Origin of the sequence: Phaeocystidibacter luteus, from assembly GCF_008933115.1 — a bacterium.
GTDB lineage: Bacteria > Bacteroidota > Bacteroidia > Flavobacteriales > Schleiferiaceae > Phaeocystidibacter > Phaeocystidibacter luteus.
Genome location: NZ_WBVO01000006.1, coordinates 57,437 through 115,107, shown reverse-complemented (window position 1 = coordinate 115,107; position 57,671 = coordinate 57,437). Strand labels below are relative to the sequence as shown.

Genomic DNA, 57,671 nt, shown 5'->3' with positions numbered 1-57,671 from the left:
CCAGTTCGGGAACCGAAATTTCCGTGTCCACAGGTCCGTTGAGTTCGAGATACCTTTTCCATTCCGCGTAGGGAACATCGTAGGGCGGGGTAGCTGTAAGCCCAACGATCACAGTATCGAGCTCGTTCTTCACATTCATCAACGACTTCCACCACGCATTCTTTAGGTGATGGGCTTCGTCAGCAATGATGGTTTGAACGCCACGTGCCTTCAGTATTTTAGGCAGGTCGATAGCGTGCGCGGCTGCTGTAGGACTTTCAATCAAATCGCCTTCTTCTTCGGGAAGGCCTCGATAAACGGCGTGCAGCGCTTGGTACGTGGCTACGGTGAGGAACTTCGGCGCTTTAATGTCGTGAGAAATCCAATCCGGTACTTCAGATGTTTGCAAGAAGAGCTCGCAGAACCTATGAATCCACTGATTTCGTATGGCGATACTCGGAGCGAGAATGAGCGTAGGTTTATTCAACCGGAGCATCACTTCTAAACCGAGAATTGTTTTGCCAGATCCTGGTGGAGCGATAAGGTGCAGATGGTCGTCAGACAAATGAGTCTCAAGCTCGGCTAGGACACGACTTTGGTAATCGCGCCATGGATATTTGAATTGAATGGAATCCGGGAATTTTTCCAATGCAAGAGAGAATTTGGGTGAAGATATGCAATGCCTCTAGTGTTGACAACACAACGAGTGGTGAGAAGCCGTTGCTTAACGCCTTTGTTCTCTAACTCCCGCATGGGCTCCACCGCGCGGGATTCCTTTGTTCCTTCGGAACCGTTGTCTTTAGGCCTTCCGAACCTCTTTTTCTCGGGGGTCCTAACCTCGCCCCCTATGGCGAAGTTCTATTTTTCGTTCACAACAGTAACTATTCTCATGGGGACAATCGGTGGATGTCTGGTGGACAATTCGTGGACAATTCACTCCTTAGGCGAATGCCCCAAAATCTCATTAATGTCTTTGTTGAGATTCGGAAGCTTTGATTGTTTCTGTGTAACTTGAGACCGGGGAGGGGTTTAAAGCCCCACTCGAGGAAGTACCTTTAAAGCTGGAGCGTAAAGCCCAAAGCCTGAAGCCCAAAGCCCAAAGCCCAAAGCCTAAAGCCTGAAGCCTAAAGCCCAAAGCCCAAAGCCCAAAGCCTAAAGCCTGAAGCCTAAAGCCCAAAGCCTGAAGCCTAAAGCCTAAAGCCTAAAGCCTAAAGCCCAAAGCCTGAAGCCTAAAGCCCAAAGCCTAAAGCCTAAAGCCCAAAGCCTGAAGCCTGAAGCCTGAAGCCTGAAGCCCAAAGCCTGAAGCCCAAAGCCTGAAGCCTGAAGCCTAAAGCCTCTGACTCCCGAATCGGCTTCGCCTCGCGGGACTCCCCCTTCCAGTCGGAACCTCCAACCCTCTAACCCTCTAACCCTCTAACTTTCTAATCCTCCAACCTCCATGCTTCCCAACATCAACCACTACCTTCAATCCGGCTGCGGACGTTGCGCACGATACGACACCCCCGACTGCTCTGTGGCGCTGTGGAGAGATGTTATGGTTGAACTGAGAAGAATTGTGGCGACCTCTCCTTTGAAAGAGGAGTTTAAATGGAAGCATCCATGTTATACGTATAATGGGAAGAATGTGGTTTTGCTAGGGGCGTTTAGAGAATTCGGGCATATCAACTTCATCAATGGGGTATTACTAGAAGATCCAAAGGGTCTATTGATTCAGCCAACAGAGAATTCACAGGCGGGTAGAACCATTCGGTTCACGAAAGTGGAGGATGTACTCAAGGCCGAAAGCGCTATTCTCGCGCTGATTGATGAAGCAATTGAGGTTGAGAAGAGCGGCAAGAAGGTTCAGTATAAATCCACAGAGGAATTTGACGTACCTGAGGAGCTCACGCAAAAGTTTGCGGAGTTCCCTGAGTTTAAACGAGCTTTTGAGTCGCTTACACCAGGTCGACAACGCGGTTGGCTATTGCACTTTGGCGGAGCAAAGCAGTCGAAAACCCGAACTTCAAGAATCGATAAAGCGGTTGAAAAGATTTTTTCTGGAAAAGGGTGGAATGAACGCTAGTTCGAGAAAATCTTTACGAGCCAAAGAATGAGGTAGAGCCCTAAACCAGCTCCGAAAATCAGTACGCTCACCACAAAGGCTATTCGGATTACCCCGACATCCCAACCGAGTTTGTGGCTTAGCCATTCGCATACTCCTAGAATCATGGTATCAAAGTTTTGTTCACCAATAAGATAAGAAGAATCACAATGCGTTATTCTCCTTCCTCGATAAGCACATTCAATTTACTCCGTAGCTCTGCTAAATCGCGAGTATCATAACTCTGAGTAGAAGCATAGTCGATTGCCTTTTCAACAACCGCGAGCGCTTCGTTGTATCTACTCAGCTTCATCAAGATATTCGCATGACTGAGGTAGGCAAAGTAAGCTTGTTCTCCCGTTTCAGCTCTTGGACAATACGCATTTGCTAGTTCTAGTACTTGTGTGTCAGTTGAGTATCTGTTGACCGAACCAGCGATAGTCATCAAGAGCATTCTATCGGCCATATCAATGGACGGAACCAATTCATTCATGTAATTCAAGACCTCATCCTTCGAACCAAATCGTAGCAGATATTCGAGTTTGCTCGTCTCTTCGAAATTCGTGTTGTACCGAATCATCGTCACTCTTCCGTCTAGTTCGTAATACTTTAGCATCGAGGGGACATCCTCATTTTCAAGGAAGTCCATGATATCGATGTACCTCAGTTCATTTGAGTCATTCAATGCCCGTTTCGAATCATTTATAGCCGCCATGTAGATCTTATGGTCTACCGCCTCTTTGGGATAGTGCGCATAAACACTACTCCTATGAGCTATCAACGCTTGAAATGCTGGAGATTCAAAGTGGATAACTTGATCTCGGAAAAAGAACATGAACTCATAGACGAAGACTGCGCCCGAATCGCTGGCTAGTTCATCCTTTGACAAAGAGGAGATGTATGCATCGACTACCTCTTCATTTTTAGAATTGGCATCATACAGAGCATAAGCGAAATCTCGTAAAAAGCTCTTTTCCCGATTTCCGGCGTCGAATTGAGCCTGCAAAGCATTTAGTCCTTGCTCCTCGTTGGCTGCAACTTTGCCTGCTGTGATAAATTTTTCGGATGAGAAGCGTCCGATAATTTTATGGACCGTTTCTCCTTCAGGATTCAGAAACATGAAGGTGGGATGTGTGCGGACACCATACTTCCGGTTGATTTCCATTCCTTCCTCTTCAAGAGTGTTTACCTCTTTTACGAGATAGCTGGTGTTGTAATATTGAATTACTGCGGAATCAGTGAAAACATCGCGCTCCATCAATCTACACGCTCCGCATCCGTCGTAGTGGAAGTAGAGCATAATTGATTTTTGAGAAGCCTTGGCGTCCTCAAGTAGATCTGAGTATGTGCCGGAATAATAGTGGAGTGTGTCAGATGCGGAGGAAATAAATGCAACCAACGTGAAGCTTAGAGAGAGAATAAACTTGAACATGAGAGTATCGTTTGCAGAAAGATAATGACTTTAAAAGAGAAGCGCCGCACTTTGAATGCGGCGCTCTTATTTAAAACTGATATTCCAAGTGGACATACGTTTGTCGCCAACGGGATTCGAAGAAGTCAGTATCGAGAATGTTCGTCATTCCTCCTTGATATCTCACCCCAACGTGAATAGGTCCAAGTTCGACCCCAACGCCGGCTTGCCATGAAGTGGCCGTTGAGTTATAGGTGTCAAGCACATCAATATCTCCCACTTCAGCATAGATCGGGAAGTGAAATACAGGTCCTGTATTGATGTCAAACATCAAGAATTTCCAGCCCAAATTGAGCGGTACATCAATTCGATTGTGAATCGTATTCAAATCTGATCCAGTTCTCAAACTTTGAAATACCACCTCTGGCTGTACATACAGGAAGAGAATCTTTGCGCGTGCAAATCCACCCAATTGGTAGGAAATTCCAGCGTCACTTGTTTCATTTCCAAGTCGCACGTTAGAGGCGCCAACGCCAAAAGCTGGACCGTATGTTAGCATTTGTGAGTAGCCTAATGTGCTGATGGCCAGTAGTGCAACGAGAGCGGAAATCTTTTTCATAGTCGGTTGTTTGAGGTTTAGAAACCTGAATGTACGACTTTTCCGAGCCATCCAAAATAAAAAAGGCGGTCCGAAAACCGCCTTCACACAAATTCTTCTCTGCCATGAATTGAGAGGAGCAGAGAGTGAAGTATTTAACAGTGCTTAATACTACAGTTGTAAAATTAACGCGTTCTATTGACATATCGTTGGGTGACAAGGCCATAGTTTTTAAAAAGCAGGTCTGACTGAGTTAACGGCAAATGCTGAAGTTCCTAGTTTTAGAGTGCTGTTAATCAGCGCTTTGTGCTTAAAGTTTTGGTGTGGACCTGCGAATTGTCAATAAAAGCCAACATTTAGAATTTGAACACAGTTTAAAAGTCGACCATACCGGCTGTATAGTTTTTGTGCAATCTCAACAATCTGAATGCTCATTTGTATAGAATACATATGCCGAACAAAGCCTACGAACTCTTAACAGAAGACGAGACCAGATCATGCGATGCGATATCCGAGGAGGCATGTAAAGAAGTGCCGGGAAATTTCTCTTGGATAGTCGCGAATGGTTCTCTTACCAAGCTGGCCGAGCAATTGATTAGTCCAAAAGTTACGCTTCCCTGGCTATTCGATTTTTTAATGGTCCCACAGTCCTTACTCGGATTGATAGTACCAATCCGAGATGCAGGTTCGCTTCTTCCGCAGCTCGCAGTGGCAGGCTTCATACGATCTAGAGCCAAACGGAAATGGTTTTGGGTAGGTGCCGCAATTGTGCAAGCGCTTGCCATGTTCGCTTCAATCTGGGCACTCACCTGGGAAAGTCCAATGCTCTCCGGACTATGGATCTTGTTCATGCTTCTCGTTTTCAGCATTGCAAGTGGGGTGGGCAGTGTATCCTTCAAAGACGTTTCAGCTAAGGTTATTCCAAAAGGTCAGCGTGGACAAATGCTTGCGGCGAGGTCGTGGATTGGTGGAATTCTGGGGCTTGCCGCTGGCGCCTACCTCATCTTTTTTGTGAAGGATAAATCCGAGCTACTCTTTACCGTGCTCTTCGGAGCTGCAGGGTTCCTTTGGCTAGGAGGGGCTTTCACATATTCTATGGTAAAGGAGTATTCTGGAGCAATGGAAGGGGGGAGAACGCCTATTCAATCTTGGAAAAGTGGCGTTGCGGTGTTCAAGCGTGAATCAAACTTTCGACGGTTCATCTATACACGTGCGTTGCTTATGGCCTTGCCGCTCTCTATTCCATTTATGGTTTCGGTTGGACGATCCGTGACCGACGGAGCCTTTTCGGCGCTAGGTGCACTCATAGTCGCAACCGGACTAGCTCAAGTAGTAAGTAGCAACATTTGGGGAATTCAGGCTGATAAATCCGCACCTCGTGTAATGCTCATCTCTTCACTAGTAGCAGTGGGGTCGGTACTCTATGTGGTTATCTTCCCATATTTCCCCGATTCTTGGCAGTCGGTTTGGACATTCGCACCTGCCTTATTTACTATAGGAGTTGCATACTCCGGTGCTAAGATTAGTAGGAAGACGTATTTGATGGACATCGCTCCATCATCTGATCGTCCAACTTGGGTGAGCATGGCCAATACATCCATGGGAATAGCAACGCTCGTTGCTGCGGGAATTGGTACCCTGGCTGCGTTGTGGGATGCCCAAATTCAGCTCGTCCTGTATTCTGTATTGATTTTGGGTGGTGGGATGTTGTCTCAAAGATTGTCGAACAATCGAACCTCTTAAAATGAGGCAAGGCCCCAAAAATGAGGCCTTGACATACAACTTCACACAAATCGTTCGCTGATTAGCGGGCGGTTCCTTACGAAGATATAGTTTTATCTGTAACTATTGTCCTCTTTAGTCGATTTTTTAACTGACTTTCAGAGGGGTAGATATTAAATCTGTGGGGAATCGAGTGAGCCAAATACGCGCTTGAGGATATCGTTAATTCTAGCCTGTGGGTTCTCTCGAATTTCTTTCTCTTCCTGAGCAACCATCACGAACAGTCCGTCAATCGCTCTTTCAGTCACATATCCAGTGAGGTCCGTTTGCACAGGTTCCACGAAAGGAATTTGATTGTACTTCGTGGTGATGTCTGTCCAGTACTGCGTCACATTCCCTTGCTGTAGCGCTGAGTTGATGATCGGTTCAAACTCAGAGATCAACTGATTTTCGGTAGTTCGTTTTAGGTATTGCGTGGCGGCATCGTCGGCTCCATTCAAAATGCCCATAGCATCGTTGATGGTCATTTTGGTGATGGCATCCACAAAGATGTCTGTCGCCTTTTTAGACGCCTGCTCCGCGGCATGGTTCATGGATTCTTCGAAATCATCAATTAGAGAATTCAGTCCAAGGTTGGTAAGCGTGGTCTTTACGCGTTGTGCTTCCTCTGGGAAAGGAATCTTGATAAGAGAGTTACCATAATAACCGTCGGTTGCACTGGTTTGAGTCACGGCATTCCTGATGCCCACCGTAAGTGCTTCTTTAAGACCTGCAGAGACCTCCGCCTCGGAAAGAGGAAGATTGGTCGTCATGTTCGGCAATTGCGTAAGCACGTCACAGCTCGGCGTAACCAGCAACACGGCCGAGGCAACAAATAGGGGTTTGATGAATTTCATTGGATGAGTGTTTTTTCAAATGTAAAACACTTCTTGCCCTTTTCTTGTATTTGATTTAGGTAAATGAAATCAGAGGGTTTGCAAAGGCTATCCTATATCTTTACACCTTCAAAATTCGAGCATGCAGGCAGAGATAATTACTATAGGTGACGAAATTCTGATTGGTCAGACGGTTGACACAAATTCGGCTTGGTTGGGGCAGAGGCTCAATGAAGTTGGAGTGGATGTAGCGCAGGTTCGATCGGTACGCGATACACCAGAAGCGATTGTCGGTGCGCTTAACGCGCTGCATGAAGGCACTGAGTTGGTCTTCCTTACTGGTGGTTTGGGGCCTACCAAAGATGATCTCACCAAGCATACGCTGAACGACTACTTTGGAGGAGAGCTGGAATACCATCCGGAGATCTATGATCATATCGTGGAGCTATTCCGAAGCAGGGGACGCGAGCCGAATGCGATGAATAGAGGTCAGGCTGAAATTCCCAACGTGAGTATCCCAATGCACAATCCGTATGGCACGGCGAGCGGGATGCTGTTTGAACGCAACGGTATCCATTACTTATCGATGCCCGGAGTTCCATACGAAATGAAGGGAATCATGAAGGAATCCTTCTTGCCTTGGTTCATGGAGAATTTCAAGATTGATCCAATTGTACATAAGACCATCTTAACGGCGGGTGTTCCTGAATCTGAATTGGCTGCTACACTGGAGGATTGGGAGAACAATTTACCTGCTGGGTTGAGTTTAGCCTATCTGCCGAGCGCTGGAATGGTCAAGTTGCGGCTGACCGCTCGGAAGGGAAACCCTGATGAGAACACGGCGATGATGGAAGAACGGTTCGCCGAAGCGCGAGAGCTCTTGGGCGACTGTGTTTATGGCGAAGGAGTGAGCACGCTGGAGGAGGTAATTGGTAAGATGATGACTGAGATGGGGGTGACGGTCTCGACAGCCGAGAGCTGTACGGGGGGATCCATTGGCAGCATGCTGACAAGCATCCCAGGCAGTTCAGCTTATTTTCTTGGCGGAATCATTGCTTATGCGAACGATGTAAAAGTGAAAACACTGGGCGTGAATGAGGCAGATATCCTCATGCATGGTGCGGTAAGTGAGCAGGTGATTACTCAAATGGCGCGAGGAGCGGCGAAGAGGATGAAATCTGACTATGCCATAGCCACGAGCGGAATTGCAGGTCCGGATGGTGGAACCGATGAAAAACCGGTTGGAACTGTGTGGATTGCAGTGCATGGACCGAGCGGAACGAAGGCTGAGAAATTCCAATTTGGACATAATCGGTCGCGCAACATCCGAAGATCGGTACTTATGGGAATGGATATGTTGCGCAAAGAACTGCTGAAAGCTCAACGTGAGCGCGCTAAAGCAGAAATATAAAACTTTCGTATTTTAAGAGTGAATTGTGCTTGCGAGATTGATTTGAATGTCGTTATTTTGCAAGCCAATTTCGAAGTACGCGCTTAAACGAGGAATAAGATGTCACGAGTTTGTGAATTGACGGGTAAAAAAGCAATGGTGGGAAACCACGTTTCGTTCTCTAACAAGAAGAACAAGCGTAAGTTCAATGTGAACTTGAGCCGCAAGCGTTTTTATATCCCTGAAGAAGACAAGTGGATTACGTTGAAAGTATCCACCTCTGCATTGAAGACAATCAATAAGAAAGGCATTTCTGCCGTGCTTAAAGAAGCACGCGCTAATGGAATGATTGCCAAGTAAACCAATAAAGGGAAAAAGACATGGCTAAGAAAGGTAACCGCGTTCAAGTTATCCTCGAGTGCACAGAGCACAAGGAGAGCGGCATGCCGGGAACTTCTCGGTACATCACTACCAAGAACAAGAAGAACACGCCGGATCGTATGGAGTTGAAGAAATACAACCCGATCCTCAAGCGTTACACGACTCATAAAGAGATTAAGTAATCACCTAAAAACCAGGAATTATGGCAAAGAAAGTAGTTGCAACCCTGAAGAAAGAAGGTGGTTCGGCCATGTTCACCAAAGTGGTTAAAATGACCAAGTCTGGTGGAAATGGTTCTTACGCCTTTGAAGAGCGTATCGTATCTAAAGATTCTGCGAAGGATTTCTTCAGCAAGTAATCTCACACGCTTTATAGTATAAAGAACCCCGCAAGTAGCGGGGTTTTTTTGTTGCCTATTGGGGGGGTGATTCGCGCAAAGACGCATTACTAGGATTACATGCTACGTGTGTTTCTCGCAAAACCGCAAAAGGCAAAAGCGCAAATAGTCTCTCGCAGAGTTTATTAAGGAATAACTGTGTGTAGTAGGAGTTCGCAGGGGATGCATGCGTGTAGCTCCCGTGAGCTGGAGGGCAAGCTGTAAATGGTTTCTCGCAGAGTTAATAGAGGATAGCTGTGTGTAGTTGGAGTTCGCAGGGGATGCATGCGTGTATTTCCTACCAACTCGCGTGCAAACTTCAAAAATGCAATACGACGCAATCGTGTTTACCCTTCGCGGTTTTTACTCACTCCAATTGATTTCTAATTAGCGTTTTTGCGTATTTGCGAGAACCACATCACGCTCATCCACCACGCCCCCCTGCGATCTCTCTCCACAACGCACATTCTCATCATCTCTGCGAGAGAACCCCGCGAGCTTCCCCCCTAGAACTGCAGCCCCACCGCCGCCGAGAAGTAAAACTGACTCCCCGCCGTGATGTTGTTCAATCCAAGTGAATTGTCGTTGAAAGCCGGTTGCCAACCCATTTCGTATTTGTGATATATGCCGAAACCTTCCCCGTCAAATAGATACGTACCTCTATATCCTGCCCGCACTCCCAAAGCTGCGAATGATAAATTGCTCTTTGCAACATCTTCAACATAGTGGTAGTTGCCCATGCCGTCGCCCTGCATGACTTGTCCATCGGCCGTGTGGAAGAGGTTTGCTAGCAAGTCTACATACAAAGTTCTAGATCGGTTCAGGTTCTTTCCTTCATAGTTTTTCACAGGAAGAACTTCCAAAATTCTATCCATCCTCCAAGCATATCCAAGAGAAAGGTTTCCGTAATTAAAATCGTTCCATGCGACGAATCTATCGCTGTCGTCATTAAATGATGAGGTATATCCCGCTAGGTGTCCCCCACGCTGGTTCCAACCAATTCTTGCTTGGTGACGATATTTCACTTGCGTTTGAGTCTGGCTGTGAATTTCATACCGCACTCTCAAGGGTGTGTAGTACTTCCACGATACGGGATGAACCTTTCGCTTGTCCGTTTCTCCCAGTGTGAAAACAGCCATAGCATTTGCCTCCCAGCTGTTGAAAACGTCTGTGTTCTGTTGTATCGATTCTGGAGCGGGGTGATTGTCACCCTGACTAATTGTTCCGATAAATGAAGCTTGAACTCCAACGAGTTCCGATAATTGGGAATAGACCTCAATCTCGGGCTGGAATCCACCCGTTTGAATTCCGTTAAACCCACCGATTCCCATGCCGATTCGAGCTTCGAAATAGGGGTCACGCCACATTCGAGTAGTTGAAGGCAAAGTGTCTTGATCGAATTCTTGAACGACGACTACATCACCGCCTTGGCTTGGATCGTTAATGATGATTCCGCGGTCGTTTTGTGCTTGGGCAGCGCTGACCATCAGAATGCAAGAGATTAATAGTAAGGCTTTCATCTCGTGTTTGATTAGTAGTTGAAACGCCTAAATCAAACGGAATGCCAAAAAAATATTAAGCTCGGTTAGAAGGTTCAAATTTCGGATATTTGCCCCTTCATAATCAACCTATGGGATTATTAGGAAAGCTCTTCGGTAGAAACGAAGAAAAAGATAAGCGTCTCGAAGAGGGGCTCGAGAAAACAAAAGAGAACGTTTTTGGTAAGTTGGCTCGCGCCGTTGCCGGAAAAAGCACAGTTGATACCCAAGTATTAGACGACCTCGAAGAGGTTCTCATTACTTCCGATGTTGGTGTAGAAACCACAGTAAATATTATTGAGAGAATCGAAGAACGCGTGGCCCGTGATAAATACATGGGTACCGCCGAACTTCAAGGAATTCTCCGCGAAGAAATTGCCGGTCTACTCGAAGAGAATCAAGCTGGCGACGGCGCAAGTTTCGACCTTCCAGAAAAGAAGCCATACGTCATTATGGTTGTCGGAGTGAACGGCGTCGGAAAAACCACCACCATTGGCAAACTAGCCGCCCAGTTTAAAGCCGCAGGTAAGAATGTTGTGCTCGGTGCAGCCGATACGTTTCGTGCCGCCGCAGTAGATCAACTTGTGGTGTGGAGTGAAAGAGCCGGTGTGCCCATCGTAAAACAAGGCATGGGTTCAGACCCAGCCTCTGTTGCCTTCGATACACTTCAGTCAGCCGTCAGTCAGAACGCTGATGTTGTCCTAATCGATACCGCAGGCCGACTTCACAACAAGGTCAACCTGATGAACGAGCTGGGAAAGATCAAGCGTGTTATGCAAAAGGTGATTCCCGATGCACCACACGAAGTTCTGCTCGTTCTCGATGCGTCAACCGGGCAAAATGCCTTGAACCAAGCTGTGGAGTTCAGCAAGGTGACCGAAGTTTCGGCATTAGCGCTCACAAAACTCGACGGAACAGCGAAAGGTGGTGTTGTGATCGGAATTTCTGATCAATTGAAAGTGCCGGTGAAGTATATCGGTGTAGGTGAGAAGATTGAAGACCTTCAGGTGTTCGATAGAAAATCATTTGTGGATAGATTCTTTAGCTGATTTGAAGAGTAAGAAAGAAATCATAGAAAATTGGTTGCCACGTTACACAGGCAGAGAGCTCGAAGACTTTGAGCCTTATGTGCTGTTGACCAACTTTTCGAATTACGTTGAAATATTCGCCCAGAAACACGGTGTTGAGGTTCTGGGAACAGATCGTTCCATGCCCAACGCCTCGGCCGCTGGTGTTACGATTATCAATTTCGGTATGGGGAGTCCAAACGCGGCTACCATCATGGATCTTCTCGGCGCTATCAAACCGAAAGCAGTACTCTTCCTAGGGAAATGTGGCGGGTTGAAAAAGAAGAACGCCATTGGCGATTTCATTCTGCCCATAGGTGCCATTCGAGGTGAAGGTACGAGTGAACAGTATTTCCCATCTGAAGTGCCAGCACTTCCCGCATTTAATATGCAGCGAGCGGTGAGCACTCGAATTAGAGAGAATAACCAAGATTATTGGACAGGCACCGTGTATACGACAAACCGCAGGGTTTGGGAACACGATGACAAGTTCAAAAAGTACTTGAAACGCACCAGAGCAATGGCCATTGATATGGAAACGGCCACCTTGCTCTCCGTGGGATTCAAGAATCAGATACCAACCGGTGCACTCCTTCTCGTGAGCGATCAACCCATGATACCAGACGGAGTTAAAACCGAAGCTAGCGATAAGAAAGTGACTGCAAATTTCGTCGACCTCCACGTGAAGATTGGCGAAGAAGCACTCCAAGAAATTCGCGAAAATGGACAATCAGTCCGACATCTAAGATTTTAGGCATACATGCGTACAAAGAGCAGAAAGAAGAACGTCATCAACGTAGTAACCCTCGGGTGCAGTAAGAATATTTATGATTCTGAAGTGCTCATGGGCCAGTTGAAGGCCAATGGAAAGGACGTCCGACATGAAGCCGAAGAAGGCAACATCATCGTTGTCAACACCTGTGGTTTTATCGATAACGCCAAGCAAGAAAGCGTAGATACCATACTCGATTTCGTTCAGAAGAAGGAAGACGGGGTAGTGGATAAGGTGTTTGTAACGGGATGTTTGTCAGAGCGATATAAGCCAGACCTTGAGAAAGAAATTCCTAACGTAGATCAGTATTTTGGGACGCGCGATCTTCCTAAGCTACTCAAAGCACTAGGGGCAGATTACAAGCATGAGTTAGTTGGAGAGCGACTTACAACAACTCCACAGCACTACGCTTACATGAAGATCGCCGAAGGATGTGATCGCCCTTGTAGTTTCTGTGCGATTCCACTCATGCGCGGTTCACACAAGAGTACGCCAATAGAAGATCTGGTTACACAGGCCGAAAAGTTGGCTGCCAAAGGAGTGAAAGAGCTCATCCTCATCGCGCAAGATTTGACCTATTACGGATTGGACCTTTACAAAGAACGCAAGCTTGCCGATTTGCTTCGTGCCTTGGTTAAAGTAGAAGGAATCGAGTGGATTCGTTTGCATTACCTCTTCCCAACGGGCTTCCCTGAAGACGTGCTAGACGTAATCCGCGAAGAGCCGAAGGTTTGCAACTATATCGACATTCCACTTCAGCATATCGCAGACCCAGTTTTGAAAAGCATGCGTCGAGGTACGACCATGGAGCGTACCAACCGTTTGCTCGACATGATGCGCGAAAAGGTTCCAGGAATCGCTATTCGAACCACGCTTATTTCTGGGTATCCAGGTGAAACTGAGGAAGACTTCCAGACTATGGCCGATTGGGTGCGTGATCAACGCTTCGAACGCCTCGGGATCTTTACCTACAGCCACGAGGAAAATACTCACGCCTACAACCTAGAGGATGATGTTCCCGATGAGGTGAAACAGCGTAGAGCCGACGAAATCATGGCTATTCAACAAGAGATTTCATGGGATAAAAACCAGGAAATGATCGGTAAAACATATCGAGTTCTTGTCGACAGAATAGAAGGTGATCAGTTTGTGGCTAGAACAGAATTTGACTCGCCAGATGTCGATAATGAGGTGCTGATTTCAGCAAAAGATACCTACCTGAGAGTGGGTGATTTCGCTACCGTGAAGATTGTAGATGCCACTGACTTCGACCTGATGGGCGAAGTGGTGGAAGACTAGTCGATTCGCTCTAGTAGTCGTACATCATTATTCTGAAAATGGTTTCTAAACCGTAGCATTCTATGCTATGCAGATAGGCTATGTACACTTTAGTGCGTCCTTCCATCATCCCAGTATCGATTACATCGTCGAAGCCGTCGGTATCTTCAATGCATAAATCGATTTCATCGGTATCGAGTATGGAATCGAATAGTTCTTCTTGCCTGTGATACTCCGCTGCTTGCTTCTCTGTGAGCTCTGCGAGTAGGTCTTCGTCCTCAAAGTCCAATCCATCTTCCGGGTGTTCCTTGATGTAATTGAGGATGGTTGTCAGATAGTAGTTGACATCTTCCAAAGCCTCGTTTGTGCAGGTGCACACGATATCTAGAACTTCCTGTTCTTCGACAGTAATTTCTTCCTGACCAAAAGAAGCAAAGGATAGGAGTAGGAGTGGGATGATGTACTTCACATTTCGTGGTATTCGTAAGCCTCAATTATGGCTCTGGTGAAACGACAATCTTTAGGCATTCTGTATTTGAAGAGGTCTACAAGCTGTTGGTCCTCCAAAGAATCGAGAATCGGATACTGCTCTAGTAGAGTCTCTCCGCAAGCTTCGATATATTCATCCATATCGAACTCATCAAAGAGCTCCGTCATGTTCTTCAGATAGGTCGCAGAATCTTCACCTCGTAAGGCCAGTAGCATGTTTTGGTGGAATTCCTCCCATAGTTCCTCTTCATGCGTAGCCGCGTATTCGAAGGACTGCATAGAATACTCATCGAGCTCGGGTAGGGAACTTTCCATGCACTCACAAAATCGGGTGGCAATGACCGTCTCCGTTTCTTTAGACAGCCCCGTGTAGGTGCCGCAAGCGGTGAGTGCAAATACAGCTGTGAGAAGGAGGATTCTCATGGCTATGCGGCCATTGCTTTCGAAAGGAACTCCATAAGAAGTGCGAGGTGCTTTGCTGATTCGGGAACTTCATCACGACTTACACCGAGCCACGAACGTTCGAGGCTATCACTGTTGTAATCAGCGAACTTTGCCGTTGTTTCGTTGGCGCATTTAGACATGGCCCCGCTTAGCTTTTGATCCATAGATTGGAGCTCCATACCAACGGCCATCACTTTTTCAGCACCTAGGTCGCCCATACGCTCGGATGTATAATCTTCTATCGACTTGCTACTAGCAACAAATCCTTCCATGAAATCCCATGCATCGGCAGAGAAAGCGCTTTCGTCGATATCAGCACATTCAGCTAATTCGATAAAAGACTTTACTGCCACTGCTTTAGGAACAGCAATTTGGGCAAATACACCTAGGGAGAAAGTGAGCGCTAGTGCGAGTAATGAATGCTTCATTTTGAATACATGATTTCTCGCAATATAACCAAGATTCAGACGCAATTGGCGCCATCAATATGGTATGTCAAGGTTTATAGAGTTGCTCAAGCTTCACAGGTTGATCATTCTCTAAATGCAGTCTGAAGTGAACGTTCTTCCAAGCAGATGGACCTTGATTCAGCAAGTCACGGATATGAGTACGGATCAATCCCAATCGCTCGTGAATGATGTACACGGTAAGATCTGGGGGAAGGTTGAGCGATGGTGCGCGACTAACTACGAATGTTGAGGTCGACGGTCCATTCGATTCAGCATCAACCGTTTCATACTCCATTTCTATACTCTCGCTGTTCGGCTTCAAGTCCAAAATTCGAATGTCAATCTGATTTTGGCCGTATGAAACGAGGCAACCGAGTGCGAACAGTATGGAATATAAAAGGCGCATAACTTTTGGTTTGAGGTCTACTTGTAACGCGATACTGAGCGCAAAGTTCCGCGTTCCTCCTCCTGATTCAGTCAAGTGGAAGTTAATTCTGGGTGATTATTGAGTTGATATCAGGGCCACCGACAGAAGTCACTGGGCAATTAGCGGATCACCACCAACTGAAGTTAGTGGTAGTTGGAATGTTGTAAGGGGCGGCATACCACCAGTTAAAGCTAGGTGGTATTTGGAAGAGATGAAGAACCACCAGCTGGAGCTAGATGGTCATTGAAGGAGAGAAGAACCACGAGCTAAAGCCTTGTTGTATTTGTGACAAAAGTTGAACTTCTGGCTTAAGTCGTATTGCTTTCTTGCCGACGAAGGAGGCCTTGCGCTCGGCCGAAGGCCAGCGTCTTTCCTCCGTCAACTGACGGAGGATCCTTTGATTGCCTAATGGCGAGCACCCTTTTACGCGCTGACAAGCGCGGAATCCTGTTAATAACTCCACTTGTCCAACCCACCAAACCGTCGTAATTTGATGTTTCGTCCTTCTGAATTAGAATCTCACCTAAGTATTTGATAATTAGATGTTTTTAGTATTCGATACCGAGACTACCGGTTTGCCAAAAGACTTCCGTGCGCCTATAACCGACACGGATAATTGGCCTCGCGTTGTTCAAATCGCGTGGCAGCTACACGGTGCCCAAGGTGAACTTCTCGAGCAAGTCGAATACCTCATCAAACCAGAAGGATTTGATATCCCTTTTGAATCAGAACAGATTCACGGGATTTCAACTGCATTGGCAGAGCGTGACGGTGTGTCGCTCAAAGAGGCGATGGAGCATTTTGTGAATACGCTCCACAAGGCCAAGTTTAACGTGGGTCAAAATGTTGGCTTCGATATCAATGTGGTAGGGTGTGAACTCTATCGCTTGGGAATCGAGAGTCCGATTACAGATCTCCCCGTTCTGGATACCTGTAACGAGCATACGGCTGAGATGTGCCAGATTCCTGGCGGACGAGGCGGCAAATTCAAACTGCCAACACTCACCGAGCTTCACCAACACCTCTTTGGAAGTCCGTTTGGCGAAGCCCACAATGCCACGGCCGACGTTGAAGCTACTACACGCTGTTTCCTAGAACTCGTTCGAAGAGCTGAGTACACGCCGTCTGAGCTTGGGTTTGACGACACCCAAGTGAAGGCCTTCGTTGAGGCGAATCCAGACGTAATTGCTCCGATTGGGCTCAAGCACCGCAACCTAAAGAAGCAAAGTGAAGCAATTCGCAAAAAGGAGCAAGACGCTGCATCTCCAGGTTTGTCAGACGCTGCCATTGACGATAATCTTCAGCAGCTCAGTGATGTACCTTTCGCTCACCTTCACAACCATACGCAGTACTCCATTCTCCAAGCCGTAAGTGATGTAAAGGCCCTGGTCAATCGAGCGGGCGATGAGGGCATGCCGGCTGTGGCGATGACCGACCTAGGAAACATGATGGGGGCATTCCACTTCGTGAAGGCGGTTAACGATTACAACAAGCGCATAGCCGGCGAAGCGAAAGATGCCGAAGCCAAGGGTGAACCGTACGACAAAGAGCCTATCAAAGGAGTGGTGGGCTGCGACTTCTACGTCTGTAAAGATCATTTGGATAAATCGAGAAAGGATGATGGCTTCCAGATTCCCCTTCTCGCAAAGAATAAAGAAGGCTATTTGAATCTGGCCAAGATGAGTTCTGAGGGATTCATCAACGGATTCTACTACGTGCCAAGGATTGATAAAAAGCTGATTCTCGAGCACAAGGAAAACGTTATTGCAACTACCGGCGGACTTCAAGGCGAGGTTCCTCAACTCATTTTGAATGTGGGTGAGAAACAAGCCGAAGAAGCGTTTTGCTGGTGGCACGAACAGTTCGGTGAAGATTTCTACGTCGAACTCAACCGTCACAATCTACCCGAAGAAGACCGCGTGAACGAAACACTTCTGCGCTTCGCTGAGAAGTACGGTGTGAAGTATTTCGCCGCAAACAACACTTTCTACTTAGATAAGGAAGATGCCGAAGCGCACGACATTCTCCTGTGTGTCAAGGAAGGTGAGAAAAAATCGACTCCGATTGGACGAGGCCGCGGATTCCGCTTCGGGTTCCCGAACGACGAGTTCTACTTTAAGTCGCAAGCGGAAATGAAACGGCAGTTTGCGGATTTGCCGAAAGCCATTTCAACGATTCGCGAAATCATCGACAAAGTAGAGCCCTTCGAACTCGCACGCGATGTTCTCCTTCCTGCCTTTGAAATTCCCGAGCAGTTTCAGCATGAAGAAGATCAGCACGACGGCGGCAAGCGCGGTGAAAATGCCTTCCTTCGTCACCTGACCTATGAGGGTGCCAAAAAGCGGTATGAGGTCATCACAGATGAGATTCGGGAACGTCTAGACTTCGAGCTTGAAACCATTGCCAATACGGGATATCCGGGCTACTTCTTGATTGTGCAAGACTTCTGTAACGAGGCCCGAAATATGGGAGTGAGCGTGGGACCTGGACGTGGTTCCGCCGCAGGATCGGCGGTGGCCTACTGCATTGGAATTACGAATGTAGACCCCATCGCATACGATCTTCTATTTGAGAGATTCCTCAATCCTGAGCGTGTATCCCTTCCCGATATCGATATTGACTTCGACGACCGTGGTCGCGATAAGGTCATTCAATACGTAATCGACAAGTACGGATCTAGTCAGGTTGCACAAATCATCACCTACGGTACCATGGCCGCGAAGAGCTCCATTAAGGATACAGCCCGCGTGCTCGATTTACCGTTTGATGTGGCAGATAAGCTCACCAAGTTGATGCCAGATACTTCTCTCCGCAAACTATTTGCAATGGATGAGAAGACCATGAAATCGAAGTTCAGGGCAGACGATTTCGACAAGGCGAAGTCGATGGTCAACCTGTATCAGAAGGATGATATGGAGGGACGAACGCTTCAGCAAGCACACGTTCTTGAAGGCTCCGTGCGAAGTACCGGTATCCACGCCTGTGGGGTCATTATCACCCCAAGTGATATTCGTGAACTCGTGCCTGTTTCTCTTGCCAAAGATTCGAACATGTGGTGTACCCAGTTCGATAACTCTGTGGTGGAGAGCGCCGGACTACTCAAAATGGACTTCCTTGGACTAAAAACGCTCACGCTCATTAAAGATGCGGTGGAGATGGTCAAGGAAAACCATGGTGTAGAGCTCGATATGGATACAGTTCCTCTGGATGACAGAAAGACCTATGAGCTGTTCCAACGCGGAGAAACGGTAGGTATCTTCCAATATGAATCCGCAGGTATGCAAAAGTACCTCAAGGACTTAAAGCCTACCGTATTCGCGGATCTCATCGCCATGAACGCCTTGTATCGTCCAGGTCCGCTCGAGTACATTCCTTCCTTCGTTCGAAGAAAGCACGGGGTGGAGGAGATCACGTACGACCTCGACGATATGCAAGAGTATCTAGAGGAAACCTACGGAATTACCGTGTATCAGGAGCAAGTTATGCTCCTCTCGCAAAAGCTAGCTGGGTTTACCAAAGGTGAAGCCGATACCCTGCGTAAGGCAATGGGTAAGAAGATCTTCGCACTACTAGAAACGCTCAAGCCAAAGTTTATTGATGGAGGTAAAGAGCGCGGACATGATGAAGACAAGCTCAATAAGATTTGGAAGGACTGGGAAGCATTTGCATCCTACGCCTTTAACAAGTCACACTCAACTTGTTACGCGTGGGTCGCCTACCAAACGGCCTACCTGAAAGCGCACTATCCGGCCGAGTACATGGCCTCTGTCCTCTCCAACAACATGAACGACATCAAGCAGGTGACGTTCTTCATGGAAGAGTGCCGAAGAATGCAGATTCCTGTGCTTCTTCCGGATGTGAATGAATCGGAATACACTTTCCGAGTGAACGACGAAGGCGCAATTCGCTTCGGTTTAGGAGGTATGCGCGGAGTTGGAGGAAGCGCTGTAGACCACATTGTGGCTGAGCGTAAAGAGAATGGCAAATACAGAGGAATCTTTGATTTCTTGAAGCGTGTAGATCTCCGCATCGTAAACAGGAAAACCATAGAAAGTTTGGCGTTGGGCGGCGCTTTCGACAGTTTCGACAAGGAACATCGCGCCATCTACTTTGCAGATGAAGGAGACGGTCGTTCATTTATTGAAAAGGCGATCAAATACGCTCAAAACGTGAAAGCCAGTGAAGATTCTGCTCAGGTTTCGTTATTCGGCGAATCGTCTGAAGTTCAAATTCCCGAGCCACCGCTTCCAGAAGTTGAACCGTGGTCGAGAATCCAGCAATTGAGCAGGGAGAAGGAAGTAAACGGGATGTACCTCAGTTCGCATCCGTTGGATGATTTCCGGTATGAAATACGCTCCTTCTGCACGCATCCTGTCGAAGCTTTCAACAATGAAGAGCAGCTCGTAGGGCGCGAGATTCACATCGCAGGCATTGTAACCGATGTTCAGCACCGTGTATCAAAGAATGGCAAGGGATTTGGATTCTTCACGATGGAGGACCTTAGGGGTTCACATGAATTTAGACTCTTCGGCGAATCCTATCTCAAATTCCGACACTTCTTGGTGAAAGACCAAATGCTGTATGGGAAGCTCAAAGTGACTAAACGGAGCTGGGAAAAGGACGGGGAAGTTATAGAGCGAATCAATTCGGACTTCTTTGATGTCAAGCTGCTCTCCGACATTATGGGAGAGTTGAGCAAGAGCATCAAGGTGACGATGCGTCTGGACGAAGTGGATGAATATTTGATGGACGAAGTTGAGCAAGCCCTTGATAGTTCTCCGGGCAAGAAGAAGGTGACCTTTATCGTTGCTGATACAACGGAGAACATTTCGGTGACTATGCCAAGCCGAACCAAGCGTGTCGAAATCACCAAGGAGCTGTTAGATAAACTCAATAACATTGACGCCCTGCAGGTCAAGCTGAACTGATTCTCTACCCAAGAGTATTAACTTTGCACTCTCACTTGAAAGGAATGAAGATCTATCTCGTCGCTATTTGTGTTTTTTTCGGCCTTACTTCATGGTCGCAAGTCAATCAAACCGATGCTCAAGGCCGCAAGCAAGGTGCCTGGGAGAAAATGTACGAAGGTATCGACCAAGTGCGCTACAGAGGTCAGTTTGAGAATGATATTCCCGTTGGGACCTTCACCTATTACCATGAAAATGGAAAGATGAAATCCCAAATCGAATACCGAGGTACTACCGGTGTTGGATATGCGAGAATGTACGAGACGACCGGGAAGATCATGGCAGAAGGCCTGTTCCATGGTACGAAGCGCGACAGCGTATGGAGGTATTACGGTCCCGATGGCGACCTCGTAAGTACCATTACGTGGAAGATGGGCGAGAAACACGGATTGGAACGTACCCTGTTTGAAGACGGTAGCGTTGCAGAACGCATCGAGTGGAAGCATGGGGAGAAAGATGGACTTTGGGTTCGAAAGTATTCCGACGGTACAACGCGCTCACGCGGAACGTTCGTTGGAGGGAAACTCGAAGGTGATGTGCAGTATTACGATCAGGAAGGATTGCCAATGTGGATTGGCTCGTATGTGCGAGGCTTAAAGCACGGAAACTGGTACATCTTTGAGAATGGAAAGCAGAAGATTCGCGAAATCTACGAGATGGGCGAATTGATTGATAGAGAATGCCTTGTAGAACATTGCGAGGAACTAGAAGAGGAAGAAGAGCAGGAGGAGACTACAAATGAGTAGAGTAGTAGTAGGATTAAGTGGAGGAGTAGATTCGTCGGTTGCAGCGTACCTGTTACAACAACAAGGGCACGAGGTAATCGGCCTATTTATGCGCAACTGGGTGGATGAATCGGTTACCCTTCACGATGAATGTCCATGGATTGAAGATTCCAACGATGCCATGATGGTGGCGGACGCCTTGGGAATTCCTTTCCAGGTGGTCGATTTGAGTGCCGAATACAAAGAGCGCATCGTCGATTACATGTTCGCAGAATACGAGGCAGGTCGAACGCCAAACCCGGATGTACTCTGCAATAGGGAAATCAAGTTTGATACATTCCTAGATACCGCCCTCAAACTGGGAGCAGATTTCGTGGCTACGGGACATTACTGTCGCCGCGAATCGGAAGTAGTAAACGGTGTTGAAGTTCACAAGCTTCTCGCCGGAGTAGATAAGAATAAAGATCAGTCGTATTTCCTTTGCCAATTGAACCAATTTCAATTGAGCAAAGCCCTTTTTCCTATCGGACACCTTGAGAAAAGTGAGGTGCGAAAAATTGCGATGGAACAAGGCTTCGTGACGGCTGAAAAGAAGGATAGCCAAGGGTTGTGCTTTATTGGAAAAGTTCGACTTCCCGATTTCCTTCAGCAACAATTGAAGCCGAAGAAAGGCAAAATCATTAATGTTCCTGCAGACCATCCGGCCTTTGCTGGCGCAGTATTGGCGGATGGCGAGAATGATTTCGAGCAATGGGCAACACCTGTTGAGTTGACACCAGATATGGGAACCGTGGTTGGAGAGCATTCTGGCGCACATTATTTCACGGTTGGCCAGCGTAAAGGATTGATGGTTGGAGGAACGCCAGAGCCACTCTTCGTTATTGGTACCGATGTAAAAGAGAATATCATTTACACCGGCATGGGCGAAAGCCATCCTGGACTCTACCGGAAGGCGCTTTTCATCCGTAACGAGGAAGTTCATTGGACGCGTGAAGATTTGGAAATGCAGGTTGGTGAATCGAGAGATTACATGGTGAGAATTCGCTATCGTCAGCCTTTGCAAGAAGCTTCTATCCACCGCACAGCCAACGGTTTATATATATCATTCGTAAATAAACAAAAGGCGATTACTCCAGGTCAGTTCGCCGCTTGGTACCAGAATGATGAGCTCATAGGCTCTGGCGTGATACACGAATAATATGTTGAAGAAATACTCCCTTTTAGTCTTGCTCGCATTTTCGTTGAATGGAACGGCGCAGTACAAGTATTGGGTGTTTCTAGAGTCATCCGAACAACAACTCGAATGGTTCGAAAATCACAAGAATGAGCTTTCACCTGCCATTTCTGATTTAGCTCTTCAAAAGAGAGTTGAGAGAAATGTTTCTCTGGAAATATCTGATTATCAAAGGAGAAACCCTCAACTTGAACGTTTGCTGATTGAGGCTGACGCCAAGATTCACGGTTATTCGCGATGGTTGAACGCCTACAGTATCGAAACATCTCACCAAATTCATGAGCTTTCGGACGTGATTGACAAAAGGGTGCTTTTTCAACTTGGCTTGTATAATCCAGGGTTCGAAATCCAGCCTGTTAGATCATTGCTTATCGAAGAGGTCGAAAATACTACACCATCCTTAGAAACTCACTCAGCGGTACGCGCCCTCGCTGCCGCTCCTCCAGGAGATCATTGGTTTGATTATGGAGAGGCGTGGCAGCAAACCGACATGGTAAAAGGGCACGTTTTGCACGATGCTGGCTTTGAAGGGCGAGGTCTGCTCATCGCCGTCTTAGACGGTGCATTTTATCATGCAAATGAATGGGGAGGACTTCAACGGGCATTTGATGATGGGAGAGTGGTAGCGACCTACGACTTTGTGAATAATGACACCAATGTCTTTCGTGCCGCCGGTTTCCATGGCACTCGCGTTTGGTCCATTATGTGTGCCGAAATGGATGGTCAGCTTGTGGGCTCTGCTCCCAAGGCATCCTATGCGCTCTTGAGGTCGGAAGACGATGAAAGTGAAACCAAGGTTGAGGAAGACAATTGGATCTTCGCGATGGAATTTGCCGACAGTATCGGTGCAGATGTCATCAATTCATCTTTGGGATACACCACGTTTGATTCTGGAATTGACTACACGCCAGAGGATATGGATGGTCGGACCGCCATCGTTACCTACGGAGCCGTAATGGCCCACCGCAAGGGTATGGTAGTCGTTACAAGTGCCGGCAATACAGGCGCTTCAAACTGGAGAATCATATCGGCACCTGCCGATGCAGATAGTGTACTTGCCGTGGGAGCGGTAGATAGCAACCGAGTGGTGGGAGGATTTTCCGCAAGAGGGCCCTCAGCCGATGGCAGAGTGAAACCCGATATTATGGCACAAGGGGTGCTTACTGCACATTTAGGGCAGTACGGATTGGTTACCCGCGGAAATGGAACAAGCTTCTCCGCACCCGTAATGGCAGGCTTTGCGGCTTGTTTCTGGGAGGCAAACCCAACAGCGACCAACTACCAAATCATGAACTGGATTCGCCAGAGTGCAGACCGGTATGGGAATCCTAATTCCGACTATGGCTACGGGATTCCAAACTTTGGAACGGCCATGGAATTGTCAGGTGCCATGGAAGCATCGCCGTCGTACGTGTTTCCCAATCCGGCTGATTCGGAAGTAAGGCTTCGGTTAGACATGGAAGGTCCCGCAGAATACACGATTACGACGATTGATGGGGCCGTTGCCGCTTCGGGGGAAATTCAATTCCCACGAAACGATTATTTGACCTTGGGATCGAGTCTTTCCAATGGACTTTACATTCTCACCGTTACTTCTGAAGGCGAAGTGTTCAGCACCAAGTTGGTGGTCAGACGATAAGCCAAGCGGCGTTTAAATCCGCACGAAATCTCTTTGTTAGTAGCGTTTGAAACGACTATTTTCACGCTTCAACTCTACCTATATGAAGAATCGCATTACCGAGTTATTTGGAATCGATTACCCCATTGTACAAGCTGGTATGATTTGGTGTTCCGGTTGGGAGCTGGCTAGTGCCGCCGCCAACAGCGGTATCCTCGGAATTATCGGATCAGGATCTATGTATCCTGACGTACTGCGCGAACACATCAGAAAAACAAAAGCTGCCACCGATAAGCCCTTTGGTGTGAATGTTCCGATGCTTTATCCAGATATCGATAAGCACATGGACATCATCATTGAAGAAGGTGTGAAAATCGTTTTCACCTCTGCGGGAAATCCGAAGACTTGGACAAGCCATTTAAAGGAGAAGGGCATCACGGTTGTGCATGTGGTAAGCAGTGTGAAGTTTGCTAAAAAGGCCGAAGAGGCCGGAGTTGATGCTGTTGTTGCCGAAGGTTTTGAGGCTGGAGGACACAACGGTAGAGATGAAACGACCACCATGTGCCTCATTCCAATGGTGAAGGCCGAATTAAGCATTCCTGTGATTGCAGCAGGCGGCATAGGAACAGGTAGAGGAATGCTGGCAGCAATGTCGCTAGGCGCTGATGGTGTCCAAATTGGCAGTCGATTTGTGACTTCCGAAGAATCTTCTGGTCACCTCGCATTTAAGAAGGCGGTTGTTGATGCCAAAGAGGGCGATACAATGCTAACGTTGAAGGAATTGGCTCCTGTGCGACTTATCAAGAATAAGTTTTTTGGAGAGGTTGCTGCGGCTTATCAAGCTGGAGCGAGCGTTGAAGAGTTGAAGACGCTCCTCGGACGTGCACGTGCGAAACGCGGGATGTTTGAAGGAGATATGGAAGATGGAGAATTGGAGATTGGACAAATTTCAGGTCTGATCAACGAGATAAAACCCACGAGTGAAATCGTAAAAGAAATCGTGAGTGAATTCGAATCTGCACGTTTGGAAATGGCTAATCTTCAATTGAATACGAATGTCTGACTCGCTTAAACAGGTTGTTATTCTCGCCGGAGGTAAAGGAACTCGACTTGCCAACATTCGGGCAGACATTCCTAAACCAATGATGCCTGTAGCGGGTAAGCCCATACTCGAGTATCAACTTGACATGTGCGCTAAGCAAGGTATAACTCAAGCCATTATCCTTGTCAATCACCTTAAAGAACCAATCATTGAACACTTTGGTGAATCGTTTCGAGGGATTGATATCACGTATTACGTGGAGGAGGTGCCGCTTGGAACGGTAGGGGGCGTAAAGGCGGTTGAAGATCAGCTTTCGGGCGATTTCCTTGTACTCTACGGCGATGTTATGATGGAAATGGATCTATCGCGTCTCTATACCTTCCATCAAAATAAAAATGCGGAAGCAACACTTGTCGTGCATCCAAACGATCATCCGTACGACAGTGATTTGGTTGAATTAGGGCCTGATGATGAGGTGAAGGCCTTTTTGTCAAAACCTCATGCCGAAGGCTTGCAATACCACAACTGTGTGAACGCGGCAGCGTATGTTTTCAACACAGCTGTACTTTCAAGATTGGAAAGTGGCGTTAAGGCCGATTTTGGAAAGGACATCTTCCCAAAGTGGGTAGGCGAAGTGAAAATGTTTGGGTACAGTACACCTGAATACCTAAAAGATATGGGCACTCCAGATCGACTCGAACGAGTAGAAGGAGATGTCAAAAGTGGTAAAGTAGCACGGCGATCACTTGTGAATAAGCAGAAGTGTATTTTCCTCGACCGAGATGGCGTGCTCAATTACGATACAGACTTGATTGATCGCCCCGAAGACCTAGAGCTCTACTCCTGGACAGCCCCATCTCTACAGAGAATAAATCGCTCGGATTATTTGAGTGTTATCACTACCAATCAAAGTGTGGTGGCCCGCGGAATGATAGACGAAGAGGGATTGGGCGAGATCCATAAGAAAATGGAAACCGAACTCGGGGAAGCCCATGCTTTCGTGGATGCGATTTACTATTGTCCACATCACCCACACAAAGGGTTTGAAGGCGAGCGACCAGAGTACAAGATTGATTGTGAGTGCCGCAAGCCAAAACCGGGCATGATCATGAAGGCCACGAAGCGTTTTAATATCGACCTTCGGAGCAGCTGGATGATTGGTGATTCTTCACGCGATATTGAAGCAGGTAAAGCAGCCGGCGTGAGAACCATCGCACTGCGCACGGGCCATGGCGCAGTGGTTTTGAACGCTCGCCCAGATTTCCACTTCGACACCCTCGAAGACGCGGTAGCTTACATATTAGAAGCTCCATATAAAGATGCCTACAAACAGCTCAAGAAGCGATTTCAGTCTTCGAAAGGATCACCGTTTGTGGTCTTGGTTGGTGGACAATCTAGGAGTGGCAAAAGCAGTTTCGTAAGCGAAATGATGTACCGTTTGGTTCAAGACGGCATCCAGTCGATTCGCTTGCCGCTCGACCAATGGATTCTCCCTAAATCCGAGCGAGGCGAAGAAGAGGATGTGAAGCGTACGTATCGTTTAGATAAATTAAAGGAGGATATAAAGTCCTTCACTTCAGGCGGTTCGATTCAGATTCCGGGCTATGCCGACCATCCAGAAAGAATGGCTTTTGGCATTCAAGTGGGCTGGACAGGCGAACCTATCATCTTTGTGGAAGGTGTGCCGGCCTTAATTGATGAAGAGATGGCGGAATTGGGACACTGGAAGGTGTTCATGGAAACATCAGAAGAAACTCGCAAGCGCCGATTTGAGCGCTTTTACGAATGGAAAGGACGCGAAGAAGGTGAAATCCAAGACCTTTACGCATCGCGATTGGCCAATGAATATGAAATCATCGCGCAAGGCCGTAAATTCGCTGACGACATCTTCACTTCATGATTATTACCAAGACCCCTTTTCGAATCAGTTTTGTTGGCGGAGGATCTGACCTCGAAGCCTTCTATTCGAAGCATCCTGGAGCTGTACTTAGTACGAGTATCGACAAGTACATGTACATCTCTAGTCACAAATTCTTTGAGCCCGGCAAGATTCGTACGAAGTACTCTCAAACTGAAACGGTTGACAACGTGGCCGATCTCAAGCACAACTTGCTTCGCACCATTTTGCAGCGTTTCGATATACAAGGTGGTTTGGAAATCAGTTCCATAGCCGATGTGCCTGCCGGTACAGGGATGGGAAGTTCGAGCAGCTTTACGGTGGGTGTACTTCACAACCTGTCTGCGGTGCAGAACAGATTTGTGTCTAAGGAGACCTTGGCCAAGGAAGCCTGTGAGATCGAAATCGACATCCTAAAAGAACCTATTGGTAAGCAGGATCAATACGCCGCAGCCTATGGTGGTTTAAATGTGATAGAGTTTCATCCCAATGGTCATGTTTCGGTTGATCCCATTCACATGAGCATGGATGCTCACGCCGACTTGCAACAGCATTTGGTGATGTTTTATATCGGGAACCAACGCAGTGCCTCCAGCATTTTGGCTGAGCAGAAGAAGAATACCTCTCAGGAAGACAAGTTCAATGCGCTTAAACAAATGGTTGGACTCGTGTATAATCTTCGAGATTCGTTGATGGCCGGAGATTGGGATGAGTTCGGTGCAATCATGCACGAGAACTGGATGTTAAAGCAAGGTCTTGCAAGCGGCATTACCAACCCAATGATTACCGAGCTCTACGACGCTGCTCGCAAAGCGGGAGCAACGGGTGGTAAGCTACTCGGTGCAGGCGGCGGTGGATTTATGTTGTTCGTTTGTCCACCAAGCAAAAGAGAGAAACTAATTTCAGCACTACACAGCGTTCGTCCGTTTGACTTCAAAATGGAGCAGGAGGGAAGCAAATTGATACATTATGGCGACCAATAAGAATATCGCATCCTACATCGAACAAGTAAAGTCTACGCTCGATAACCTCAGTTCAGAGTCGATTGACGCCATGATTGAGGCTTTTGCAAAGGCCTACGAAGCTGGTGGTAACATTTACACCATGGGCAATGGTGGTTCTGGAGCTTCTGCTTCGCACGCTGCCGGGGATTTCCTCAAAGGAGCGAGCTACGGTTTAGACCGTCGTTTCAAGATGATTTGCTTGAACGACAACCTGCCGAGCATGATGGCGATAGCCAATGATATTGGTTGGGAAGACATTTTTGTGGAGCCGCTGAAGAACTTCATCGGAAAGGATGACCTTGTCATCGGAATTAGCGGTAGCGGCAATAGTGCAAACGTGGTGAAGGCGCTCACCTATGCAAAAGACAATGGCGTTGCAACTATCGCAATGACAGGCTTTAAGGGCGGGAAGATTGGTCAGATTGCGGACTTGCACGTTCACGCTCCTGTCATGGACATGGAGGTTACGGAAGACATACACATGGTAATATTCAACATCGTGAAAAAGGCGATGATGGAGCGCTACTTAGGAGATAACCCGAGTATGGGTTCTACGTATGATTCGCGGGTTCAGTAAGAAATCAGTTTCTGAACGTATTGAACACCGTTTCGGGTGTAAGTTGCAACCGCTACATTAGGCAATTCTGGCAAATTGAAGGCATTCGAGGTTAAGGTAGATTCGTGTAGTGTTCTTCCCGTGAGGTCGCTAATTACCAGACTTCCATTTAGCTCATCTTCAGAACCCAAGAATATGTATTCGCTGCCGTTGAAGTACATGAACCCGTCCTGTAATCCTGTGCTTACCTCGCTGTTCTGAGTCTTAAATGAAACAATGAAGCGATCAATTACATTGGAGTCGTAGTTGAATTCGTAGGGACATTCATCTGGCTTGAGCGTCCGTTGCTCTTTTGTGTCGAAAACTGTGAATTCTCCATTGAAAGATTTCAAGTGCTCCACGTCCCAACAAAGGGTGAGTAACTCGCCTTCCACAGTACCTGTACATCGAACTGAAAGCTGCGGTACATCTCCACCATTTGTGTGGTAAATGGAATAGTTTCCGGTAGGATGGACAACAGATATATTCGGAGTTTCTGGCCCATTGGTCAATTTGCGCGCATCGAATTTCAAATCGTACTCGGATGAAGCTTCTGCTGTAAAACCAACGTACGTTTCATCATTGTTGCCGTTTGCCCGAGTAAGATTGAAACGAACGCCATCTGCTTCGGATTTAAATAATTCCGATTCTTCAGCTTCTATGCGTTGAGCCGCTGCGAAGGTGAAGTTCCCAGGAGTTGAATTGGTCGTTTGAACGAAGAAGCCCTGATGAGGTGCAATTTGCGCGATTCCGCCATTTACACCAACGCCATTTACGTACGACTGATAATTTGAACCGTTCCATATGTATGTTGCGTTAGCCATTCCAGAGGGTAGGGTTTGGCCCGTCCATGTATATGCTGCTAAATAAGGATTTGCCAAGAAATTCCAGCCTTCTGACTCAGCTACGGATGGATTCTCTGGATCGACAGCGTTAGTGAATTGCACGGAGGAAGCTTGACCATTGTTGTAGCCGAGGGCGATAACTACATCGTCTAGTCTAACCGATCCCGTAAGCACGATTGACCCTGCTTCAGCTTGTAAGAAATCAACGCCACTTGTAGATCCACTGTAAACGGCTACTCCTGTGGCTAGGGGTACGTTGTCAGACAGAGCGGAAGGTGCTTCCCATTCGGCGTTACTCGCGTTCCAAAGCCATGTAGTTCCCGTGTTGTCATTCGCCGCTATCATCGTATTTCCATCGTCGTTCCAATCATTATATGCGGATTGAACAGGGTTGCCTAAATGATAGTATCGACCATCAGAAGCGCCTCCCGACAGGTCTAAGTAGGTCTGAACGTCAACATCGCCGTTTATCGTTCCGTCGCCTATGATTGTGCCGAAAGTATTTCCATCCGTAAAGGTGATGGTGAGGTTGCCGCTCGCCTCAACCTCAGAAGAAGACGGGACTTCAAGAATGCCGGAAATGTTCGTTGCTCGACGAATTCGTGCGGGGAACGTCCCACTTACAATTTGCAGCTTGCCTTTACCGGCAATATCGCCATCTATGGTGACGTCGCCGTTGACGGTCATGGTGAACCCTGAATCAAGGGTGAGCGTCTGTCCGCTAGTAACGATAAGCTCGCCAACAGAAATATCGGAGCTCACTGTAAAGTCATCTTCAAACTCTGCCAATTCGGATGCATCGGGCGCTGAGCCTTCACTCCAAGCGGATCCATTCCACGTGTTTATCGGATTTCCGGGAAGGGTATAAATGATTGCTCCATCATTTTCCCAATTCGATGGGTTGCACACAAAGCTCAAGAAATCGGACCTACTCAATGCCAGTGTGCTTGAGGAGAAAACCAGACGCCCATTGTCGTCACTTGCGTTGGATGTTCCAACTGCAATTGCCGTTGTGCCGTTCGTCAGGCTAGGGTGTATGGCAGTGGTTTGGGATGATGTGGCATCTGCATCAAAAGCATTTGAACTACCTCCAACGTTATAGTAGTCGAGCATGGCTATCACGTTGGATACCGTGAAATTGGAAGCACTTGTAACGGTTCCTTGAAAGGCTGTGAATTGATCCCCTCCAACAGCTGGATTTAGACTTCCATACTCCGTAAGTGTGGCGCCGTCAGATGCCACGTAACCAGACCCTCGATCTTCAACGGCAACGAAATCATAAGCCGATTTGCCTCCGGCAGGCACCGTGTATGAAAGCAAGCCCTCAGTTGTGCGAAAAGAGCCTGAACTTTGGTATCCGTTATCCGTAAATATGATTACCTCTCCAGCCGTTACGCTAGTGGTAAAGGCGAATGCAAACCCGTCAGATCCCGGATCAGAATTATAGCCAGTAAATACAATGTCTCCAGGGTTGAGTTGTGCAAAAGTGCATAGCGAAGCCATGCCTAGTGCAAGTATCAATGTAGCGCGCATCTCTCTTGTTTTGGTGGTCTGTTACAATGTACACAATTTGTTGATTATCAGACTTAACCATATTGTTAATTCTGAGGTGAGTCGATGGAAGAGAAGTAGGGCTACGTGCAGAATTGATAAAATGAAAAAGGCCGCCCAATTTGGACGGCCTTTTTTTGTGTGCACTGTTTTTTATTGATGCGCGATTGGATCGGCATTTCCATCTGGATCATTGTTCGCTGATCCACTGGAGTTGACATTTCCAAGTAGTACAATGCCCGCAACATGTGGTGCAGCCATTGATGTCCCGCTCAACGTAGAGTATCCACCACCCTTGTAGGTCGATTCGATACTTACGCCTGGAGCAGCGTAATCTACTGGTGGATTGCCATAATTACTGAAGTAAGCGAAGTTATCATTTGCATCCGTTGCAGAAACTGTATAGATGTTTGGTCCGTTTACACGAGCCGGAGAAGAGTTATTGGCATCAATTCCGTCGTTGCCTGCAGCTAGAACAAAAGGGCAAGCACTTGAAGCGGAAAGAACGGCCGCATCTAAGCTGGTGCTGATTCCACCACCTAAACTCATGTTGGCCACATCGTTAGAACTCGCATTGCCGGCCACATAATTCACCCCTGCGATAACTCCAGAGAGACTTCCATTTCCACGACGGTCAAGTACGCGAACAGAAACCACCTCCGCACCAGCGGCAACGCCCACAACTCCTTCGGCATTGTCAATGGCCGCAACTGTGCCAGCCACGTGTGTGCCGTGACCATTTTGATCGTCTGGATTTGTAGATTGATTACCCGATAGGAAAGATTGACTCAACGCCGTGTTCACATTCAAATCTGGGTGATCTTGGTCGATTCCTGAATCGATAATCCAAGCTCTCAAGCCTGTACCGTCTGCAGCCCCTCCTACACGAGTAATCCCCCATGGAGTAACTTGCGGAGCAGTACCACCGCCACCTCCTGGCTTGCCTTTTCCGCCTGGAGCAAGTGCTATGAACTTATCCGATTCGATGTAGTCAATGGCATCGTCTTCTTTTAGTCGAACTAGCTCTTCCTGTGTAAGTTCCATGCTAAATCCAACAATGGCTTTTCCATACACATGTGCGATTTTACCAGCAGAAAGGTTGTTTCGGTTAGTGATGTCCTCTGCCGCCTGCTGCACCGTGCGCTGTGCCTCGTCAAACGACATGTCCTGTGGATTTGTCTTGAACATCTCCCCTTGGGAGCGCAGAACCACAATGTATTGGTTTGGAATGATGCTTCCGTTCTCATAACGAACTACATCCGAAAGGTTGCTTTCGATGCCTTCATTCATGGCATCAGGAGTACAGCTAGCAAGAGCTGCAACACCCATTACACCCATAGCTAGGTGCTTAACGTGCTTCTTCAACATAGTAGGATTGTTTAGTGATACACCCAATGTAGAGAAACTTGTTCAGAAAATTACATACGATACGTATAGAAGTTGTTAACAACTTGCTGAATGTCAGGATAATCCTACATATTGAGCGTGGCCACGAACTTTTCCAAGTACTCAGGTATTCTTTTCCTTCTATACTGCATGACAAAGCGTGGATGCTCAAGCGCATCAATCTGCACAAACCAATCGTGTTCTTTATTGAGGTTACCTATGGCTTTCAGATTTTTGCCCGTACCAAAGAGCACGAGTTTGTCAGCACCACCCACGAGTTCTTTCTGAATTTGAATCTGTTCAATGATGAATGGGGTGAGCATTTTCTGTACATCGGGTGAATCGTAGTAATTGAAGTTCACCCAGTTTCCCTTGTCATTTTTTTGAATGAAACCGAGAGGAGATACCCCACCGATAAACCACTCACCAAAAAATGCTTCTGGACCACCATAGGCTTCTACCACACGCCAAACGAAATCGGCTGAGGTCTCAGTCGTGTTTACCTCTGGCATCTCTATACCTATTGATTCTAAAGCGGGAGTGTCAGTAAACGGGATACCGGTAAGTCCGGCGCCTAGCCTTCCGGGATTGATGCCCATGAGTAGTTTACGTGGACGTTCATCCGAATAGTACCGTTCGTAAAACTCCTGCAAGGCGGCATAGGTACTGTCTGACATTTCCTTGTAGGGATTGAGGACATCAATATGTGCTGGAAGATCTACGTTGATTTCTAACGTACGATACCATTCTAAGATTCGCTGTGCTCTCGTCATAAACCGCAAGGTAAGACTAAGCTTTGCGCAATGCTATCTTCGCATTCTCTGCTTTTATCAGTTTGTTGAGCATCGGCGGTGTGAGAAGGGTGGTGAGAATGACAACCAGAATCACAACCGCAAACAACCGGTCGTCAAGTACGCCTGATGCCCGACCAATCGAGGCGAAGATGATGCCCACCTCACCTCGAGGAATGAGTCCCACACCAACAAGCCATTTGTTGTAGCCCCTCCGCGTGAAGAATCCGGCTAAGACTTTTCCTAGGATGGCTACTGCTGTAATTCCCAATCCCATGAGGATGATGTCTACGTCTAAGAATGCGGTTACATCTACTTGAAATCCCATCATTACAAAGAAGATTGGCGCAAAGATCTCCTCAATCGGTCCTACTAAGTCTTCAATATCTTGATGGGGAAGCTTCACATTCTCGAAATACTTCTCTTGAATAACCATGCCCGCGGCGAAAGCACCAACAATGGTGGCCAAACCAATCGCATCTGCTGTCCATGCGAGAAGCATGAGTAGGGCGACAGGAAAGAACAGGAAGGTGCGCTTTCCAGCGAATTTCGCGAAGATGTCGATGCTCTTTCGAATGAGGTAGCGCTCAAACAAGTAAATAACGACCAGGAAGCCAATGGCCTTGGCGAGAATGATGAGGAGCTCCGATAAGTTGAATGCTCCGGAGGTCACGATGCCCGTAACTACGGCGAGTAGAATTAGTCCGAGGATATCGTCAATCACAGCTGCTCCGAGGACCAGTTTTGATTCTTTGAGATGCAATGCATTGCTGTCCTTGAAAACTCTTGCCGTTATGCCTATGCTTGTCGCGCCCAGTGTTGCCCCCACAAAAATTGCGGTGTTGTTTGAGACTTCGGGCATTAGGACAAGGGTTATCAGATAGCCGAAGATGAAGGGGAAAACCACTCCGACGACGGCCACTATTAATGCCGGTCTTCCCATTCCCAACATTTCCGTGGTCTTCGTTTCAAGTCCCACCATGAAAAGGAGTAGAATCACTCCAATAGATGAAAAGAGCAGGGCATAACGAGCGTGTTGAGCAAACTTCGCATAATCAGAGTTTTCGAGAACGTTGATTAGTTTCTCCTTTACCTCTGGACGAACGTCGAGGTGCGCTACCGAAGACTCTACATTTTCTTCCCAGGAAAGACCTTCGTGATCGTGCTCGATGATGTGCTCTATCTCAGAAATATGTCGGATTGAAATGGCCACCCTATCATTCATTTGGTAGAGAACGGTGCCGACGACAATACCGATGATAAGTTCTCCTAGTACTGGCGGTTGATTGACCTTTTTGGCGAGGAAGCCTCCGAATATTGCACCTAGAATCAGGAAGAAGATGGCCAGAAACTCGGAAGAGTAGGGGTCTCCGCTGGAAGCTGTGAGAGGTGTTGAAAGGAAGAGGAGACACAGGAGAGGTAACCACTTTTTCATGACCGGCAGAATTCTGATTAGAATACTGTCAAGTTAGCTCAACTGAAAATTTTGGAATATGACTGTTGTCACATAGCTGGTAAAAAAAATCCCGCTAAGGCATTTGCTTTAGCGGGATTGATATGATCTTATCGATCGGCTAATTACATAGCTGAATCGAGTTTTCCAGCGAGGACGTGCTTAGGTGCAACACCTACTTGCTTGTCAACAATCTCTCCGTTTTTGAAAACGAGAAGCGTAGGGATGTTACGGATGCCGAACTGCATGGCGATGCTTTGGTGCTCGTCAACGTTCAACTTACCGATAACAGCCTTTCCGTCATATTCGCCAGATAGTTCTTCTACAACTGGACCAACCATGCGGCAAGGGCCACACCATTCTGCCCAGAAGTCAACCAATACAGGCTTGTCTGATTTAAGAACTGTTGATTCGAAATTGTCGGCAGTGAGTTCTAGAGCCATTACTTTCTTTCTTATGATGAGTTTCCGTTAATTCTGCGGGCCAAGTTACGCTATTTCGCTCTTTTGCCTCGCGAATGGTATGACGAAAGTAAAACGACTTCCTTACTCCACCAAAGGAGGGTTATTGATTTGTGTGATGGGGTGATTAGTTGGGGCTATGAGGGGGGGGGATTGCGCTCCGCTGCCGCGGAGGCAAAAGGATGCCTCCCTACGGTCGGCAAAGGAATCCGCCTGGCGGCGGATAAGGATCCGCCTACCGGCGGAAAGGAGCCTCCCTGCGGTCGGCAAGGATCGCTCCGCCCTTCGGCGGAGGATAAGGCGCCTGCTTTCGGCATGCACAAGGCGTCCTTCGGCCGCAAGGATTGACGCCTTCGGCGATCAATAAGGCCTCGTTCCTCGGCAAGCTAGGCCAATCCATTCGAGATAGGATATAGCCTCGGGTTCAACTTGAATCCATGTACCACAGGGCTTTAGCCCGTGGTGCCTAAAAGGTTTCCTCCGAATGCCACGGGGCTTTAGCCCGTGGTATCAGTAAGGGCCATTCCAAATGCCACGGGGCTTCAGCCCGTGGTAAGAAAAATGCTTCCTCCAAATGCCTCCGCGCTTCAGCCCGTGGTATCAGTAAGGGCCATTCCAATTGCCACAGGGCTTCAGCCCGTGGTAAGAAAAATGCTTCCTCCAAATGCCTCCGCGCTTTAGCCCGTGGTATCGGTAAGAGCCACTCCAATTGCCACAGAGCTTTAGCCCGTGGCCCATTAGCCCTACCTATGCTGTCTAACTCCCGAATCAGCTCCACCTCTCGGGATTCCTCCTTTCAGTCGGAACATCAACCCGTCCAACCCTCTCCCGAATCAGCTCCGCCTCTCGGGATTCCTCCTTTCAGTCGGAACATCACCCGGTCCACCCCTCTCCCGAATCGGCTGCGCCTCTCGGGATTCCTCCTTTCAGTCGGAACATCGTCCCGTCCAACCCTCTAACCCTCTAACCCTCTAACCCTCCAACCCTCCAACCTCCATATCCTCTATCTTCGCCCCATGAACCTCGAAACACATTGGAACTACATCTCAGGTTTTCTGACCAAGGAACGCATAGCACGATTTGATGAAGTGCTCTCTAAGCGAACCAGACGTGCCGTTGCTATACTCGAGAACACCATGAAAGAGCAAAATGCTTCCGCAGTCATAAGAACGATGGACGCATTAGGTTTTCAAGAATTACATATGGTTGAGCCAGAGTGGCAGGTGGGATTCAAGTCAGAGATATCGAGGGGGTCGGATAAATGGTTGGATATCCAACGATCAGTAGACCTAGGTCAATCGATCAACAGCTTAAAGGAGCGTGGATACGCTATTGCTGCCACTACACCACACGAAAGTGGCATGGCCATTCAACAATTACCCTTAGATAGACCAATAGCTGTGATTTTTGGTAACGAATGGGAGGGCATTTCTAGTGACAGTTCAAAAAATGCGGATTACCACATACAAATCCCTATGTACGGATTTGTAGAGAGTTATAATCTATCCGTTTCCGTGGCCATGATATTCAGTCACCTTCGATCGGAGTTTGAACAGCACAATCTAATTCAGCCACTAACTGAAGATGACAAACTACGCAACAAACTGAAATGGGGAGTGGCCTCTACTCGAAGTGGTAAAGCCGTTTATCAAAAGTGGCTCGAGGACAATGGCTTTGACGATATCGCGAACATTATCACCCCCGTACCACCCCTGGGCCTCAAGTAACCCTCACGTAAACCTCTAGCTCTTTCTCCTCCGACAGGAGGAGATCCTTTCGCATACGCCGGTAGGCGGATCGCGAACCTTTCATCCGCCGTTAGGCGGATGATCCCCTACCTCATCAAACTCACCTCAACCCTTTCCTGTATCACCGTCCTGTCCCCATAAAGCTCGTACGTGAAGCGCAATATCGCCACGTAAGTGCCTTCTTGGGCATCTGCTGGGGGCGACCACGAGTTGTTGCGGTCGTAGGTTTGGAATACAAGGTTTCCTATACGGTCGTAGATTTCGAGCTGATATTCAATTGGTGCACATTCGAATACTGGCATCCACACTTCATTCGTCCCATCGCCATTTGGGGTGAATGCCGATGGGTAGTACACGTTGCATGGCGTACAGTTCACTTCCTCTACCACAACCTGGTCAACCCGATAGCAAATACCATCCTGATACCCATAGCTGTAAGTGCCCGGTTCATCAATCACTCGTGTAAGCGCCGTGGAACCGTCGTCCCACTCACCAAAAAGTCCATCGGGAACGGTGAGTGTGATTTCTCCGCCTGGGCAAAGTTCACGTGTGCCTGTTAGCACGGGCTCGTCTATGGGTTGAACAACCACATTGTCGATGAGGTAGTATCCCAAGGTGGGCTGAGTGTTTCCACCTAACAATTCGGCCTGAACCTCTTCATCCGTTCTAAAGGTTCCCAACGCGATATAACGCTCATACCCGCGAGCAGTAAAGTTCAAACAAACTTGCGTCCACTCGTTGAGCTCCGTTATCGTGTAATCTGGGTGAAGTGCCGAATCCGAAGAATAATCGTAGTTGTTTCGTTGAACCGAGCTAGTGAAATCGGAATACGATTCAAAAAAGAGTACATCCGGACCGTCGATCCCAGCGTTGATGTCGAACTGCGGCGTGTAAACCGGGTGCACCCAGTAGCTCACGCGGTAACGCTGACCAGCCGTAAGGGCTGTGGTAAGCTCACCGATGATGTATTCTCGGTTGTAAATCTGACCAAAGCGGCCATAACCGTACAAGCCCACGTTTCCATCTCCTTCTTGTGGAGGAACGTTGTTATTGGTGGTGGCGCTTCCTGGGAAAGTACACGGTCCGTAATGGTCGGATGACGTAAACGGATCCCGCCATGGCGGTGCGATTTCAAACAGCGTAGTTCCAGTGCTCGGACAATCCGTAGGTTCAAAACCGCCGTTCACCACAAAGTTTTGAGTTTGCCCGGTGACGGTAAGTGTGAAGAGTGTGAAAAGTGAAGCTATTAGCGTACTTCGCATCTATATCTGTTATTTCATGATGACAATAAGAGCTCGCTCGTCGATGAAATCGCGCTCGCCGTAAAGCTCATAGGTCATCTGTATTCTGGCCACGTAGGTGCCTTCTTGAATCGTAGCAGGGGGACTCCAGCCTTCATCAATGTTAAAGGTACGGAACATCAGGTTTCCTAAGCGGTCGTAAACTTCAACCCGGTATTCTATTGCATCACACACGAGCTCTGGCTTCCATTCATCGTTGTTTCCATCGCCATTCGGCGTGAAAGCCGTTGGAAGGTAAACATGGCATTTCTCGCAGTTAACCTCACTCACCTCTATGAAGTCTGTCCTGAAACAGGCTCCATCTAAGTAGGTGTATCCATACGTTCCAGGCTCGGATACAACACGCGTAGGGTCCGTAGATCCGTCGTCCCATTGTCCAGTTTCAACACGTAAAAGACTCAGGGTTAGGTCTTCATCTGGACAAATACCTGCGGAGCTAGGCAGCACTGCAGGTTGTGCTTCGTAAGGTATCAGCACAACATCATCAATCAGGTAATAGGACCATTTCCAAACCGTGGCGTCTGGATCGTCATTTGGATTGATGAGTTCCTTTGGAGTATCCTCATTTGTTCTGAAGTTTCCCAGAATCATGAAGCGCTCATACCCCGTTGCTGTAAATGTCATGCAGATTTGTGTCCACTCGCCAACCTCAGAGACAATCTCTGTTCCGTATATCGCATTGTCCGATTCGAGTACAAATTCGTTGTTGAAGTTGAGGTTTTCCCTTGTGCTGGTGAATAAGGCTCCCGGACCTTGAGTCGCATAAATCATAGCGTTGCTGGAGTACAACGTTTGAACCCAGAAGGAGAGCTGATAGGTCTGGCCCTGTGTAAGCGTTTGGGTCAATTCACCAATTGGATACCCCCTCGATTGATGAGGTTCAGCTGCCGAAGCTGGCCAGCCGTGCGTAGGGATGCCGATGCACCCTCTGCCGCTTCGTGGATCTCGGCTTCCCGCATTTCCACGACTTGAGCACTCGCCGTAATATTGAACGATCAGGTCTTGCCAATCTCCAGCATCCCCGAGCGTGTCCCAAGGGGCACAAATTTCGCTAAGCCGCCATGCGGGCAGCTCACAATCATCCGGTTCGAAACCACCATTCACCAGCAGGTTTTGCCCGCTAGAGTTTAACGTGAAGGTGAGCGCTAAGCATGTGATGAAAAGGAAACGTTTCATTTGGTGTTGCAATGTACCTCCTATTACGCTGAATTTCGGCTTGAGGTTCCTACCATTGAGTTAACGTTGCATTGAGACGAATAGGCGATGTGCTCACTCGTACAAAAGGTACTTCTCACGGACGAGTTTGAATTCGGACAATCCTTCTTCCCATGACTCACGAATTTGTGCCTCACTCCATCCATGTTCAATTTGCTTCTGAAGTTTTTCAGTTCCAGCGAGCAAGCGAAAGTAGTTGGTGAAGAAAGGCTCGTCGCCATTATATTGTCGGTGAGCTTCGAGCAACCAGAAGATGTACAACTTCTCGTAGTTGTGCATGAAATTCTCGCCGAATGAGGCTAGTTCCACGCCGTAGCACTCTTCATTTTCATACTTGGGATGCGGTGCCTCGGATCGACTTGTTGGAGTGAATGTCGTTCCCAAATCTTCAAACCAAGGAGCACCAAATTGTTGGAACGGTAAATCAGTTCCTCGTCCGATGCTCACAACCGTTCCTTCAAATAAGCAGAGGGAAGGGTATAGCATGATGGACGCTTGATTGGGAAGGTTAGGCGAGGGCGCAACCGGCAGTTCGTATACCGATTCGTGTGTGTAGTTATTGCAAACAAAAACGGATAGGTCGAGCTTTTTTGAGTCCTTAATCCATCCCTCACCCTTTACCATGGCTGCATACTCTCCAACCGTCATTCCGTGTGCAATGGGAACGGGGTGTAGTCCTACAAAGGAGGTGAATTCTGGTTCTAGAATGGGACCGTCAATCAAGTTGCCATGGGGGTTTGGACGATCGAGAATATAGAAAGGAATTCCGTTTTCGGCGCAAGCCTCCATTACGTAGGTCATGGTGGAAATGTAAGTGTAGAATCGCACGCCAACATCTTGAATATCGAAGAGCACAAGATCGACATCAGCTACTTCCGACGGAGCCGGCTTCTTGTGATTTCCATAGAGCGATACGAGCGGAATGCCTGTTTTTTCGTCAATTTCGGAACTCACATGTTCGCCTGCAGCGGCCTTCCCTCTAAATCCATGTTCGGGAGAAAACACACGCTTAATCGTCACATTGTTCGCTACTAAGAAATCCACGAGATGTGTTTCTCCTACGCGAGAAGTGTTGTTGGCCACTACGGCGATGGTCTTTCCTTCGAGTTTTGGGAGCCACAGATCGGGAATATCAGCTGCAGGCGTAGGAGACTGAGCCCATCCGGTGATGCCCAGAATCCATGTGAACAGAATCAGGGTTAGGAATGGCATTTGTCTATCTTTAGCCTCGAAAATTGTATTCATGCGCTGGGAGTGGTTCATTGCCAAGAGATTGGTTCGTTCGGAAAATTCCAAAGACTCAATTACGGGTCCGGTTATTACCGTTTCCATAACGGCCATTGCACTCGGAATGGTATTGATGATCATCGCGGTTGCAACGGGAGTCGGACTTCAAGAGCGAATCAAAGATAAGATTATTGGCTTCTCCGGGCATATTCAAATTCAACCGTACGATTCGAACATTTCGTACGAGGATAAGGCCATCTCCACCAAGATTGAATTCTATCCTGATATTCAGAAACTTGACGGATTCACACATATTCAACGCACGGCCTCCAAAGCCGGAATTCTCACTTCTGAGGATGACTTCGAAGGCATTGCACTCAAGGGTGTAGGTCCGGAATACGATTGGACATTTTTCGAAGATGCCATGGAATATGGTGTTATCCCCAGCTTTCGCGATTCAGTGGAAAGCGATAGCATCTTGCTTTCGCGGAGCACGGCAAACCGATTAAAGATTGATACGGGAGATGAGGTGGTGGTCTACTTCATTCGCGACAACAATCGTCCGCCGCTCACCAGATACCTCATGGTTTCAGGAATTTACAATACGGGACTGGAGGAATTCGACCGCCTGTATGTACTGTGTGATTTGAATTTAATTCGCGGTTTAAACGATTGGCATGCCGATGAGGTAGGTAAGATGGAGGTCTTTATTGATGATTTTGATGAGATTACCCCACAAACCACTCAGTTGCGTGAAGCTTTGCCCTTTCATCTAAACGCCGTATCCGTCCTACAGGAGAATCCACAACTCTTCAAATGGCTTGAGCTTTTTGATGTGAATATGTTCCTGATTATTGGGATTATGCTCGTAGTGGCTACCATCAACATGATTGGTGCCTTGCTGATATTGATCTTGGAGCGCACGAGAATGATTGGCATTGTTAAGTCGCTTGGAGGAAGTGACCGCAAGATTCGACGGATCTTTCTATATCAAAGTGGATATTTGATTTTACGCGGACTTTTCTGGGGAAATTTGATTGGCATAGGAATTTGCCTTGCCCAGCATTATTGGGGCTTTGTGAAGTTAGACCCATCTACGTACTACGTATCAGAGGCGCCCGTTTTGCTAGATCCATGGTTGATATTGGCCTTGAATCTGGGTACCTTAGTCATCTGCCTTGTTTCGATGATGGCGCCAAGTTATATCATCATGAGAATACGTCCGGCGAAAGCCTTGCGTTTCGATTGATAACCGAAATACCGACGAATGTCAAGTTCTCTCGATTTACATAGCATACGCGATTTTGAACGCCTCGATTTCTTGGCTCGACAAGTAGTTGAAGGTTTCATCACGGGGCTGCATCAAAGTCCATATCACGGCTTCTCGGTAGAATTTGCGGAGCACAGGTTGTACAATACGGGGGAATCAACCCGTCACATAGATTGGAAGCTCTATGCGCGAACAGACAAGATGTTTGTGAAGCGCTATGAAGAAGAGACCAACTTGCGTTGTCAGATTGTGCTTGACACCAGTGGGTCGATGTTATTTCCAGATCCAAAGGCCATTGGATTTGAGGAACCCAATAAGCTAGCATTTTCGGTTTATGGAGCGGCATCTTTGATGAATCTTTTGAGGAGGCAACGCGATGCGGTTGGACTTACGACCATCAATGAGAAGGTAGACTTGCATACGGAGGCGAAGACAAACCGGGCGCATCATCACATGTTGCTTACGGAATTGTCGAAGGTGATTACGGATACCTCTGAGAACAAATCGACGCATTTGGCGCCGCAGCTGCACGAATTGGCGGAGCGTCTGCATAGGAGGTCATTGGTCATCATTTTCAGTGACTTCTTGGAAAGAGCGGAGCAGGAGGGAGAGGAACTCTTTGAGGCTTTGCAGCACTTCCGGTACAACAAGCATGAGTTGGTACTCTTGCATGTGGAGGATGGGAAGTTGGAGAGGGAATTCGAATTTGGAAACAAGCCACACAGGTTTGTGGACTTGGAATCGGGGGAGGAATTGAAGCTCCATCCTGAAGAGGTTAGGGAGGAGTACAAGAAGGTCCGAAACAGTTTGATAAAGGAGATAGAACTCCGTTGTGGTCAATTTAAAATTGACTGGGTGGAGGCAAATATTCGTTTGGGATACAACCAGGTTTTGCTGCCTTACTTATTGAAGCGCAGAAAGTTGTATTAAATCTCGGCAATCGCCCGTCAGCCGTGGGATGCAGAAATTTCAAATTTTCTTGCCTCAACACTTGACAGGAATGAAAACCGTTGTATATTTGCCACCGCGTTACAGCAATGGAGCGCATGACATAACAACATTGGTGCGGTAGTTCAGTTGGTTAGAATATCGGCCTGTCACGCCGGGGGTCGCGGGTTCGAGTCCCGTCCGCACCGCAGAAGGGAAATCAGAAATGGTTTCCCTTTTTTTGTTGTTAGACACTATCCCTATTGACCAGAAATCGATCTGATGAGCACCTTCTAGGTTCCCACAAACACTTGGAAGAGTTGCACGATTAAACCGTTGGCTGAGTGCGCTTAGTATGAATGGAGTATCTTGTCATTATGTTCCGGATTGCTCTCTTTTTCAGCCTTGTTAGTTCCACTGTTTGGTCACAAACCGATTCGCTTGGTCTTGATCACGACCACGACCACGACAAGTTCATTCAAGATGTACACAACATCTATTTTAATTCTGATGAGGCGTATTTATTGGTACAATCCTGTGATTCTACTGGGTTAATCAATGATGAATCCTTGCGTTGTTTGACGGTGGACTCCTTGCAGGCTGACGGGACTTATAGACTATTGCTGGTCGACTTTGGAACGAAGAAAGGACTCGCTAACTATGCGTTCATATTGTTGGTTGAGCCTATAGCTATTGCGCCGTATCAAGATGTAATCACAGTAGATTATCAGCGACAGGTTCTGAGAGAAGTTTACTTTGGGATACGGGATAATATATTGCTTGAGTTGGGGGAGGAGATGGATAATGAGCCGAGGTGAAATGTGGTAGATGCGATTTGATAGGTTTCATTGAATCGACTAACCTGAGTTACATCGGAATTCACTTTTCGTACATTTAAGAAGAATCTCAACCGTCCTCTCCTTAATTCCCAATCTCCCATGCGCTCCCTTTTCTTAACGCTATCATTACTGCTGTCACTTTGCAGCCTCGCTCAATGGGACTGGTCAATTCGCGGTGGGTCATCAAATTCACTTCAACGGCCTTTAGATTATAATGATGTGAAGTTTCTTGAAACGGATAGAGCTGGAAATATCTATGTATTGGCTATAGTGGGAGGGGATGGATTGATGGTTGATTCTGTTTCGCTTACTGGCTATTCTGAAGTCGGTGTAAGTGCCACAGTTGATTTTATGCTCAGTAGTTTTACTCCAGACGGTCGTCACAGGTGGTCTAAAGTCATAGGTGGTAGAGATTATGATTTTGGTTATGCATTGAAAGCCGATAGCACCGATGGAATCTACGTTACGGGTTATGTGGAGAATGTGAAAAATAACCCTGTTGGTCCACCGAATACAGCTGTTCACTTTGATACTGACACCATCCTTCCCAGAATTCCTTACGATTCGAACTTCGCCTACATCGAAGATACCCTACGCCAGAGTATGTTCTTGTTGAAGTATGACACGGCAGGTACTTTTCAGTGGTTGGCAATGCCAGAACCGGATACCATGACTTTTGACCTTTCTACGTATCGTAACATAAGCTCATCTCTCGATTTAGATATAGCTCCAAATGGAAACCTTTTTTGGCTCTGTCACTTAAGTCCTGGAAAGTTCCGTTGGGAAACGGATAGTATTATTCCAACTCACGGCGTTTACGTGGTTGAGTATAGCCAGTCTGGTCAACAGATCTCACTGAGTCAACTCCAAATGCATTCAAGTAATGCTATTCATTTGTCGTATTACTGGGGAGGCGTAACTTTTTTTAAACGAAATCCTGTTTCTGGAGATTACGTTGTCGCAGGACGAAACATAGCCAAAAACACGAACGGCTGGATCACCATCGGCGGCGACACCCTTCAATCCGATTCTTACATCGCAAGCTTTTCAAGTTCTGGCCAATTGCAATGGTTGCATGAGAGCGCTGGTGTTGATGAAATGCAAATAGAGGCCCTTAATCTTGATCCTACAGGGAACATTTATATTACAGGTGCTGTGAAACGCAATACAATATTGGCTGGGCATATATATACCTCTCCCGTAGGAGCCGTTTCCCCTTTTGTTACCGCTTTAGACGCCACCGGTTCACATCTCTGGTCTAGCATGGCCGTTCCCGGTGGAATGTCTACAGGACAAGGTATAGAGGTCGTTGACGACGAAGTAGTCATTACAGGATACAGTGGTCAGATGTATTGGCCTTCACATGCTGATACTTTGAAAACTGCTCCGAATCAGGGTTATGATGGTTTTATTACGAGATTTGAGATATTGGATGGTTCCGTGATTTCGATGGATCGAACAGTGACCAATTTCGGGGGAGGCTCATGGGGCAACGCCATCACCGCTGGCCCAGCTAACACGTTCTACATTGGCGGTAACTTCGACCAAGGAATGTACATGGGGAACGATACCCTTTATAAAGTGGGCAGCCAGCGCAGCTTCTTCCTCACAAAATACCAATGCGATGTTCCGGAACCTAGCTTTAGCGTATCGGGGAACAACGACTCGAACAGTGTAACCCTTACCTATACTGGACCACTCGCCGATAGCGTACAGTGGTTTATGGGCGACGGAACACAGTATTGGGGAGATGTAGTTCAACACACCTATGGGGCTGATAGCGTGTACCGCATATGTGTGCGTGCCTACTTCGAATGCACGGATGTGATGATCTGCGACAGTATTCATGCAGGGTCAATTGGCATGCGAGAGGTTGTGGCAGACGACATAACGTTCTATCCAAACCCAACTACAGGTCAACTCACGATAGACGGCCTTCCAGAACCCGGAATTCTACGATTGTACAGCTTAGAAGGAACCCTCCTGAACTCTGAGGCGACAACGGAATCCACACACCACATGGAGCTGGGAAGCTATCCAGCCGGCGTGTATGTTTTGGAATATCACTCTAGAAAGGGAATAAGTACCTTTAGGAAGGTGATTGTGGAATAGCATTCGAATGACTGTAATTAGTTGTCGGCAGTTCATTTATTTTCAGAAATTATTGAAAATTAAATATTGAACCGTATATTTACCCCATGGAATATCAACAAGCAAAAGAGAGATTCATTCAAACCTGGGGCACGCTCGGCGCGCAGTGGGGGATAAATCGAACTATGGCGCAGGTTCACGCGCTCTTGTTGATCAGTCCTAAATCACTCACCACAGATGACGTGATGGAAGAACTCGGTGTTTCTCGCGGAAATGCCAACATGAATCTGCGCGGACTTGTAGATTGGGGATTGGTATACCGCGATATGCAAAAGGGAGATCGCAAAGACTACTTCCGTGCAGAGAAAGACCTTTGGGTGGTCGCAAAACGAATTGCTGATGAACGCAAGAAACGCGAACTGGATACCGTCAAAGACCAATTGACCATTCTCAAGCAAGTAGAAGGAAATAGCCCGGAAGTAGAGGAGTTCAAAAAGGTTATCAAGGACATCGATAATGTTACGAGCCAGGCACTGCAAGTCTTAGGCATGATGACCTCCGCTGCAGATAACTTCCTGATGAAGACCATCAGAAAACTTAAAGGCTAAATTTTTTTATCACAAACTTTCAAAAATTATTGAAAATTATGAATGCAGCAATCAGTTTGAATCGGAAACGAGTCAGCGTGATCTTCCAGGTGATTCTTGCGCTACTCACTATACTAGGTTTAATCTTCAAGCCGGATTTTGGCTCGACAACCTTCGCTATTCTCGCTGTTTATCAACCCTTGAGTTCTATTTACTATCGCGTAGTGATCAAGTCCGATCTCGGGGGAATGAGAGACGGGTACGACGTGGCGATCGGAATTATCGGATTGTACTATGGAATCAGCGCTGTAGGGCAATTCATCGGGACGCTAATTCATGATATTAGTGAGCTTGAAGAAGCACTAGCCTACATAATTCCAGCAGTCGTAGGACTATTATTATTGCTTCCCGTTCTCTTTCGAATTAAACAAACGGCGGATAGCACATTGAGAATATCCTTCATCTTTCTAGCCGTGATACTTGGCGCCATTGTTATTCCAGCAGCCGCCATGGGATATGAAACTGGCCTGATGATGATGTACTTCGGACTGTGGATCATGCTCTTAGCGGGTCCAATACTCGCCATTGTCTACATCGTCATCGAGAGTATTGAACTCAACAAGGCTCAATCAGCCAATACGCATCATCCACTGGATTTATAAATCATTTCAACTATGAATTGGATTATCGCCGGAGGTACCGGATTTCTGGGATCAGAACTCTCACTATACCTCACTCATTTGGGATATAATGTCACGGTTCTTACTCGTGAACATCGCGAAGATCAGCACGGCATTCATTATGTACAATGGAATCCCGTCGATATTGATTCCTTGACGCGTCTTATAGATGGCGCTGACGTTCTGGTGAATCTCTGTGGTTTAAGTGTGGATACGCGCTATACGAAGCCTAATAAGCAGAAGCTCTATGCGAGCAGGATAGATTCAACACGTGCACTCGGACAAGCCACTCGCAAGTGTGACTCTCCACCTCCAGTAGTGCTTCAGATGAGTACCGCAACGATTTACCGCGATTCTACCACAAATTATTGGGATGAAAATGGCGAGCATGGAACCGGTTTCAGCGTAGACCTCGCGACGAAATGGGAGGAGGAAGCGCGTCTCCACTTCGAGGAAACGAGCAGGTTAGTTTTACTGCGCACGGCCATTGTACTCGGAAGAACTGGCGGAGCTTATCCGCCTATGCGTCAATTGTCGCTCTTCGGCTTCAGAGGCTTCGGTGGTCGCGCCCTCAAGTTCTCTTGGATTCACGTTCACGACTTCTGTAAGGCGGTCCTCCACTGCGCGAAATCTCAGCTCTCAGGTCCAGTAAATCTCGCATCACAACCCACAACCGTAGAGGAGTTCATGCGCACCACATCGCGAGCTCAAGGTGGTTTATCGCTCCTCAAAATGCCGGAATGGATGGTCCAATTTGGGTCAATCCTGCTCAAGACGGAACCGGAACTCTTGCTAAAAAGCCGCAACGTGCTCGGCAAGAAGCTTCGTCATTCTGGTTTCGAATACCGTTATCCGCACATTGTTGATGCGGTCAATGCTCTAGAAAGGTCCCAACCTTCGCAAAAAGCTTCAGTTAATGGTCGATATGATTGGTTAGGAACCGAAGTGTAAGTAAACGTTTGTACCCGTTTGTTCTACGACTCTTGTGAATTGTCCTTCGGATATTAGTCCCAGGCGGGGGCTCGGGGGCCCCCAAGGTTAGAGGGAGAGGGGGAATCGACTACCACGGGTTAAAACCCTGTGGTAATCGAAGGTATGTCCTTGGGGTATGCCTCCAATTGGCACGCGGCTTCAGCCCTTGCTCCACGAAATTGAGGGTTGGAGGTTCCGACCGTAGGGAGGAATCCCGAGAGGCGAAGCCATTCGGGAGTCAGAGGGTCGGACAGTAGAGCTAAATTCAACGCAAGGACCTTAGTAAATACATCCAATTGGCACGCGGCTTCAGCCCTTGCTCTCCGAATGGATTTATCCGATCCTTGAACAACTCCTGCTTTTCCTCCGCCGTCAGGCGGAGAATCCTTTCATTCACCGACAGGTGAAGGATCCTTTCTTCCGCCGGTAGGCGGAGGACCCTTTTCCAGTCGTCAGACTGGGAACCTTTCGCTGACGCAGGAAGCAATCCTACTCCACCTTCACACCCTTCCAAAACGCCACGTAGTCCTTAATCTGGCTCGCTGCGTCTTTTGGAGTCGGGTAGTACCAAGCCGCATCTACGTTCTGTTCGCCATCCACTTCAATCGTGTAGTAAGAGGCGGTTCCCTTCCACGGACAAACCGTGTGGGTATCTGTTTTTGAGAAGAATTCGTCTACAATCGAATTCGGTGGAAAGTAGTGGTTGTTCTCAATGATAATCGTGTCATCGCTCTCCGCGATCACTTTGCCATTCCATACTGCTTTCATCTTTGTTGATTTTATGATTTGTGCGGACGCCAAAGCGTGTCCACGAAATAGTGCTTGCAATCCAAGAAGTTTTCGGCGACATCAAAACCAGAGGCCTGGGCGAGCTTTTCAAGCTGATTCAAACTGTATTTCTTCGAGATTTCCGTGTGAACTTCTTCCCACGCCTCAAAAGAATAGGTTTCATCAAGTGCCTCGATATAAACCTCCTGCGGTTTTGTTGAAACGAGATAGCTCCGCGCTTCGCCCGATTGAGGGTCGTATGTCGGATGATGCATCCAGTACCTCTCATCGAAGTTTGCACCAATTTCAACATTGAGCCTACGCAATAAGTTCATATTGAATTCCTTCGTGATGCCATGCGGGTCGTTATACGCCTTTAGAATGACCGAAGGATCCTTTTTTAAATCTACGCCCATCAGCAGCTGATCGTCTTCACGCATACCGTCTCGTAGCTTTTGGAGGAAACGTGTAGCGCGTTCTTCGTTGTAATTGCCAATGGTACTTCCGAGAAAGAGGAATACGTTCCGACCTTCGAACTTGCCAATTCTCTGATTCAGTAGTTCGAAGTAGTCTCCTGCGAGTAATTCGATGTTCAAATCCGGAAGTTCCTTGAGCACTTCTTCCTTTAGTTCCTCTAGGATTCCGGCTGAAATATCAACTGGACAATACGTGAAATCCACGCCCTTCTCTTGAAAGTGTCGCAGTAGAACGCGGGTTTTGCTGCCATCTCCTGCACCTAATTCAATGAGGTTAAACGGACGTTTGTTCGGGGCAATGGTATTGAGAATATTATCCGCTTGCGTCTGAAATATTTCAAACTCGCAATCGGTAAGGTAATACTCCGGCATTGCCATTATGGACTGAAAAAGCTTGTCGCCTGCATCGTCGTAAAAGTACTTCGAGGGCAGTGTGCGGGGAGAGGAGGTGAGTCCGTCTCTTACGTCTTTCGCTATTTTACTTAGTTCGGTGATTGTTGACATGTTCAGGGTTATGTGTCACTCGCTAAGCGCAGACCACTGTACTGCCAACGCAAAGGTGCATGAAAGAAGTTTCTATATGTTTTTCTGGCATGGTTTGGGGATGTGGCGATGGACGAACCCCGCAGCACCATTTGGTTCACCATGAATTTCCCATTGTATTCGCCAACCGCACCGGGTGGCTTTTTGTAGCCCGGGTAGGCGAGATAGGCACTGTTTGTCCATTCCCAAACACTACCCCACGAGAAGTTGTCACTTGCGACCTCCCATTCAAATTCTGTGGGCAATCGACGTCCCTTCCAGGCCGCAAATGCCGAAGCTTCATAAAAGCTCAAATGTTGCATTACTTCATTGCCTAGGATAGGTTTGCGTCCGGCCAAAGTGAAGTGCGTGTAGCCGCTGTCTTCTACCTTCCAATACATGGGAAGTTTGACCTTTTCATCCTGAACCCACGCCCAACCTTCGTCGTGCCAGAAGTTGAAGTCTGAATAGCCTCCAGCTTCAATAAATTCAATAAACTCCCCTGTGGTTACTGGGGTAGAAGCAATCTTGAACCGATTCAAATAAACCTGGTGACGCGCATATTCATTGTCGAAAGCGAAACCCTCGCCATCGTGACCAATAGGATACATCCCGGCATGAATTTCAATCCATTCGCGCTCTTCATTTATAATGGCTTTTCCATCCGGAATTAGAGGTGTTTTTGAATAAACCGGATCAAAGGGCTGCACGCTTAAACCGAGTTTGATATCCGTAAGTAAAAGCTCTTGATGCTGCTGTTCGTGGTGGAGGCCAATCTCGATGAGAGACCGAATTTGCTCGCTGGGATTGTTTGAAATGAGCTCACGCATGTGATAATCTACATGAGCGCGGTAAGCCATTATTTCATCGACATAGGGGCGTGTTAACCAACCGCGACGATCCCGCTGCTGGCGTTCGCCCATGGTTTGGTAATAACTGTTGAAGAAGAAGGGAAAACGCTTGTCGAAAATCTTGTAGTCGGGTAGATTCTCCTTCAAAATAAAGGTTTCAAAAAACCAAGAGGTATGTGCGAGGTGCCATTTGGGCGGACTACCATATACGTAGGGTTGCATTCCGAAATCTTCCGTGGCCAACGGCTCACATATCTTTTCAGAAAGCTCTCTAACCGAGAGGTAGCGTTCGAGTTTGCTCATATTGTTTTAGACGTTCGTGGTCTAGAATACTTTCTCATAAGGTTTCTCCGGAACCTTTTCCCAATGTTCGTGAGGCACATCCATCAAGTGAAGCACATTCTCACGAATCGTATTGGCGATTAGGCCCGTTGGAAGGTCGTTACAGTCCAATCCAAATGGATCTTCGATTTCTTCTCCCATCATCTCTACACCGATAAAGGCGAAGAAGACAAACATCACCGCCGGAATGGTCCAGAATCCCAACGTCGTAAGCATGGCAAACGGAAGCAGAAGTCCATAAGCCGTAATGAAAACCTTCAAGTACACATTGTAGCTGAAGGGAATTGGGGTTTTCTTGATTCGCTCACAGGCGCCCAAAATGTCGAGCAATGCTTTGTGCATCAGGTGTGAATTTCGAAGGTCTTCGCCCGTAATTCTCCCATCCTTGTACGCGTCGTGTATGGTCTGATAGATTTGCTTGGAGATGTGATTGGGGACGTGGCTTTTGGACTTATACAATGCAATTTCCTCATCGCTTAGACCCTTGAGTTCTTCAACGACGGTTCCTGAGCGCAAGTGCTCTACAAAGGCCAAGCAGAAGTTTCCGATGTCTCTCGCAATTATCATCTTCGTCATCTTATCATTTTGAGGAAGGTGAACATCGCAATAGATGGCCAGATTTCGACAGTTGTTTACCAAAGCACCCCATTGCTTTCTACCTTCCCACCAACGATCGTAAGCGCTGTTCGTACGGAATACGAGAAGGATGGAAAGAACGATTCCCAGGAGGGAAAAGAGTCCAGAAACTTCGCGCAACGACCATTCGTAGATGTAGTTGTGTACGAGTGTTACGACAAGGGTGTAGGCACCAATCATCAGTACCGCGCGCATCACTTTAATCATGGTCCAGGAACGCGCGAGGTGACCAATATCCTTGAACCAGTGCTGGTTCGGAGTGTAAATAATCATACTTCGTTCAGATATCTATGGACAAAACTTACCGACATAGCGCCTTCGCCTACGGCAGAGGCCACGCGGTTCATAGCTCCGCTGCGAACATCACCCGCAGCAAATACTCCTGGAATGTTTGTCTCGAGCGGGTAGGGGTCGCGCTCAAGCTTCCAAGTTTGCTTGAATTCATCCAAATTCAGGAGATCGCCTCCCGTTTTTAAAAATCCTTTTTCATCTCGGATGATGGGCAAGTCAATCCAATCAGTAAAGGGTTTCGCTCCAATGAATATGAAAAGCGCCTGAGCTTCAAAATCAAGCTTTGCGTCATTGTCCAAATCCTTGAATACTAAGCCTTCCAGATGTCCATCTCCCTTAGCTTCTACCAATTCCTTACGGCCGATTACTTCAATATTGTCAATGGCATCAATCTGATCAATCAAATAGCTACTCATGCTAGAGGTAAGGTCCGGCCTGCGAATGACAATACGAACCTTGCGCGCAAATCGACTTAAATACACCGCACCTTGACCAGCAGAGTTGCCGCCACCAATCACGAATACGTCCTTATTCGTGCAGGTCGTAGCTTCCGTAGTAGCCGCTCCGTAGTATATTCCTGCTCCGGTAAGATTTTTTACGCCTGGTGTGTCGAGTTGTCGGTAACTCACACCCGTTGTAATGATTACCGATTTCGCGTGAATGCACTTTCCGCCCGAAAGGTTTAAGGTTTTCAGTGGAGTGCCAATGGTGATGTTCTCAACTTGAGAAGGGGAGAGGAATTCTGTGCCGAAACGCGTGGCCTGCGTAATGGCTCTACGCGCCAAGTCTTGTCCAGATAAGCCTTTCGGAAAACCGAGGTAGTTTTCAATTCTCGAGCTTGTTCCAGCCTGACCTCCAGGGGCGTGTTTTTCGATGAGTACGGTCTCCAATCCTTCTGAACCACCGTAAACACCTGCGGCCAATCCGGCAGGACCAGCACCGATGATGGCCACATCGTACACCTCATTCGACGCACTTGAATTCAATCCGAGTCTTTGTGCAACATCCGGCAATTCTGGCTGATGGATGTGGCTGCCATCTTCAAAGAAAATGAATGGACCTTGGCCTTCTAGTTTGTTGATAGATAGAAGTTCAGCCGCTGCTGTAGATTCCTTGTCAATCCAGTGATAGGGAAACAGGTTCGACGAGAGAAAGTCTTTGATTTTGTGACTTCTAGGGTCGTATTGCGTTCCAATAACTCGAAGTCCTGATCGAATTTGATTTCTTCCCGCATTCCACTCGTCCAAAAGGTCATCCAAAACAGGGTAGAGCTTTTCTTCGGGTGGGTCCCATGGTTTTAACAAGTAATAGTCGAGTTCGGCTTCGTTGATAGCGCGAATGGCTGCATCGGTATCCGAATAGGCCGTCAGCAATACGCGCTTGGCTTTCGGAAAAACTTCCCGAGCCTTCGACAAAAACTCCACTCCAAGCATGTCTGGCATTCGTTGATCGCTCAAAAACAGGGCAATTTCTGCCCCTTGGTTTTTGAGTTCGCTTAAGGCCGACTCCGCTTCAAGCACGGAAATGGAGGTAAGTACACGGTATTCGGCGTTGTATTTCTTACGCAAATCGCGTTGTATCGCTCGACTTACCTGAGGGTCGTCGTCTACCGCAAATATGTAAGGTTTCGCTGTGTTCATTATTTCGCAAAGGCAATCGTAAATTCTGTGTTGCCAGGTTGAGTTTCTACACGGATGTCCGCGTGATGTTGATCTAATATTTTCTTGACAATGTCTAGCCCGAGTCCTGTTCCCTTACCTTGAGGTTTCGTGGTGTAAAACGGCTCGAAAATGTGCGTTTTAACGTCATCCGGAATACCCGGACCTGAGTCCTTAATCCGCACTCTCACATAGTTGTCGTCCGATTCTGTGGAAATCGTGAGCGTACCTCCATTGTCCTCCATGGCGTCCAGTGCATTGTCAATGATGTTTGTCCACACCTGATTGAGTTCGCCCGGCAAACCGAGTACTGTTGGAGCGTCGCCGTTCATGTTCTCCTCAATCTTCACCTTGTTTTTTCGGGCTTTGTGCGCGAGCATGGTGACGGTTGACCTCAGTCCGTCCTGGATATCCACCCGTTGGCGATCTCCATCACGGTCCATGTAAGAGTAGCGTTTGATAGAGCTCACGAGCGAGCCTATGCGCTTTGAGGCTTCCTCAATTTCGCCGACCATTTTCACAATTCGAAGCTGGTCATCAATCCATTTAAGGGTGGGAGGAAGGCTAGCTTGACCTGTGAGTTGGTACATTTGTTCGAGGTCGGCTGTACTGAACCCGAACTCAACCAAATGCTCGGCGTAATCGAAGCCATTTGGCTCTCCATGTGCTTCCAGCCAATCGGCAACGTCTTCTTCTTTGCCGTTTCGTTCCATCATGGAAAGTTTGGGAGGCTCGGCATCTAGTTTGGAAACAAGAATTTCTTGAATGCCATCGACCTCTTCTTCCTTGAGTTGAACTTTTAATAGCTTTTTGAAACTCTCAGGTGCTCGCCTGAGCTGTGATGCAAGTTCACCTGCGCTGCGTACCATAGCGCTTGACGGGTTGTTCAGTTCGTGGGCTAGACCCGCGCTTAGCTTTCCCAAAGCCATCAGCTTCTCATTCTGAACTTGCATTTGAGTGAAGTTCCGAACGCGGCTAGTCATGAGATGCACAAGCGAACGCGTGAGTTCAAAATGATTCGAAATCATTTCTCTGAAGCAATCTTTGTGCAGTCGAAACACACATGACTCTTCCATCGCCTCACCATAGCCACTTGCTTCTTTTAGTCGAGAATAAGGGAGTTGACTCGTAATCTCACCAGGTTCGAATTCGGTGAAGAACTTTCGACCTCTATCGGTAATCTGATACACTTCAAACTTTCCCTCAATGATGATGCTCATGTGTTGGGATGCTTCGCCTTTCTTGAACAGAAACTCTCCGGGTTGGTATGTGGTGACCTCTCCACATCCTATCATCCACTCGATAGACTCCCGAGGGACTTCGCTAAAAACTTCTAAATCAGAGAGGAAGGTGAGTAAATCTGTCTGCATTAGGCGGTTGGTTTATCACTTGAATATAGAAACAATAAATGAGAAAAGGCGAGCCTTAGCCCGCCTTCTCCATTTGCTATCTAGATTCAATTTAGAACTCGAAGATGAGCCCTACACTTGGAATTACCGTACCCGTTTCATTTGGTAAGGTGGTCATCAAGTATTTGCTATTGTCGTTCGGGTCCACAACTGGATCGCCATTGGCATCCGTTTCTGGAAGTAAGAACGGCTGGCCTTGTACGCTTTGAGCAAGCGCGTTTTGTACGTCGAAATACAAGTCCAGGTTAAAGCGCTCAAAGAACCATTTCTTGTCGATTCTCAGGTTCAAGCGATTGAAGCCACCCAATCTTTGTGTGTTAAGTAGACTGTAGTCTGGCACTGCACGTCCGATGTTATCCCAGTTGTTTCGGTCAGCCGTGGCATCTACATCAAACGGCGTGAATGGTGTTCCGCCCAAGAATTGATATTGGATTCCGAGCTCCCAGTTGTTGCCGAATTTTTTTCCTGCCGTGATGGTGGCAATGAAGCGGTTATCCCAGCTTGCCGGGATGAGGTTTCCTTCGATGTCCTCAAATTCAGATCGCACAAAGGTGAAGGCGGCAATTCCGAACCAACCCTTGTAGAGTTTTTGCTGCCATGTGATTTCCAAACCGTAAGCACAGCCATTGTTGGTGCTTTCCGCTTCCCTGTTTCCTACCACACCAAAGTCTCCACCTAGGTTTGCGAGTGAAATAGAATCAGGGAAGAGCATTGGATACTGCGCGTATTCCTTGTAGAATCCTTCCACGCTTAGTTTTGCGTTGAACGAGAACACTTTGCTCGTACCCAATACATAGTGCGTGCTACGAATGTACTTCAAGTCGGTATTCACGAGCTCACCTGCTGAATTTCGGAATCCGATCGTAGTGTACGGTGGAAGTTGATAGTAGATTCCCCAGTTCGCGTCGATTGTCCACGAGTCGTTGATGTAATAGCTCATGGCAATTCTCGGAGAAAGTTGATTGAGCGGATTGCTCATTTCTTCGTTGAAGGTGTTTGCATCTGTGCGCAAACCCACACTAATATTCACACGTTCGTTTAGAATGCGCTGTGAGTAGTTTCCGAAAATCGACCATTTGTAAAGTCTGATATCCGATTCATAGTCAAGTTCGAAGTTCGGAATCTGACGGTCGAGCGTGGAAGTGTTGTACTTCGCCTCCTCAAAGCCCACACCGAATACTCCGTCCCAGCTAGCGCGCTTGTACACTTGCTCGATGCGAAGCTTGTTCTCGATTTCCTGACTCACATAGTCGAGAAGTTGTCGGCCACTTTCATCGTTGTCCTCAAACTTTTCGGCGGTGTTGTTCAGCATGAATCGACTTACGACCACGTTGGTGAAACTGTTGTTCTGATAGTAGGTATACTTTGCGCCGATTGAATAGTTCCATTGCTCGTTCACAGGAAGTGAGTTGAGGAGGTAGCGCTGTTCAGGTGTTTCGTTGGCATCGAGGTTCAACGAGAACTGATCGATTGCACCTAGGCCTAGAATAGTGAGTTGCTGATTGTCGGTGAGCTTCGATTTTACCTTAAACTGGAAGTCATTGTATGTAGGAAGGAAAGGGAGCTCCAATACACCAAACAGAAACTGAAGGTATGACCTACGAGCACTGGCTAAGAAGGTGGTTCGCTCGCTGATGGGACCTTCAATTGTCAACCCTACGTCGCTTGCACCTACTTGAAAAATGCCACCAATTTTATCGGTTCTGCCGTCCTTTAGGTTGATTTCCATGATAGAACTCAAGGCGTTTCCGCGCTGTGCCGGGAAGGCTGACGTGAAGAAGTCTACATCGCGAATGAAGTTCACGTTGATCATGCCCACCGGTCCACCACTTGAACCCTGTGTGGCAAAGTGGTTGATGGCAGGAATCTCGATTCCATCTAAGTAAAAGCGGTTCTCATTTGGACCACCACCTCGAATGATGAGGTCGTTACGAAACGCTACCGATGAAGCCACGCCAGGTAAGCTTTGGATTACCCTAGAGATGTCTTGGTTACCACCAGGATTTCGTTGAATCTCGTTAAGTCCTAAGCTCTGCACAGATACTGGCGATTGCGGATCGCGGATGAACTGGTTTTGAGCGGAGATGACGACCTCTTCAATTTGCTCACTTGACGGCTGAAGTGGGAAGTTGATCTCAGCAGGTTTGGCAAGTGTAACCTGTACTTCGAATTCAACCTTGGAGCGATACCCCAAGATTTTTACTTGAATGTTGTACAGGCCAGGCTCGAGGCCAGTGAGCATGTAATTCCCATCGAGGTCTGTTGCCGTTTTAATGTCAGTGCCTTCAACGGCAACTTCGGCAAGTGGAAGGCCTTCATTGTTGCCTTCATCGTAAACACGCCCTTGAATCACACCTTGACCATAACTGGCCAAAGAGAGTAAGAAGGCGGTAATCAGTACGATACGTTTCATTGGTTGTTCTGTTTCCCGATTATTTCATTGCAAATATATAATAGATTCGCAATAAAAAGCGTAAATTTGTTTCAGAATCACAATAACAGAGAAATGGAGACAAAGTTCAGCTTGCTTGAAAAAATTCTTCCTCACATCGACACATATGTGGAAAGGGGAGGGATTGACGACCCGATGCGCTTTGCGAGATGGTTGAGTAGCTCGGTAGAAGAATGGGATAGTAGTCAGGTGAAAATTGTGGACACTCCTGACTTCGATCCGGTGCGATTGATGAGCAAAAGTGATCCGAATGCGGCGTTGAGTTTCTACTTGGTCCGACTAAATAAGTATGCGAAGTACTACATCAAAGATGCTTTCTCCAGTTCTCCTCTTAAATCTGCTGACGACTTCGCGTATGTCGCCGCGCTGGCCAACGTAGCGAGCCTGACTAAATCTGAGCTCATTGCCATGAATGTGGGTGAGACTAGCGGTGGGATGGATATCATCCGAAGGCTGGAACGTGAGGGAGTGCTTGAGTCGTTTACGGATGACAAGGACAAGCGCGCCAAGCGTGTTCGTCTGACCGAGTACGGCAAAGGAGTTTTCTTCAGCGTACTTCCGCCA

Annotated in this window: 51 protein-coding genes and 1 tRNA gene (2 of these 52 running past the window's edge); 27 read left to right on the top strand and 25 right to left on the bottom strand. The window is 47.5% G+C overall.

The window, feature by feature from the left end; translation table 11 throughout:
* Window positions 1-628, bottom strand: the 5' end (the start) of a protein-coding gene (locus tag F8C67_RS08810; RefSeq protein WP_151667470.1) for a DEAD/DEAH box helicase family protein. 1,118 nt of this gene lie to the left of the window's left edge; only the first 628 of its 1,746 coding nucleotides appear in the window; the start codon lies at window positions 626-628; its stop codon lies beyond the left edge, outside the window.
* A 789-nt stretch (window positions 629-1,417) separates the two neighbouring features.
* On the opposite strand from F8C67_RS08810, the gene F8C67_RS08795 reads away from it, so the two are divergent.
* On the top strand, window positions 1,418-2,041 hold the full coding sequence (locus F8C67_RS08795; RefSeq protein ID WP_151667468.1) for a YdeI/OmpD-associated family protein: 624 nt from the start codon (window positions 1,418-1,420) through the stop codon (window positions 2,039-2,041).
* On the opposite strand, the gene F8C67_RS08790 is transcribed toward F8C67_RS08795, so the two are convergent.
* The 3 genes from F8C67_RS08790 to F8C67_RS08780 form a co-directional block, all read right to left on the bottom strand.
* Window positions 2,038-2,187 carry a PspC domain-containing protein gene (locus F8C67_RS08790; RefSeq protein WP_151667467.1) on the bottom strand — a complete coding sequence of 50 codons (150 nt, stop codon included), beginning with the start codon at window positions 2,185-2,187 and terminating at the stop codon, window positions 2,038-2,040. The genes F8C67_RS08795 and F8C67_RS08790 overlap by 4 nt on opposite strands.
* 47 nt (window positions 2,188-2,234) lie before the next feature.
* Window positions 2,235-3,491, bottom strand: coding sequence for a thioredoxin family protein (locus tag F8C67_RS08785; RefSeq protein WP_151667466.1), 1,257 nt, complete (start codon window positions 3,489-3,491; stop codon window positions 2,235-2,237).
* A gap of 70 nt (window positions 3,492-3,561) precedes the next feature.
* Window positions 3,562-4,089, bottom strand: coding sequence for a hypothetical protein (locus F8C67_RS08780; protein ID WP_151667465.1), 528 nt, complete (start codon window positions 4,087-4,089; stop codon window positions 3,562-3,564).
* Between the two features lie 429 nt (window positions 4,090-4,518).
* Here F8C67_RS08780 and F8C67_RS08775 point away from each other — a divergent pair, with 429 nt between their 5' ends.
* The gene (locus F8C67_RS08775; protein ID WP_151667464.1) at window positions 4,519-5,811 is read left to right on the top strand and encodes an MFS transporter; all 1,293 of its coding nucleotides are present in this window, start codon (window positions 4,519-4,521) and stop codon (window positions 5,809-5,811) included.
* A gap of 152 nt (window positions 5,812-5,963) precedes the next feature.
* On the opposite strand, the gene F8C67_RS08770 is transcribed toward F8C67_RS08775, so the two are convergent.
* Complete coding sequence (locus F8C67_RS08770) at window positions 5,964-6,686, bottom strand: DUF4197 domain-containing protein (protein WP_151667463.1); 723 nt, start codon at window positions 6,684-6,686, stop codon at window positions 5,964-5,966.
* A 121-nt stretch (window positions 6,687-6,807) separates the two neighbouring features.
* Between F8C67_RS08770 and F8C67_RS08765 the strand changes: the two genes are divergently transcribed.
* The 4 genes from F8C67_RS08765 to F8C67_RS08750 all read left to right on the top strand — a co-directional run bounded on the left by F8C67_RS08765 (window position 6,808) and on the right by F8C67_RS08750 (window position 8,794).
* Complete coding sequence (locus F8C67_RS08765; protein ID WP_151667462.1) at window positions 6,808-8,076, top strand: competence/damage-inducible protein A; 1,269 nt, start codon at window positions 6,808-6,810, stop codon at window positions 8,074-8,076.
* Between the two features lie 99 nt (window positions 8,077-8,175).
* Complete coding sequence (gene rpmB / locus F8C67_RS08760; RefSeq protein ID WP_151667461.1) at window positions 8,176-8,415, top strand: 50S ribosomal protein L28; 240 nt, start codon at window positions 8,176-8,178, stop codon at window positions 8,413-8,415.
* A gap of 20 nt (window positions 8,416-8,435) precedes the next feature.
* Window positions 8,436-8,618: a 50S ribosomal protein L33 gene (gene rpmG / locus F8C67_RS08755; protein ID WP_151667460.1), complete on the top strand. Its 183-nt coding sequence runs from the start codon at window positions 8,436-8,438 to the stop codon at window positions 8,616-8,618.
* A gap of 20 nt (window positions 8,619-8,638) precedes the next feature.
* Window positions 8,639-8,794, top strand: a complete 156-nt coding sequence (locus F8C67_RS08750) for a DUF4295 family protein (RefSeq protein WP_151667459.1) — start codon at window positions 8,639-8,641, stop codon at window positions 8,792-8,794.
* Between the two features lie 524 nt (window positions 8,795-9,318).
* Here F8C67_RS08750 and F8C67_RS08745 read toward each other — a convergent pair.
* Entirely contained in the window at window positions 9,319-10,332 is a 1,014-nt protein-coding gene (locus tag F8C67_RS08745) for a hypothetical protein (RefSeq protein WP_151667458.1), read from the bottom strand.
* Window positions 10,333-10,442: 110 nt separating this feature from the next.
* Here F8C67_RS08745 and ftsY point away from each other — a divergent pair, with 110 nt between their 5' ends.
* From ftsY to rimO, 3 genes are read left to right on the top strand one after another with little or no spacing between them, the layout of a single operon-like run.
* Entirely contained in the window at window positions 10,443-11,399 is a 957-nt protein-coding gene (ftsY, locus tag F8C67_RS08740; RefSeq protein WP_151667457.1) for a signal recognition particle-docking protein FtsY, read from the top strand.
* A gap of 1 nt (window position 11,400) precedes the next feature.
* Entirely contained in the window at window positions 11,401-12,171 is a 771-nt protein-coding gene (locus F8C67_RS08735; RefSeq protein ID WP_151667456.1) for an AMP nucleosidase, read from the top strand.
* A gap of 6 nt (window positions 12,172-12,177) precedes the next feature.
* Complete coding sequence (gene rimO, locus F8C67_RS08730; RefSeq protein WP_151667455.1) at window positions 12,178-13,488, top strand: 30S ribosomal protein S12 methylthiotransferase RimO; 1,311 nt, start codon at window positions 12,178-12,180, stop codon at window positions 13,486-13,488.
* A 10-nt stretch (window positions 13,489-13,498) separates the two neighbouring features.
* Here rimO and F8C67_RS08725 read toward each other — a convergent pair whose 3' ends face one another.
* From F8C67_RS08725 to F8C67_RS08710, 4 genes are all read right to left on the bottom strand, one after another.
* Complete coding sequence (locus tag F8C67_RS08725) at window positions 13,499-13,936, bottom strand: hypothetical protein (protein ID WP_151667454.1); 438 nt, start codon at window positions 13,934-13,936, stop codon at window positions 13,499-13,501.
* Window positions 13,933-14,379, bottom strand: coding sequence for a hypothetical protein (locus F8C67_RS08720; RefSeq protein WP_151667453.1), 447 nt, complete (start codon window positions 14,377-14,379; stop codon window positions 13,933-13,935). Before F8C67_RS08720 ends, F8C67_RS08725 begins: the two co-directional genes overlap by 4 nt.
* A gap of 2 nt (window positions 14,380-14,381) precedes the next feature.
* Window positions 14,382-14,828 carry a hypothetical protein gene (locus F8C67_RS08715; RefSeq protein WP_151667452.1) on the bottom strand — a complete coding sequence of 149 codons (447 nt, stop codon included), beginning with the start codon at window positions 14,826-14,828 and terminating at the stop codon, window positions 14,382-14,384.
* Window positions 14,829-14,895: 67 nt separating this feature from the next.
* Window positions 14,896-15,255 carry a hypothetical protein gene (locus F8C67_RS08710; RefSeq protein ID WP_151667451.1) on the bottom strand — a complete coding sequence of 120 codons (360 nt, stop codon included), beginning with the start codon at window positions 15,253-15,255 and terminating at the stop codon, window positions 14,896-14,898.
* Window positions 15,256-15,818: 563 nt separating this feature from the next.
* Here F8C67_RS08710 and dnaE point away from each other — a divergent pair.
* The 8 genes from dnaE to F8C67_RS08670 all read left to right on the top strand — a co-directional run bounded on the left by dnaE (window position 15,819) and on the right by F8C67_RS08670 (window position 28,340).
* Window positions 15,819-20,204 carry a DNA polymerase III subunit alpha gene (dnaE, locus tag F8C67_RS08705; RefSeq protein ID WP_151667450.1) on the top strand — a complete coding sequence of 1,462 codons (4,386 nt, stop codon included), beginning with the start codon at window positions 15,819-15,821 and terminating at the stop codon, window positions 20,202-20,204.
* Between the two features lie 44 nt (window positions 20,205-20,248).
* Entirely contained in the window at window positions 20,249-20,989 is a 741-nt protein-coding gene (locus F8C67_RS08700; RefSeq protein WP_151667449.1) for a toxin-antitoxin system YwqK family antitoxin, read from the top strand.
* A complete protein-coding gene (gene mnmA, locus F8C67_RS08695) occupies window positions 20,982-22,166 on the top strand; it encodes a tRNA 2-thiouridine(34) synthase MnmA (protein ID WP_151667448.1) in 1,185 nt (394 codons plus the stop codon). The genes F8C67_RS08700 and mnmA overlap by 8 nt, the downstream gene beginning before the upstream one ends.
* 1 nt (window position 22,167) lies before the next feature.
* Window positions 22,168-23,841 (top strand): S8 family serine peptidase, encoded by a 1,674-nt coding sequence (locus F8C67_RS08690; RefSeq protein WP_151667447.1) that lies wholly within the window; start codon window positions 22,168-22,170, stop codon window positions 23,839-23,841.
* 82 nt (window positions 23,842-23,923) lie between these two features.
* Window positions 23,924-24,883, top strand: coding sequence for an NAD(P)H-dependent flavin oxidoreductase (locus F8C67_RS08685; RefSeq protein WP_151667446.1), 960 nt, complete (start codon window positions 23,924-23,926; stop codon window positions 24,881-24,883).
* A complete protein-coding gene (locus tag F8C67_RS08680; protein WP_151667445.1) occupies window positions 24,876-26,762 on the top strand; it encodes an HAD-IIIA family hydrolase in 1,887 nt (628 codons plus the stop codon). Before F8C67_RS08685 ends, F8C67_RS08680 begins: the two co-directional genes overlap by 8 nt.
* Window positions 26,759-27,742, top strand: coding sequence for a GHMP family kinase ATP-binding protein (locus F8C67_RS08675; protein ID WP_151667444.1), 984 nt, complete (start codon window positions 26,759-26,761; stop codon window positions 27,740-27,742). Before F8C67_RS08680 ends, F8C67_RS08675 begins: the two co-directional genes overlap by 4 nt.
* The gene (locus F8C67_RS08670) at window positions 27,729-28,340 is read left to right on the top strand and encodes an SIS domain-containing protein (protein ID WP_151667443.1); all 612 of its coding nucleotides are present in this window, start codon (window positions 27,729-27,731) and stop codon (window positions 28,338-28,340) included. The genes F8C67_RS08675 and F8C67_RS08670 overlap by 14 nt, the downstream gene beginning before the upstream one ends.
* On the opposite strand, the gene F8C67_RS08665 is transcribed toward F8C67_RS08670, so the two are convergent.
* From F8C67_RS08665 to trxA, 5 genes are all read right to left on the bottom strand, one after another.
* Entirely contained in the window at window positions 28,334-30,736 is a 2,403-nt protein-coding gene (locus F8C67_RS08665; protein ID WP_151667442.1) for a hypothetical protein, read from the bottom strand. The two genes, F8C67_RS08670 and F8C67_RS08665, sit on opposite strands and share 7 nt — an antisense overlap.
* A 171-nt stretch (window positions 30,737-30,907) precedes the next feature.
* Window positions 30,908-32,122 carry a S8 family peptidase gene (locus F8C67_RS08660; protein ID WP_223277543.1) on the bottom strand — a complete coding sequence of 405 codons (1,215 nt, stop codon included), beginning with the start codon at window positions 32,120-32,122 and terminating at the stop codon, window positions 30,908-30,910.
* A gap of 104 nt (window positions 32,123-32,226) precedes the next feature.
* Complete coding sequence (locus tag F8C67_RS08655) at window positions 32,227-32,913, bottom strand: uracil-DNA glycosylase family protein (RefSeq protein WP_151667441.1); 687 nt, start codon at window positions 32,911-32,913, stop codon at window positions 32,227-32,229.
* 16 nt (window positions 32,914-32,929) lie between these two features.
* Window positions 32,930-34,366, bottom strand: coding sequence for a cation:proton antiporter (locus tag F8C67_RS08650; protein WP_151667440.1), 1,437 nt, complete (start codon window positions 34,364-34,366; stop codon window positions 32,930-32,932).
* 143 nt (window positions 34,367-34,509) lie between these two features.
* Window positions 34,510-34,827 carry a thioredoxin gene (trxA, locus tag F8C67_RS08645; RefSeq protein WP_151667439.1) on the bottom strand — a complete coding sequence of 106 codons (318 nt, stop codon included), beginning with the start codon at window positions 34,825-34,827 and terminating at the stop codon, window positions 34,510-34,512.
* Window positions 34,828-35,861: 1,034 nt separating this feature from the next.
* On the opposite strand from trxA, the gene F8C67_RS08640 reads away from it, so the two are divergent.
* Window positions 35,862-36,572 (top strand): TrmH family RNA methyltransferase, encoded by a 711-nt coding sequence (locus tag F8C67_RS08640; protein WP_151667438.1) that lies wholly within the window; start codon window positions 35,862-35,864, stop codon window positions 36,570-36,572.
* A 107-nt stretch (window positions 36,573-36,679) separates the two neighbouring features.
* Here the strand turns inward: F8C67_RS08640 and F8C67_RS08635 are convergent, their stop codons facing one another.
* The 3 genes from F8C67_RS08635 to F8C67_RS08625 form a co-directional block, all read right to left on the bottom strand.
* Window positions 36,680-37,855, bottom strand: coding sequence for a T9SS type B sorting domain-containing protein (locus F8C67_RS08635; protein WP_151667437.1), 1,176 nt, complete (start codon window positions 37,853-37,855; stop codon window positions 36,680-36,682).
* 9 nt (window positions 37,856-37,864) lie between these two features.
* Window positions 37,865-39,070: a T9SS type B sorting domain-containing protein gene (locus tag F8C67_RS08630; RefSeq protein ID WP_151667436.1), complete on the bottom strand. Its 1,206-nt coding sequence runs from the start codon at window positions 39,068-39,070 to the stop codon at window positions 37,865-37,867.
* Between the two features lie 93 nt (window positions 39,071-39,163).
* Entirely contained in the window at window positions 39,164-40,354 is a 1,191-nt protein-coding gene (locus F8C67_RS08625) for an exo-beta-N-acetylmuramidase NamZ family protein (protein ID WP_170266414.1), read from the bottom strand.
* On the opposite strand from F8C67_RS08625, the gene F8C67_RS08620 reads away from it, so the two are divergent.
* The 8 genes from F8C67_RS08620 (at window position 40,353) to F8C67_RS08585 (ending at window position 47,681) form a co-directional block, all read left to right on the top strand.
* Window positions 40,353-41,585, top strand: coding sequence for an ABC transporter permease (locus F8C67_RS08620; RefSeq protein WP_170266413.1), 1,233 nt, complete (start codon window positions 40,353-40,355; stop codon window positions 41,583-41,585). The two genes, F8C67_RS08625 and F8C67_RS08620, sit on opposite strands and share 2 nt — an antisense overlap.
* A gap of 18 nt (window positions 41,586-41,603) precedes the next feature.
* Window positions 41,604-42,536 carry a DUF58 domain-containing protein gene (locus F8C67_RS08615; protein WP_151667433.1) on the top strand — a complete coding sequence of 311 codons (933 nt, stop codon included), beginning with the start codon at window positions 41,604-41,606 and terminating at the stop codon, window positions 42,534-42,536.
* A gap of 132 nt (window positions 42,537-42,668) precedes the next feature.
* Window positions 42,669-42,742, top strand: a tRNA-Asp gene (locus F8C67_RS08610).
* 168 nt (window positions 42,743-42,910) lie between these two features.
* Window positions 42,911-43,351 carry a hypothetical protein gene (locus F8C67_RS08605; RefSeq protein ID WP_170266412.1) on the top strand — a complete coding sequence of 147 codons (441 nt, stop codon included), beginning with the start codon at window positions 42,911-42,913 and terminating at the stop codon, window positions 43,349-43,351.
* A 240-nt stretch (window positions 43,352-43,591) separates the two neighbouring features.
* Entirely contained in the window at window positions 43,592-45,484 is a 1,893-nt protein-coding gene (locus F8C67_RS08600; RefSeq protein ID WP_223277542.1) for a T9SS type A sorting domain-containing protein, read from the top strand.
* A gap of 86 nt (window positions 45,485-45,570) precedes the next feature.
* The gene (locus F8C67_RS08595; protein ID WP_151667430.1) at window positions 45,571-46,071 is read left to right on the top strand and encodes a GbsR/MarR family transcriptional regulator; all 501 of its coding nucleotides are present in this window, start codon (window positions 45,571-45,573) and stop codon (window positions 46,069-46,071) included.
* Between the two features lie 38 nt (window positions 46,072-46,109).
* Window positions 46,110-46,712, top strand: a complete 603-nt coding sequence (locus F8C67_RS08590; protein ID WP_151667429.1) for a hypothetical protein — start codon at window positions 46,110-46,112, stop codon at window positions 46,710-46,712.
* Between the two features lie 12 nt (window positions 46,713-46,724).
* Window positions 46,725-47,681, top strand: a complete 957-nt coding sequence (locus F8C67_RS08585) for a TIGR01777 family oxidoreductase (RefSeq protein ID WP_151667428.1) — start codon at window positions 46,725-46,727, stop codon at window positions 47,679-47,681.
* Window positions 47,682-48,191: 510 nt separating this feature from the next.
* Here the strand turns inward: F8C67_RS08585 and F8C67_RS08580 are convergent.
* From F8C67_RS08580 to F8C67_RS08550, 7 genes are all read right to left on the bottom strand, one after another.
* Window positions 48,192-48,470 carry a DUF427 domain-containing protein gene (locus tag F8C67_RS08580; RefSeq protein ID WP_151667427.1) on the bottom strand — a complete coding sequence of 93 codons (279 nt, stop codon included), beginning with the start codon at window positions 48,468-48,470 and terminating at the stop codon, window positions 48,192-48,194.
* A gap of 11 nt (window positions 48,471-48,481) precedes the next feature.
* Complete coding sequence (egtD, locus tag F8C67_RS08575) at window positions 48,482-49,450, bottom strand: L-histidine N(alpha)-methyltransferase (protein WP_151667426.1); 969 nt, start codon at window positions 49,448-49,450, stop codon at window positions 48,482-48,484.
* Between the two features lie 8 nt (window positions 49,451-49,458).
* Entirely contained in the window at window positions 49,459-50,622 is a 1,164-nt protein-coding gene (egtB, locus tag F8C67_RS08570) for an ergothioneine biosynthesis protein EgtB (protein ID WP_151667425.1), read from the bottom strand.
* Between the two features lie 21 nt (window positions 50,623-50,643).
* Window positions 50,644-51,570 carry a bestrophin family protein gene (locus tag F8C67_RS08565; protein ID WP_151667424.1) on the bottom strand — a complete coding sequence of 309 codons (927 nt, stop codon included), beginning with the start codon at window positions 51,568-51,570 and terminating at the stop codon, window positions 50,644-50,646.
* Window positions 51,567-53,228, bottom strand: a complete 1,662-nt coding sequence (locus tag F8C67_RS08560) for an FAD-dependent oxidoreductase (protein WP_151667423.1) — start codon at window positions 53,226-53,228, stop codon at window positions 51,567-51,569. Before F8C67_RS08560 ends, F8C67_RS08565 begins: the two co-directional genes overlap by 4 nt.
* Window positions 53,228-54,616 (bottom strand): ATP-binding protein, encoded by a 1,389-nt coding sequence (locus F8C67_RS08555; protein ID WP_151667422.1) that lies wholly within the window; start codon window positions 54,614-54,616, stop codon window positions 53,228-53,230. Before F8C67_RS08555 ends, F8C67_RS08560 begins: the two co-directional genes overlap by 1 nt.
* A 91-nt stretch (window positions 54,617-54,707) precedes the next feature.
* On the bottom strand, window positions 54,708-57,068 hold the full coding sequence (locus F8C67_RS08550) for a TonB-dependent receptor (protein ID WP_151667421.1): 2,361 nt from the start codon (window positions 57,066-57,068) through the stop codon (window positions 54,708-54,710).
* Between the two features lie 93 nt (window positions 57,069-57,161).
* Here F8C67_RS08550 and F8C67_RS08545 point away from each other — a divergent pair, with 93 nt between their 5' ends.
* A protein-coding gene (locus F8C67_RS08545; protein WP_151667420.1) for a MarR family winged helix-turn-helix transcriptional regulator crosses the window boundary here: on the top strand, window positions 57,162-57,671 show its 5' portion. Its footprint extends 159 nt past the window's final position; the window shows 510 of its 669 coding nt (coding positions 1-510); its start codon is at window positions 57,162-57,164; its stop codon lies beyond the right edge, outside the window.

What these genes read in the sequence shown, in the direction of transcription:
- F8C67_RS08580 (WP_151667427.1), bottom strand. Translation starts at nt 48,470, where the DNA reads ATGAAAGCAGTATGGAATGGCAAAGTGATCGCGGAGAGCGATGACACG.
- F8C67_RS08615 (WP_151667433.1), top strand. Translation starts at nt 41,604, where the DNA reads ATGTCAAGTTCTCTCGATTTACATAGCATACGCGATTTTGAACGCCTC.
- F8C67_RS08790 (WP_151667467.1), bottom strand. Translation starts at nt 2,187, where the DNA reads ATGATTCTAGGAGTATGCGAATGGCTAAGCCACAAACTCGGTTGGGAT.
- F8C67_RS08635 (WP_151667437.1), bottom strand. Translation starts at nt 37,855, where the DNA reads ATGCGAAGTACGCTAATAGCTTCACTTTTCACACTCTTCACACTTACC.
- ftsY (WP_151667457.1), top strand. Translation starts at nt 10,443, where the DNA reads ATGGGATTATTAGGAAAGCTCTTCGGTAGAAACGAAGAAAAAGATAAG.
- F8C67_RS08625 (WP_170266414.1), bottom strand. Translation starts at nt 40,354, where the DNA reads ATGAATACAATTTTCGAGGCTAAAGATAGACAAATGCCATTCCTAACC.
- egtB (WP_151667425.1), bottom strand. Translation starts at nt 50,622, where the DNA reads ATGAGCAAACTCGAACGCTACCTCTCGGTTAGAGAGCTTTCTGAAAAG.
- F8C67_RS08550 (WP_151667421.1), bottom strand. Translation starts at nt 57,068, where the DNA reads ATGAAACGTATCGTACTGATTACCGCCTTCTTACTCTCTTTGGCCAGT.
- F8C67_RS08605 (WP_170266412.1), top strand. Translation starts at nt 42,911, where the DNA reads ATGTTCCGGATTGCTCTCTTTTTCAGCCTTGTTAGTTCCACTGTTTGG.
- dnaE (WP_151667450.1), top strand. Translation starts at nt 15,819, where the DNA reads ATGTTTTTAGTATTCGATACCGAGACTACCGGTTTGCCAAAAGACTTC.
- F8C67_RS08775 (WP_151667464.1), top strand. Translation starts at nt 4,519, where the DNA reads ATGCCGAACAAAGCCTACGAACTCTTAACAGAAGACGAGACCAGATCA.
- mnmA (WP_151667448.1), top strand. Translation starts at nt 20,982, where the DNA reads ATGAGTAGAGTAGTAGTAGGATTAAGTGGAGGAGTAGATTCGTCGGTT.
- rpmB (WP_151667461.1), top strand. Translation starts at nt 8,176, where the DNA reads ATGTCACGAGTTTGTGAATTGACGGGTAAAAAAGCAATGGTGGGAAAC.
- F8C67_RS08670 (WP_151667443.1), top strand. Translation starts at nt 27,729, where the DNA reads ATGGCGACCAATAAGAATATCGCATCCTACATCGAACAAGTAAAGTCT.
- F8C67_RS08630 (WP_151667436.1), bottom strand. Translation starts at nt 39,070, where the DNA reads ATGAAACGTTTCCTTTTCATCACATGCTTAGCGCTCACCTTCACGTTA.
- F8C67_RS08595 (WP_151667430.1), top strand. Translation starts at nt 45,571, where the DNA reads ATGGAATATCAACAAGCAAAAGAGAGATTCATTCAAACCTGGGGCACG.
- egtD (WP_151667426.1), bottom strand. Translation starts at nt 49,450, where the DNA reads ATGTCAACAATCACCGAACTAAGTAAAATAGCGAAAGACGTAAGAGAC.
- F8C67_RS08690 (WP_151667447.1), top strand. Translation starts at nt 22,168, where the DNA reads ATGTTGAAGAAATACTCCCTTTTAGTCTTGCTCGCATTTTCGTTGAAT.
- F8C67_RS08785 (WP_151667466.1), bottom strand. Translation starts at nt 3,491, where the DNA reads ATGTTCAAGTTTATTCTCTCTCTAAGCTTCACGTTGGTTGCATTTATT.
- F8C67_RS08675 (WP_151667444.1), top strand. Translation starts at nt 26,759, where the DNA reads ATGATTATTACCAAGACCCCTTTTCGAATCAGTTTTGTTGGCGGAGGA.
- F8C67_RS08795 (WP_151667468.1), top strand. Translation starts at nt 1,418, where the DNA reads ATGCTTCCCAACATCAACCACTACCTTCAATCCGGCTGCGGACGTTGC.
- F8C67_RS08770 (WP_151667463.1), bottom strand. Translation starts at nt 6,686, where the DNA reads ATGAAATTCATCAAACCCCTATTTGTTGCCTCGGCCGTGTTGCTGGTT.
- F8C67_RS08585 (WP_151667428.1), top strand. Translation starts at nt 46,725, where the DNA reads ATGAATTGGATTATCGCCGGAGGTACCGGATTTCTGGGATCAGAACTC.
- F8C67_RS08555 (WP_151667422.1), bottom strand. Translation starts at nt 54,616, where the DNA reads ATGCAGACAGATTTACTCACCTTCCTCTCTGATTTAGAAGTTTTTAGC.
- F8C67_RS08650 (WP_151667440.1), bottom strand. Translation starts at nt 34,366, where the DNA reads ATGAAAAAGTGGTTACCTCTCCTGTGTCTCCTCTTCCTTTCAACACCT.
- F8C67_RS08590 (WP_151667429.1), top strand. Translation starts at nt 46,110, where the DNA reads ATGAATGCAGCAATCAGTTTGAATCGGAAACGAGTCAGCGTGATCTTC.
- trxA (WP_151667439.1), bottom strand. Translation starts at nt 34,827, where the DNA reads ATGGCTCTAGAACTCACTGCCGACAATTTCGAATCAACAGTTCTTAAA.
- F8C67_RS08680 (WP_151667445.1), top strand. Translation starts at nt 24,876, where the DNA reads ATGTCTGACTCGCTTAAACAGGTTGTTATTCTCGCCGGAGGTAAAGGA.
- F8C67_RS08620 (WP_170266413.1), top strand. Translation starts at nt 40,353, where the DNA reads ATGCGCTGGGAGTGGTTCATTGCCAAGAGATTGGTTCGTTCGGAAAAT.
- F8C67_RS08655 (WP_151667441.1), bottom strand. Translation starts at nt 32,913, where the DNA reads ATGACGAGAGCACAGCGAATCTTAGAATGGTATCGTACGTTAGAAATC.
- F8C67_RS08660 (WP_223277543.1), bottom strand. Translation starts at nt 32,122, where the DNA reads ATGTTGAAGAAGCACGTTAAGCACCTAGCTATGGGTGTAATGGGTGTT.
- rimO (WP_151667455.1), top strand. Translation starts at nt 12,178, where the DNA reads ATGCGTACAAAGAGCAGAAAGAAGAACGTCATCAACGTAGTAACCCTC.
- F8C67_RS08665 (WP_151667442.1), bottom strand. Translation starts at nt 30,736, where the DNA reads ATGCGCGCTACATTGATACTTGCACTAGGCATGGCTTCGCTATGCACT.
- F8C67_RS08710 (WP_151667451.1), bottom strand. Translation starts at nt 15,255, where the DNA reads ATGCGCCTTTTATATTCCATACTGTTCGCACTCGGTTGCCTCGTTTCA.
- F8C67_RS08780 (WP_151667465.1), bottom strand. Translation starts at nt 4,089, where the DNA reads ATGAAAAAGATTTCCGCTCTCGTTGCACTACTGGCCATCAGCACATTA.
- F8C67_RS08765 (WP_151667462.1), top strand. Translation starts at nt 6,808, where the DNA reads ATGCAGGCAGAGATAATTACTATAGGTGACGAAATTCTGATTGGTCAG.
- F8C67_RS08750 (WP_151667459.1), top strand. Translation starts at nt 8,639, where the DNA reads ATGGCAAAGAAAGTAGTTGCAACCCTGAAGAAAGAAGGTGGTTCGGCC.
- F8C67_RS08700 (WP_151667449.1), top strand. Translation starts at nt 20,249, where the DNA reads ATGAAGATCTATCTCGTCGCTATTTGTGTTTTTTTCGGCCTTACTTCA.
- F8C67_RS08720 (WP_151667453.1), bottom strand. Translation starts at nt 14,379, where the DNA reads ATGAGAATCCTCCTTCTCACAGCTGTATTTGCACTCACCGCTTGCGGC.
- rpmG (WP_151667460.1), top strand. Translation starts at nt 8,436, where the DNA reads ATGGCTAAGAAAGGTAACCGCGTTCAAGTTATCCTCGAGTGCACAGAG.
- F8C67_RS08640 (WP_151667438.1), top strand. Translation starts at nt 35,862, where the DNA reads ATGAACCTCGAAACACATTGGAACTACATCTCAGGTTTTCTGACCAAG.
- F8C67_RS08745 (WP_151667458.1), bottom strand. Translation starts at nt 10,332, where the DNA reads ATGAAAGCCTTACTATTAATCTCTTGCATTCTGATGGTCAGCGCTGCC.
- F8C67_RS08685 (WP_151667446.1), top strand. Translation starts at nt 23,924, where the DNA reads ATGAAGAATCGCATTACCGAGTTATTTGGAATCGATTACCCCATTGTA.
- F8C67_RS08565 (WP_151667424.1), bottom strand. Translation starts at nt 51,570, where the DNA reads ATGATTATTTACACTCCGAACCAGCACTGGTTCAAGGATATTGGTCAC.
- F8C67_RS08715 (WP_151667452.1), bottom strand. Translation starts at nt 14,828, where the DNA reads ATGAAGCATTCATTACTCGCACTAGCGCTCACTTTCTCCCTAGGTGTA.
- F8C67_RS08560 (WP_151667423.1), bottom strand. Translation starts at nt 53,228, where the DNA reads ATGAACACAGCGAAACCTTACATATTTGCGGTAGACGACGACCCTCAG.